At 39.7% G+C, this 57671-nt stretch carries 58 protein-coding genes, 1 tRNA gene and 1 pseudogene; 22 read left to right on the top strand and 38 right to left on the bottom strand.

The annotated features are described in order from the left end of the window. Positions 1–42: 42 nt before the first annotated feature. Positions 43–822: a potassium channel family protein gene (locus tag D0469_RS14135; RefSeq protein ID WP_158553478.1), complete on the bottom strand. Its 780-nt coding sequence runs from the start codon at positions 820–822 to the stop codon at positions 43–45. A gap of 236 nt (positions 823–1058) precedes the next feature. On the opposite strand from D0469_RS14135, the gene D0469_RS14130 reads away from it, so the two are divergent. The 4 genes from D0469_RS14130 to D0469_RS14115 all read left to right on the top strand — a co-directional run bounded on the left by D0469_RS14130 (position 1059) and on the right by D0469_RS14115 (position 2924). Continuing rightward, the gene (locus tag D0469_RS14130; protein ID WP_101591889.1) at positions 1059–1295 is read left to right on the top strand and encodes an alpha/beta-type small acid-soluble spore protein; all 237 of its coding nucleotides are present in this window, start codon (positions 1059–1061) and stop codon (positions 1293–1295) included. 214 nt (positions 1296–1509) lie between these two features. Then, positions 1510–2082 carry a YitT family protein gene (locus tag D0469_RS14125; protein WP_407675746.1) on the top strand — a complete coding sequence of 191 codons (573 nt, stop codon included), beginning with the start codon at positions 1510–1512 and terminating at the stop codon, positions 2080–2082. A gap of 5 nt (positions 2083–2087) precedes the next feature. Continuing rightward, positions 2088–2423 carry a hypothetical protein gene (locus D0469_RS14120; RefSeq protein ID WP_117327384.1) on the top strand — a complete coding sequence of 112 codons (336 nt, stop codon included), beginning with the start codon at positions 2088–2090 and terminating at the stop codon, positions 2421–2423. 138 nt (positions 2424–2561) lie between these two features. Then, positions 2562–2924, top strand: coding sequence for a VOC family protein (locus D0469_RS14115; RefSeq protein ID WP_117327383.1), 363 nt, complete (start codon positions 2562–2564; stop codon positions 2922–2924). 39 nt (positions 2925–2963) lie between these two features. Here the strand turns inward: D0469_RS14115 and D0469_RS14110 are convergent, their stop codons facing one another. From D0469_RS14110 to D0469_RS14095, 4 genes are all read right to left on the bottom strand, one after another. Next, entirely contained in the window at positions 2964–3440 is a 477-nt protein-coding gene (locus tag D0469_RS14110; protein WP_117327382.1) for a YbaK/EbsC family protein, read from the bottom strand. A 961-nt stretch (positions 3441–4401) separates the two neighbouring features. Beyond that, the gene (locus tag D0469_RS14105; RefSeq protein WP_117327381.1) at positions 4402–4599 is read right to left on the bottom strand and encodes a hypothetical protein; all 198 of its coding nucleotides are present in this window, start codon (positions 4597–4599) and stop codon (positions 4402–4404) included. A gap of 495 nt (positions 4600–5094) precedes the next feature. Then, complete coding sequence (gene clpP, locus D0469_RS14100) at positions 5095–5667, bottom strand: ATP-dependent Clp endopeptidase proteolytic subunit ClpP (protein WP_117327380.1); 573 nt, start codon at positions 5665–5667, stop codon at positions 5095–5097. Between the two features lie 104 nt (positions 5668–5771). Continuing rightward, positions 5772–6491, bottom strand: a complete 720-nt coding sequence (locus D0469_RS14095) for a sigma-70 family RNA polymerase sigma factor (protein ID WP_117327379.1) — start codon at positions 6489–6491, stop codon at positions 5772–5774. A gap of 213 nt (positions 6492–6704) precedes the next feature. On the opposite strand from D0469_RS14095, the gene D0469_RS14090 reads away from it, so the two are divergent. The 3 genes from D0469_RS14090 to D0469_RS14085 all read left to right on the top strand — a co-directional run bounded on the left by D0469_RS14090 (position 6705) and on the right by D0469_RS14085 (position 8134). Continuing rightward, positions 6705–6899 carry an alpha/beta-type small acid-soluble spore protein gene (locus D0469_RS14090; RefSeq protein WP_101591900.1) on the top strand — a complete coding sequence of 65 codons (195 nt, stop codon included), beginning with the start codon at positions 6705–6707 and terminating at the stop codon, positions 6897–6899. A gap of 82 nt (positions 6900–6981) precedes the next feature. After that, entirely contained in the window at positions 6982–7116 is a 135-nt protein-coding gene (locus D0469_RS21905) for a hypothetical protein (protein ID WP_267897313.1), read from the top strand. A gap of 187 nt (positions 7117–7303) precedes the next feature. Then, positions 7304–8134 carry an undecaprenyl-diphosphate phosphatase gene (locus D0469_RS14085; protein WP_117327378.1) on the top strand — a complete coding sequence of 277 codons (831 nt, stop codon included), beginning with the start codon at positions 7304–7306 and terminating at the stop codon, positions 8132–8134. Between the two features lie 363 nt (positions 8135–8497). Here D0469_RS14085 and D0469_RS14080 read toward each other — a convergent pair whose 3' ends face one another. From D0469_RS14080 to D0469_RS14050, 7 genes are all read right to left on the bottom strand, one after another. Then, positions 8498–9256, bottom strand: coding sequence for an exodeoxyribonuclease III (locus D0469_RS14080; RefSeq protein ID WP_117327377.1), 759 nt, complete (start codon positions 9254–9256; stop codon positions 8498–8500). An 87-nt stretch (positions 9257–9343) separates the two neighbouring features. Further along, complete coding sequence (locus D0469_RS14075) at positions 9344–10075, bottom strand: AAA family ATPase (protein ID WP_117327376.1); 732 nt, start codon at positions 10073–10075, stop codon at positions 9344–9346. Positions 10076–10132: 57 nt separating this feature from the next. After that, positions 10133–10645 carry a G/U mismatch-specific DNA glycosylase gene (mug, locus tag D0469_RS14070; RefSeq protein ID WP_117327375.1) on the bottom strand — a complete coding sequence of 171 codons (513 nt, stop codon included), beginning with the start codon at positions 10643–10645 and terminating at the stop codon, positions 10133–10135. 62 nt (positions 10646–10707) lie between these two features. Next, positions 10708–11109 carry a cytosolic protein gene (locus D0469_RS14065; protein WP_117327374.1) on the bottom strand — a complete coding sequence of 134 codons (402 nt, stop codon included), beginning with the start codon at positions 11107–11109 and terminating at the stop codon, positions 10708–10710. An 85-nt stretch (positions 11110–11194) separates the two neighbouring features. Beyond that, entirely contained in the window at positions 11195–11665 is a 471-nt protein-coding gene (locus D0469_RS14060) for a DinB family protein (protein WP_117327419.1), read from the bottom strand. Between the two features lie 118 nt (positions 11666–11783). Continuing rightward, positions 11784–14036: an AAA domain-containing protein gene (locus D0469_RS14055; protein ID WP_117327373.1), complete on the bottom strand. Its 2253-nt coding sequence runs from the start codon at positions 14034–14036 to the stop codon at positions 11784–11786. Between the two features lie 227 nt (positions 14037–14263). Continuing rightward, complete coding sequence (locus tag D0469_RS14050; RefSeq protein WP_117327372.1) at positions 14264–15115, bottom strand: patatin-like phospholipase family protein; 852 nt, start codon at positions 15113–15115, stop codon at positions 14264–14266. Positions 15116–15295: 180 nt separating this feature from the next. On the opposite strand from D0469_RS14050, the gene D0469_RS14045 reads away from it, so the two are divergent. Next, positions 15296–16396, top strand: a complete 1101-nt coding sequence (locus D0469_RS14045; RefSeq protein ID WP_117327371.1) for an AI-2E family transporter — start codon at positions 15296–15298, stop codon at positions 16394–16396. 67 nt (positions 16397–16463) lie between these two features. Here D0469_RS14045 and D0469_RS14040 read toward each other — a convergent pair whose 3' ends face one another. The 4 genes from D0469_RS14040 to D0469_RS14025 all read right to left on the bottom strand — a co-directional run bounded on the left by D0469_RS14040 (position 16464) and on the right by D0469_RS14025 (position 19123). Beyond that, positions 16464–16913: a YueI family protein gene (locus D0469_RS14040; RefSeq protein WP_233523062.1), complete on the bottom strand. Its 450-nt coding sequence runs from the start codon at positions 16911–16913 to the stop codon at positions 16464–16466. 134 nt (positions 16914–17047) lie between these two features. Next, entirely contained in the window at positions 17048–17176 is a 129-nt protein-coding gene (yhfH, locus tag D0469_RS14035; RefSeq protein WP_117327369.1) for a protein YhfH, read from the bottom strand. Between the two features lie 397 nt (positions 17177–17573). Further along, a complete protein-coding gene (locus D0469_RS14030) occupies positions 17574–17981 on the bottom strand; it encodes a hypothetical protein (RefSeq protein ID WP_233523061.1) in 408 nt (135 codons plus the stop codon). Between the two features lie 239 nt (positions 17982–18220). After that, positions 18221–19123 (bottom strand): AEC family transporter, encoded by a 903-nt coding sequence (locus D0469_RS14025; protein WP_117327418.1) that lies wholly within the window; start codon positions 19121–19123, stop codon positions 18221–18223. Between the two features lie 123 nt (positions 19124–19246). On the opposite strand from D0469_RS14025, the gene D0469_RS14020 reads away from it, so the two are divergent. Together D0469_RS14020 and D0469_RS21145 are read left to right on the top strand one after the other, a co-directional pair. Beyond that, a complete protein-coding gene (locus D0469_RS14020) occupies positions 19247–19900 on the top strand; it encodes an SDR family oxidoreductase (protein WP_117327367.1) in 654 nt (217 codons plus the stop codon). A 65-nt stretch (positions 19901–19965) separates the two neighbouring features. Further along, positions 19966–20052 (top strand) — tRNA-OTHER (locus D0469_RS21145). Between the two features lie 156 nt (positions 20053–20208). Here the strand turns inward: D0469_RS21145 and D0469_RS14010 are convergent. The 3 genes from D0469_RS14010 to glpK all read right to left on the bottom strand — a co-directional run bounded on the left by D0469_RS14010 (position 20209) and on the right by glpK (position 24562). Beyond that, positions 20209–20862: a DUF421 domain-containing protein gene (locus D0469_RS14010; RefSeq protein WP_233523060.1), complete on the bottom strand. Its 654-nt coding sequence runs from the start codon at positions 20860–20862 to the stop codon at positions 20209–20211. 229 nt (positions 20863–21091) lie between these two features. Next, positions 21092–22741: a glycerol-3-phosphate dehydrogenase/oxidase gene (locus tag D0469_RS14005; protein WP_117327365.1), complete on the bottom strand. Its 1650-nt coding sequence runs from the start codon at positions 22739–22741 to the stop codon at positions 21092–21094. Positions 22742–23071: 330 nt separating this feature from the next. Next, positions 23072–24562, bottom strand: coding sequence for a glycerol kinase GlpK (glpK, locus tag D0469_RS14000; protein WP_117327364.1), 1491 nt, complete (start codon positions 24560–24562; stop codon positions 23072–23074). 297 nt (positions 24563–24859) lie between these two features. Between glpK and D0469_RS13995 the strand changes: the two genes are divergently transcribed. Next, positions 24860–25918, top strand: coding sequence for a lactonase family protein (locus tag D0469_RS13995; protein WP_117327363.1), 1059 nt, complete (start codon positions 24860–24862; stop codon positions 25916–25918). 134 nt (positions 25919–26052) lie between these two features. Continuing rightward, on the top strand, positions 26053–26478 hold the full coding sequence (gene psiE, locus D0469_RS13990) for a phosphate-starvation-inducible protein PsiE (protein ID WP_117327362.1): 426 nt from the start codon (positions 26053–26055) through the stop codon (positions 26476–26478). A gap of 48 nt (positions 26479–26526) precedes the next feature. Here the strand turns inward: psiE and D0469_RS13985 are convergent, their stop codons facing one another. Then, positions 26527–27249: a CBS domain-containing protein gene (locus D0469_RS13985; RefSeq protein ID WP_117327361.1), complete on the bottom strand. Its 723-nt coding sequence runs from the start codon at positions 27247–27249 to the stop codon at positions 26527–26529. Positions 27250–27947: 698 nt separating this feature from the next. On the opposite strand from D0469_RS13985, the gene ade reads away from it, so the two are divergent. Beyond that, positions 27948–29681 carry an adenine deaminase gene (gene ade / locus D0469_RS13975; protein ID WP_233523059.1) on the top strand — a complete coding sequence of 578 codons (1734 nt, stop codon included), beginning with the start codon at positions 27948–27950 and terminating at the stop codon, positions 29679–29681. A gap of 192 nt (positions 29682–29873) precedes the next feature. Further along, positions 29874–30059 (top strand): hypothetical protein, encoded by a 186-nt coding sequence (locus tag D0469_RS20850; RefSeq protein WP_142919192.1) that lies wholly within the window; start codon positions 29874–29876, stop codon positions 30057–30059. 22 nt (positions 30060–30081) lie between these two features. On the opposite strand, the gene D0469_RS13970 is transcribed toward D0469_RS20850, so the two are convergent. After that, complete coding sequence (locus D0469_RS13970; protein ID WP_117327359.1) at positions 30082–30672, bottom strand: molybdopterin-dependent oxidoreductase; 591 nt, start codon at positions 30670–30672, stop codon at positions 30082–30084. Positions 30673–30847: 175 nt separating this feature from the next. On the opposite strand from D0469_RS13970, the gene D0469_RS13965 reads away from it, so the two are divergent. From D0469_RS13965 to D0469_RS21140, 3 genes are all read left to right on the top strand, one after another. Next, positions 30848–31396 (top strand): DL-endopeptidase inhibitor IseA family protein, encoded by a 549-nt coding sequence (locus D0469_RS13965; protein WP_117327358.1) that lies wholly within the window; start codon positions 30848–30850, stop codon positions 31394–31396. A gap of 286 nt (positions 31397–31682) precedes the next feature. Beyond that, positions 31683–32702: an LLM class flavin-dependent oxidoreductase gene (locus D0469_RS13960; protein WP_117327357.1), complete on the top strand. Its 1020-nt coding sequence runs from the start codon at positions 31683–31685 to the stop codon at positions 32700–32702. A gap of 214 nt (positions 32703–32916) precedes the next feature. Continuing rightward, positions 32917–33063, top strand: a complete 147-nt coding sequence (locus D0469_RS21140) for a hypothetical protein (protein ID WP_158553476.1) — start codon at positions 32917–32919, stop codon at positions 33061–33063. Between the two features lie 46 nt (positions 33064–33109). On the opposite strand, the gene D0469_RS13950 is transcribed toward D0469_RS21140, so the two are convergent. Beyond that, a complete protein-coding gene (locus D0469_RS13950; protein ID WP_158553474.1) occupies positions 33110–35770 on the bottom strand; it encodes a PAS domain S-box protein in 2661 nt (886 codons plus the stop codon). Positions 35771–36004: 234 nt separating this feature from the next. Between D0469_RS13950 and D0469_RS13945 the strand changes: the two genes are divergently transcribed. Further along, positions 36005–36199, top strand: a complete 195-nt coding sequence (locus D0469_RS13945) for a hypothetical protein (protein WP_117327354.1) — start codon at positions 36005–36007, stop codon at positions 36197–36199. Between the two features lie 436 nt (positions 36200–36635). Here the strand turns inward: D0469_RS13945 and D0469_RS13940 are convergent, their stop codons facing one another. The 11 genes and pseudogenes from D0469_RS13940 to D0469_RS13890 all read right to left on the bottom strand — a co-directional run bounded on the left by D0469_RS13940 (position 36636) and on the right by D0469_RS13890 (position 46984). Beyond that, positions 36636–37532: a sulfite exporter TauE/SafE family protein gene (locus tag D0469_RS13940; protein WP_117327353.1), complete on the bottom strand. Its 897-nt coding sequence runs from the start codon at positions 37530–37532 to the stop codon at positions 36636–36638. A 157-nt stretch (positions 37533–37689) separates the two neighbouring features. Next, a complete protein-coding gene (locus D0469_RS13935; protein ID WP_117327352.1) occupies positions 37690–38421 on the bottom strand; it encodes a sirohydrochlorin chelatase in 732 nt (243 codons plus the stop codon). 189 nt (positions 38422–38610) lie between these two features. Further along, a pseudogene (locus D0469_RS21705) lies at positions 38611–38760 on the bottom strand (SAM-dependent methyltransferase); the annotation flags it as partial. 91 nt (positions 38761–38851) lie between these two features. Then, entirely contained in the window at positions 38852–39451 is a 600-nt protein-coding gene (gene cysC / locus D0469_RS13925; protein ID WP_117327350.1) for an adenylyl-sulfate kinase, read from the bottom strand. Positions 39452–39487: 36 nt separating this feature from the next. Next, positions 39488–40633 (bottom strand): sulfate adenylyltransferase, encoded by a 1146-nt coding sequence (sat, locus tag D0469_RS13920; protein ID WP_117327349.1) that lies wholly within the window; start codon positions 40631–40633, stop codon positions 39488–39490. A gap of 87 nt (positions 40634–40720) precedes the next feature. Then, a complete protein-coding gene (locus D0469_RS13915; protein ID WP_233523058.1) occupies positions 40721–41434 on the bottom strand; it encodes a phosphoadenylyl-sulfate reductase in 714 nt (237 codons plus the stop codon). Positions 41435–41879: 445 nt separating this feature from the next. Continuing rightward, positions 41880–42956 carry a YkvI family membrane protein gene (locus D0469_RS13910; RefSeq protein ID WP_117327415.1) on the bottom strand — a complete coding sequence of 359 codons (1077 nt, stop codon included), beginning with the start codon at positions 42954–42956 and terminating at the stop codon, positions 41880–41882. A gap of 80 nt (positions 42957–43036) precedes the next feature. Further along, complete coding sequence (gene menC / locus D0469_RS13905; RefSeq protein ID WP_117327347.1) at positions 43037–44143, bottom strand: o-succinylbenzoate synthase; 1107 nt, start codon at positions 44141–44143, stop codon at positions 43037–43039. Further along, positions 44140–44988: a GNAT family N-acetyltransferase gene (locus D0469_RS13900; protein WP_199478530.1), complete on the bottom strand. Its 849-nt coding sequence runs from the start codon at positions 44986–44988 to the stop codon at positions 44140–44142. The genes menC and D0469_RS13900 overlap by 4 nt, the downstream gene beginning before the upstream one ends. Then, a complete protein-coding gene (locus D0469_RS13895; protein WP_117327345.1) occupies positions 44985–46127 on the bottom strand; it encodes a M20 peptidase aminoacylase family protein in 1143 nt (380 codons plus the stop codon). Before D0469_RS13895 ends, D0469_RS13900 begins: the two co-directional genes overlap by 4 nt. Then, positions 46124–46984 carry a MurR/RpiR family transcriptional regulator gene (locus tag D0469_RS13890; RefSeq protein ID WP_117327344.1) on the bottom strand — a complete coding sequence of 287 codons (861 nt, stop codon included), beginning with the start codon at positions 46982–46984 and terminating at the stop codon, positions 46124–46126. The genes D0469_RS13895 and D0469_RS13890 overlap by 4 nt, the downstream gene beginning before the upstream one ends. 372 nt (positions 46985–47356) lie before the next feature. On the opposite strand from D0469_RS13890, the gene panE reads away from it, so the two are divergent. Further along, on the top strand, positions 47357–48280 hold the full coding sequence (gene panE / locus D0469_RS13885) for a 2-dehydropantoate 2-reductase (RefSeq protein WP_117327343.1): 924 nt from the start codon (positions 47357–47359) through the stop codon (positions 48278–48280). Between the two features lie 179 nt (positions 48281–48459). Here panE and purT read toward each other — a convergent pair whose 3' ends face one another. The 3 genes from purT to D0469_RS13870 form a co-directional block, all read right to left on the bottom strand. Beyond that, complete coding sequence (gene purT / locus D0469_RS13880; RefSeq protein WP_117327342.1) at positions 48460–49617, bottom strand: phosphoribosylglycinamide formyltransferase 2; 1158 nt, start codon at positions 49615–49617, stop codon at positions 48460–48462. Between the two features lie 599 nt (positions 49618–50216). Further along, entirely contained in the window at positions 50217–50828 is a 612-nt protein-coding gene (gene wrbA, locus D0469_RS13875) for an NAD(P)H:quinone oxidoreductase (protein WP_117327341.1), read from the bottom strand. Between the two features lie 288 nt (positions 50829–51116). Then, positions 51117–51470: a hypothetical protein gene (locus D0469_RS13870; protein ID WP_117327340.1), complete on the bottom strand. Its 354-nt coding sequence runs from the start codon at positions 51468–51470 to the stop codon at positions 51117–51119. Between the two features lie 572 nt (positions 51471–52042). On the opposite strand from D0469_RS13870, the gene D0469_RS13860 reads away from it, so the two are divergent. The 3 genes from D0469_RS13860 (at position 52043) to D0469_RS13850 (ending at position 55501) form a co-directional block, all read left to right on the top strand. After that, positions 52043–52909 carry a fumarylacetoacetate hydrolase family protein gene (locus D0469_RS13860; RefSeq protein ID WP_117327338.1) on the top strand — a complete coding sequence of 289 codons (867 nt, stop codon included), beginning with the start codon at positions 52043–52045 and terminating at the stop codon, positions 52907–52909. Between the two features lie 216 nt (positions 52910–53125). Continuing rightward, a complete protein-coding gene (locus D0469_RS13855) occupies positions 53126–54667 on the top strand; it encodes a Na+/H+ antiporter NhaC family protein (protein ID WP_117327337.1) in 1542 nt (513 codons plus the stop codon). Positions 54668–54802: 135 nt separating this feature from the next. After that, the gene (locus D0469_RS13850) at positions 54803–55501 is read left to right on the top strand and encodes a FadR/GntR family transcriptional regulator (RefSeq protein ID WP_117327336.1); all 699 of its coding nucleotides are present in this window, start codon (positions 54803–54805) and stop codon (positions 55499–55501) included. A 160-nt stretch (positions 55502–55661) separates the two neighbouring features. Here the strand turns inward: D0469_RS13850 and D0469_RS13845 are convergent, their stop codons facing one another. Next, the gene (locus tag D0469_RS13845; protein WP_117327335.1) at positions 55662–56537 is read right to left on the bottom strand and encodes an SMP-30/gluconolactonase/LRE family protein; all 876 of its coding nucleotides are present in this window, start codon (positions 56535–56537) and stop codon (positions 55662–55664) included. After that, on the bottom strand, positions 56530–57498 hold the full coding sequence (locus D0469_RS13840; RefSeq protein WP_117327334.1) for an aldose 1-epimerase: 969 nt from the start codon (positions 57496–57498) through the stop codon (positions 56530–56532). The genes D0469_RS13845 and D0469_RS13840 overlap by 8 nt, the downstream gene beginning before the upstream one ends. Positions 57499–57671 lie beyond the last annotated feature (173 nt).

The raw sequence follows: 57671 nt of genomic DNA, 5'->3' as shown, positions 1-57671 counted from the left end.
ATCTGCAAATTATTTTAACTTCACGATGTTCCTGGATCTGAGTTATTCTTCTCGCATTTCAAATTCAGGGACAGCTTTATTGATCAAACTTTTAACCATTAATTCACTTGCGAACCTATTTGTCTGAATAATACCATCTGCACCTGCCCTCAGAGCATTGGGGATGTATTCCTTTGTCAGGATTTCTACTAGGCAAAAAACATACGGGTTACAGCCCTTTACTGCTAATAGGACTGTAATGGAAAACATATCTGTTTGAAATTCATCCTGATTTAAATCTGACGTAATCAACACCTTTTCAGCGTTTTTTATATTAGCTTTAACAAGAATTTCATCCAGGTTGGCTTGTCCGCGGATAAAATGGACTTTCTCTGGAAGCGGATGTCTGCCCAATGTTTCATCTATCAGGACAATGGGGGTCTTCGGCTGTAATATGTTCAGCTCTCTAATGATTTCTTTAGCTCGTTCATTCCATCCAACAATAATTATATGTCCATTTTTTCTAAAATTCATCATTCCCTCCATAAATTCATGTTCGGAAGACACAGCCATTGCCGCGACGGTGGCAAAATAAGAACTGACTAGACCGGCCCCGGAGAAAATCAATATAATCCCGATGGTTTTTCCCAGCATCGTGGAAGGGGCGAAATCTCCATAACCAACAGTGGATATCGTCACAACCGCCCACCAGATCCCATCAAATACATTAGTAAAAGTTTTAGGTTCTGCCAGGTGAATAATCACCCCAAAAGTGATGAAAAAAATGAATATCATTATTAACAGTCTCATTAGTCTTTCATATCGCGGAAAACCTCTGCTCATTCGCCTAACTCTTAGCATTGGATCACTCCTGGAATTTGAAGCGTGCATAAATCCTTTTTTATTATTTTTCCAACAGTATGTGTCCATGTGCAGTTAATTTTGGAAAATAAACCCTGCCTGAATTAAGCATGGGTTTTCTGCTGGATTTTATAATCACTGAACCCATAATTTACAAAGTATGTTTTAACACGCCTGGAGGGAGATTAATATTACTAGCCGACAAGGAGGTGAAATACATGTCACGACGCAGTGGTGGTGGAGGACGTAATCGTCTACTAGTTCAAGGAGCTGAAAATGCTGTTGAGCAAATGAAATATGAAATCGCAGCAGAATTCGGTATCCAGCTTGGAGCTGAGCAAGTTTCTCGCGCTAACGGTTCTGTTGGAGGAGAAATCACAAAACGCCTTGTAGCAACAGCTCAATCTCAATTAGCAGGAGCTTTTGGTCAACCAACAGGTCCTTCTAGAGGCTAATACCAATTTAATAAAAACATGGCTTTAGGCTACCCGTCTATCCGGGTAGCCTTTTTATGCTTTAAAGAAGATGAAACCGGCTAAGGTCAAGACATAAAATTCTTACACTATTGCTGCCCACCTCACATGGAACCGAATCACCCTATCGCATAAAAATAGTCTCAAATAAACAGCTTGGACGTATATATAGAAAATAAGTTAAAGAAAAAGTAAGGTGATTATTATTCTCCAAAAACTGGTGGCCGTTGTTATTGGAAGTCTATTATTGGCAATTGGGATTAATGGTTTTCTTGTCCCCCATCATTTAATCGATGGAGGCATCATTGGAATAGCACTTATTCTGCATTATTTTTTTGATTTTCAAACGGGCGTCACCATGGTTATACTTAGTATTCCTCTAGTTCTTTATGCATGGCTATATCAGCGGACCTATTTTTATAGCAGTATTCAAGGCCTCCTATTGTCGTCTGTTTTTATTGATTGGTTTAGCCCATTGAGGACGGTGTTTCCTGTTCCCATTTATGTTAGTGCTATTATGGGAGGGTGTATCATCGGGCTTGGTATCGGATTGATGCTCCGTTATGAGACAAGCACCGGCGGAACCGAATTACTCGCAAAATTTATTTCAAATTCCTCTTCACTGAATATAGCCATCGTGATTTTTATTATTGATGGCCTAATAGTTACAGCCGGATCATTAACATTAGGGGCACAGAGCTTTGTGTTTTCCTGCTTTACAATTATGATTATTGGAATTATTACGTCTGTACTGGAGATATCTGATTAGTAAACATGGTTGGTTTAAGTATACTTGCTAAGGAGGTTACCATTATCAGCGAATTAAGTTTATTAATGAAAGCTGCAGTATCGATTGTTATGATGTTCGTTTCACTGCGGTTTCTGTTTCAGCAGCATATTTATCGTTCATCCTATCGAACGGTAAAATTCTACCTAATGTTTTTGATAGGCTCGATTCCATTAATTTATGTTGTATATATAGATGCCATATCTTCTTTAGATAATGGAAACCATATCAATCATGATGTGATTTTTTATGTAACATGGATTATTACCGTTATTGTATTTGCTATCGGATATTACAAAAGGGGAAGAAATATGCGGATATAATAAGCATTTTTTATTGATTGTTATTATATAATCGCCATTATTGTAGTTTGGCTCTAAATCATCACATCCAGTATAATAATGGAATCTAAACAGTTTTTGTGAAAAGAGATAGGCAAAACCATTTAATGGAGGATCTTAATGATCAAGAAAATAGCTACCGTTGCGGTATATGTAGAAGATCAGCAAAGAGCAAAAGCTTTCTGGACTGAAAAGGCAGGTTTTGAGGTCAATGCCGAGCATCAAATGGGTCCCAATGCATATTGGCTTGAAGTAAGTCCAAAAGGCGCTGAGTCCCATTTGGTTATTTACCCTAAGGGTATAATGCCAGGCTCCGATGAAATGAAGGCATCAATAGTTTTTGAATGTGAGAATATTTTGTCGGTTTATGAAACAATGAAATCTAATGGTGTTGAATTTATAGACGAGCCTAAGGAAATGCAATGGGGAACGTTTGTTCAATTTAAAGATGAAGACGGCAACCAGTTTTTATTAAAAGGATAGCTTTTAAAGCAGGTTTCGACAATCGAAACCTGCTTTTGCTTAGCGCACCAATTCAACTGTTTGAGTATTTATTACTATGCCCTTTGTAATTTCCTGAAGCTTTTCAAATGAAATCGGCAGTGCAGAATGAGGTGTTCCAGCTGCTGTGTATACTATATCGAACCGTCTCATTGATTCATCCAAAAAAATGGGCACTTCGTGGTTCAAAGCAAAGGGACAGACTCCTCCTACTTTATATCCTGTGATTTCGTACACTTCTTCTGGGGCAGCCAGCTTTGGCTTCCCTGCACCAAGCAGTGATTTTACCACTTTTTGATTTATTCGCATATCTCCTGCTGTAACAAATAACCCGTAGCTTGCTCCTGATTTAAAAAGTATCGATTTAGCAATCTGCGCACCTTCTACTCCCAGCACCTTTGCCGCCTCATCTACAGTATTAGTATCTTCTTCGAAATGTATTGGTTCCAGGCTGGAATCTAATTGTTTTAAAAACTCGCTCACTTTTTGAAATGACATTGTAATCCTCACACCTACAATCTTTTAAAAATTAGGCTATGTTAAAGCTCAATGCTGATTTTGACACTTGTTGATGTCTAGCTGCAGCGCCCGGCCCCGACACACAGGACGTTCTAGTGCCGACGGCTGCCAAAGAAGCGATCCTAGTCGGCCTCGATGTCATAAGCCAATCGCTGCCGGAAGGTAAAAAGCGCCTTCTGTCAGCGCTTGTCTTATAGGTGGCGGGGGCCTACACGATGTGGGGCAGAACGGCGTTGCCACAGGACGTGGCGAACTTATCCGTTCTTCCCCTTTAAGGATGTGCTGCCGACGACGTTCCTTATGGCAGGGCGCTTTCGCTTTTCAATATTGGAGCGAAAGGTACGAGACTTCTCGAAAATACATTCGCATTTTTCTGTGCGGTGTTTATTCGGGGAAGCCAATTCAACGTCCTGCGGGAAAAACAGTTCAAGGGAGACCCCACAGGCGACGAGGAGGCTTCCAAACCGCCTGTGGAGAAGTGAGTACCTGGAGCGGAAATCAACAGACAAGTTTAACAGACCCAAAAAATAGAAAAATTTATTTTCAAGCATACCATTTTTAGTTTTAAAATAGTAGTCAGACAATTTAATGTAAGAAGGAAAATAGTCGCTCTTTGTCAAAATAAAAATCCGAATCCACTCACAACAATGGTCTTGGTATGATGGTAGTTTTAAAATTGTCCAGGATCATAATGGAACGATTACGATTCGGAGTGCTCCCAAACAAGGAACAAGATTTTAAATCGCCTTTCCTGTAATTAATTGAGCGAACGTCAAAAGATCGCAGCTTATCGGCTGTGATCTTCTTTTGTCACAGTATTTTTTATAAGTACACATGTCTAGCTCCATGGTGCCTGCATGTTTCTTATCTCGGGACTACTCTTTTGGTACCCTTTTAAGAAAATATCCGAATTCATTATTCTTTATTTTTGTGCTGCAAATCATTGAAAGTTTTTTCTTAGTGCTTTTTGCTTGTTCATTACTTCGTAAGATTTTTCGATAATATCTGTTAGTACATCTCCTTTATAGACTCTTCCAATTTTGGTATTTTCCTGATAATATTCTACAATTTCATCAAGCTTTTCTAAAGTATCCTGAGTAATTCGCACGTTCAATTGTTGTCTATTTATTCCAGCCATATTACCCTCCACAATAAGTTGATATCGGTTGCTAGCAGTTGGCTATCCGGATGATAACTATCGCTAGCAAAGTGATAACCGCGTAGCTACCAACATATCTTAACTTATTTTTTCTCTGACAACAAATAATTTTTGTCCCTTTTTGTCAGTTTCCCTTACCGCTGGACGATACCACTTTATAATGAAACCAATAAATTAAGTATCAGGAGTGTACGGAAATTGGGAAAATTAAAGGCGTTAAAATTCAGGCAAAAGCAGATTAGAGAAGGAAGACTGGACGCCTCAAAGGTACGCGGAAAATTGAGTAATATCTTACCAATTAAAACGAAACTATAATCTTTATATCAAAGTATCAATAAACATAAGAAGAACCATTTTCAGCATGGGTATGATGAGAATGGTTCTTTTAATTTAAAGCTATGATGGCATACTTTTTAACAAAAATATCTAGCTTGGCCGACCAGGGTGTTTGCGCTTTTTACATCTAATGGCATTTTAAAGAATCTCGTCAATGATGCCGTATTTCTTAGCTTCCTCAGCACTCATAAAATAATCCCTGTCGGTGTCCTTTGCCACTTTTTCAACGGGCTGTCCTGTTTGTTCCGCTATCAGATAGTTAATGTGCTCTCTTAATTTTAAGATTCGGCGCGCTGAAATTTCAATCTCCGTTGCTTGCCCCCTTGCTCCACCAAGAGGCTGATGGATCATAATTTCGCTATTGGGAAGTGCGTACCGCTTACCTTTTGTTCCTGCAAGGAGAAGCAATGCCCCGAAGGAAGCGGCCATTCCGGTACAAATTGTTCTTATATCAGGTTTAATATGCTTCATCGTGTCGTAAATCGCGAACCCTGCAGTGGTTGAACCGCCCGGGCTGTTTATATATATGGAAATATCTTTATCAGGGGCATCCGCTGCCAGAAATAGCAATTGGGCAACAACGGTATTGGCAGTATGGTCAGTAATTTCCTCTCCAATCATGATAATCCTGTCTTTCAACAACCGGGAATAAATATCATATGAACGCTCACCGCGACTTGATTGTTCAATGACATATGGAATTGTACTCATAATTTTATCCTCCTATTTTTCGTTTAATTATATTGAGCCATGTTGCTCACTCATTATCTAAACGGTACAGGGGGATAAAAAGATACGCGGTTTAATAAAAAAAACTATGCAGCCACACGGAGACTTGTTGTGCTGTTTGAAAATACTGTTCTCTTACCGAATACGCATTGCGGGTTTTGGGCTTCGCTTTTTAATGAACGAATCATTGGTATAGCTTTTATCAATTTACCAGGATCCTGTACTTTTAAAGCTGAATAAAAAAGTTCCATTAGTATGTGTTCATCTTCATCATTTTCTGTGTCGGAAGGGTGAGGTTTCAGGTGATCGGCTGACTTTTCCAGCCGTTTCTTTGCGCGATGCAGCGCCCCTTTTACCGCTATTTCGGTTGTTTGGAGAATATCGGCAATTTCACTGTTCTTATATTGAAATGCTTCTTTTAGCAGAAAAATGGCTGATTGTTTTGGAGTCAGGTATTTCTGCAATGTACCGACGATGCCATCAATTTCTGCCAGCCTTGCTGTATCCTCACTTTCTGCATTTTCCGGGACAGTCCCGAGTACCTCTTTTTTACTTTTTCGAATGGAATCAATCCAATGGTTATATGCAATTTTATTAAGCAAAGCTGGGCTCACTTCCGGCTTATATCGATAATGCTGGATCGCTTTGAGAATGGCTTCCTGGGCTATATCATCGCCATCCCATTTATTTTGGGTCAAAAACCGGCAGTATTTTTGTAAAGCTGGATACTTCTCTTCCCAAAAAGTATCAGCCTTTTCATGAAACTGATCGTTGTTGCTATGCAAATAGCTAACCTTATTCAACATGGCAGTACCCCCTTAAACCGTATTTTTATATATAAACGGATGAACTGCTAACAAAGATACGGGTAAAAACAATATATTATATTTTATTTTAGACAGTCTAGCTTAGAATTACCAAAAGAATGCTGGAGTTTTGCCTGTTTATTTTTACTCAAACGGATACCTTATATATGAGCAATGATTTATTGCTCAATTACTCGTCGGGAGTGATGTAGCATGGCCAGAAACAAACTGTTGGTACCGGGTTCAGAAAATGTTCTGGAACAGATGAAAAATGAAATTGCCAATGAGTTTGGAGTTCGACTTGGTGCAGATGCGACCGCGCGTGAAAATGGTGCTGTAGGCGGCGAAATGACAAAACGTTTAATCGCCTATGCACAGCAGCAACTTGGAAACCAGCAAGGTCAATAACGCTGAGTTCCTTTGAAGAGGCCCATTCGGGTCTCTTCTCCCACTAACAAAAAATCCTGAACGATTAGAGGAGGAAGCTGCTATGACCAATCGTAATGATAATCGCGAACGAGTAAATAAATATCCGAATAACCTCAAAAATGGTACCGAATTCGCTCAGGACATTAACATTCGCAGTGAGATCACGAAAAAAGATTTAAGAAACAGAAATAAATAATTCAGATTTCCGTACCTCCCTGGCGGCTGTCGCTTGGGAGGTTTAATTTTACCATTTTTTCAGATTTCGTATAAAATGAAGGCATCAATCCTGTTCTTCATATATAATAGGATAGGTCCCTCTTATTGTTGCATTGTAGCGGGCACAGGCAGACTGACATAGAAAAAATGAGGAGTAATACAGAACAATGGATTTTTTAATGTTATTGAAAGCAATTATTTTAGGACTTGTCGAAGGAATAACCGAATTTGCACCTGTTTCGTCAACAGGCCATATGATTATTGTCGATGATATGTGGCTTCAATCAAAGGAGTTCTTAACGAAGCCAATTGCAAACACATTTAAAGTTGTAATTCAGCTTGGCTCCATTCTTGCAGTGGTCATTGTGTTTCGAAACCGATTTATTGATATGCTAGGATTAAACCGCCTTTTCAAAGGAACCGAGCAGCATACACAAGGGCTAAAGCTTTCTCAAGTAATTGTAGGCTTGATACCTGCTGGAGTTTTAGGAGTATTGTTTGAGGATTACATAGATGAACGTCTCTTTTCTATTTCAACTGTATTAATTGGATTGGTGATTGGCGCCGTATTTATGATTATCGCTGATGTTTTTGGACCGAAAAAAGCAAAGATAGATTCTGTTGACCAGATAACATACAGACAGGCATTAACCATTGGATTGATTCAATGCTTTTCGCTCTGGCCGGGATTTTCCCGCTCAGGATCAACGATTTCTGGGGGTGTCCTGTTAGGATTGAGCCACCGTGCTGCAGCAGACTTTACATTTATCATGGCTGTGCCGATTATGGCTGGCGCCAGCTTCCTTTCTTTGGTCAAAAATCTGGAGTACTTTACGATGGATGCAATGCCATTTTTTATTGCCGGATTCATAAGCGCGTTTATATTTGCGTTAATCTCGATCCGCTTTTTCCTAAAGCTGATTAATAAGATAAAATTGGTGCCATTCGCGATTTATCGAATTGTGCTGGCCGCCGTTATTTATATAGTTTATTTTTAAAAAAGCCGGTTTCGGAGCATGATATGTTCCGAAACGGCTTTTTATCATGATTGTATAGTGAAAATATTTATCAAGAAATCGGTATATTTCGAGAGTTTGATAAATATCCGAAGTTGTGCGATAAAATTTGGAGGTCGACGATATATAGCAATTAGGCATTACCCAGAGGCGGTATCTCGGCAAATTTCATAGCTAAATTGCTGTGAACAATGGGATGAGTATTGATGAAAAGCAGTCGACTTATTAAGTTAATTATCAATCGGCTGCAGTTTCACCTGAAAAAAGTGTTTAATATAAGCGAAATGCCTCGAAAATCATAAAAGACCGGATAAATTATATCCGGTCTTAATTGAACATATAAAATTACTCAAAGTCCAGCTCCAGAACTACCGGGCAGTGATCGCTGCCCATTATGTGTGAATGAATGTGGACGTTTTTCAATGAATCTTTTAATCTCTCAGAAACAATAAAATAGTCGATACGCCAGCCAATATTACGTTCTCTCACTTTATTCATGTACGACCACCATGTATAGGCATCCGTTTGATCAGGGTTAAGATATCTAAATGTATCAATAAAACCGGATTCAAGCAGCTGGGTCATTTTTTGGCGTTCTTCTGGGGTAAATCCGGAGTTTTTGAGGTTGGACTTAGGGTTTTTTAAGTCGATTTCCTGATGGGCAACATTTAAATCACCGCAAAAAACGACGGGCTTAACCTTGTTCAATTCCTTCAAATAATCCCGGATTTCGTCTTCCCATTGGAGCCTGTATTCAATGCGGGAAAGGTCTCTTTTAGAGTTGGGTGTATAAATGTTTACCAAATAAAAATCCTCAAACTCCAGGGTTAAAGCCCTTCCCTCCGGCTCATCTTCGCGCTGTCCGATTCCGTATTTCACACTGATTGGTTTTTTCTTAGTAAAAACCGCTGTGCCAGAGTAGCCCTTTTTCAGCGCATAGTTCCAATATTGTTCATAGCCATCAAGCTCCAATGTGATTTGGCCTTCCTGCACCTTTGATTCCTGAATGCAAAAAATATCTGCATCTGCTTCTTTAAAATAGTCTAAAAATCCTTTTCCCACACAAGCTCTTATTCCATTCACATTCCATGAAACCAATTTCATTTCTGTATGTTCGTCTCCTTGCTGCTGGCAATACACCGCTTAATATTAAATCTATAATTACTATACCATGTTGATCTATTTTATTCTTTAATCGTCCTCTTCCAGGAATAATTCCTTTAAGTATTGGTCTCTTCTGTTCAGAAAACCTTTCATTATCTGATAATGGTTTGTCATTTCATATTGTACTTCCGAAATTTCACCTTCGTCAAAATTGTAGATTGTCGCATTTGGATAGCCGAGAAGTATCGGAGAGTGAGTGGCAATAATAAATTGGCTTTCGTCTTTAGATGCCAGGTCATGCAGAATTCGAAGAAATGCAAGCTGTCTTTGGGGTGACAAGGCAGCCTCTGGCTCATCTAATAAGTAAATGCCTCTTCCTTTAAACCGATTCAGGAAGAGAGCAAGGAACGATTCGCCATGTGATTGATGGTGCAAAGATCGGCCGCCATAATTGGTAAAACCAGTATCATCATCTATTTCTTCCAGATGGGTTGCAAAATGATAAAAAGACTCCGCACGAAGAAAGAAACCATTCGTTATTTTTGGCAGCCAAGAAAGTGTAATATAATAGCCAAGCTCTGATTCAGAGGCATGCAGATTATAATAATTATTACGTCCTCCCCCAGCTGTATTGAAACCGCATTTTTCAGCTATGGCTTCTAAAAGCGTAGATTTTCCTGAACCATTTTCTCCCACAAAAAAGGTTACATTATTTATTATCTCCATTTCCTGAAAGCTTCTGATCGAGGGAATGGAAAATGGATATTCATCTGTATTCGGTATTCTTTCTCTTTGAATAGTAATTTTTTTTAAAGACATCTTATCAACCTCAGCCTAATCAGATTCAATAAATTAGTTAAATTTTTTGGTGCTTTATTATTTTAACGAAACTAGTAAATCTGTCAATTCGTGATAAATTCCCACAACCTCTTTCATTTTCATCCGCACCAGCCCGCTGGAGGATGGAGCAACGAAGTCAATAGTTCCCGGCACCACAGTTACATCCTGTCGGCCCCATTTAATGTTATTTTTTTTACTGAATTGCTGATAAACTCCTTTCCCTACATAACAGGCGATTTTTGGTTTATAGGTTTGAATTTTTCTTCTTAGTTCTAGACGGCCTTCTTGATATTCTTCTTTCGTAATTTCTTCTGCGGCTTTCGTTGGCCGAGAAACGATATTTGTTAATCCATATCCAAGTTCCAGAAGCTCATGGTTTTCTTCAGGCCGGAATTTTCTTGTTGTCAGTCCTGCTTCGTGCAGAATTTTCCAGAACCGGTTATTGGGATTCGCATAATGACTGCCTGATGTTCCTGAACGAATACTTGGGTTAAAGCCGATGAATAAAATATCTAGATTTGTTTTTATATGGTCAGGAATAGGATTCACTCTCTCGCCTCCTATAATTTTACATAGAAAAACGGCCCTTGAATCAAGAGCCGCGAAAAAAGCTATTCTTTAATTGCTTTTCCTGCTTCTGCAATATGGTGCATTAAATGAGCAAGATGGTGAATGGGACCGTATTCTTCTTCCTCTTCATCAGTATCCGCTTCTTCAGCAAACTCCATGTCATTTAGGTAAAGAGCCATAAATTCATAAAAATCCTTCAATTCAAATGAATAACATGCAATTGGGTCCTCATTATCCTCTTCATATTGAAGAACCATGTAAGAAATTTCGCCGTCCTCATCAGCAGCATCGAAGAAGACAAAGAACCCAATATTTGTGTCTAATTCAAATAGGTGTCTTGTTCCGCCTACTGTTGCTTTTTCGAAATCTTCCTCATTCAGTTTTTGAATTGTCATGGAGTCCACGTTATCTTCCTGATGAAAGCTAACAATAAATGAATTCAAAGTCTTCGCCTCCTTATTTAATATACAATATAGTTTTTACCCTATTTATGTAAAATAACCCCTATTTGCCGATTTTGGTTATGTTCTAATTTTTGATTGCTGAATTAGCGATCACACGTTTCATGGCGTGAACTTGCCCTAAATGATATGACTGGTGATAAACGGCCATGTTCGCCAGTTCGCCAAAGGTTTCCAGACCGAGGAACGGTTTTTTCAGTTTTTCGTCTAACCGTTCAAATGGAATGTCTTTAATTCGGATCACCTGTTCTTTCAGCTGTGCAGTCAATTCTTCAATCGAAGGAGCATCACCCTGCCATTCGGATGGTTTTGTCCCGGGTCCAAACAATTCAATATAATTTTCGGGAAGATGGGCAGATTTTTTTGGAAAACCAAACATAAATTGTTCTGTAACAGTCAAAATATGCCCGGCATGCCAGCGAATGTTGTTGTTGAAACCTTCAGGCTGGACATCCAACATTTCTTTTTCAATGCCTTCAAGTGAGCGAACGATAAATATGTTCGTCAATTCAAATTGTTTATACAATAATTCACTCATTGCATTTCCTCCCTTTTTAAAAAATGATGAATCGTTTTTGCAATTTGCTCCTTCATATATATTTAACATCGAAGGATGTAATTCCTGCTAATCTGAAAAAATCTCTATAAGTTAAACTTTAAAGCAGGACTCCAGCAGGCAGCTGGGCAAGAAAATATTCACTTACTGCCATTGAATCGAGCCTGCTTGCGACATATGGCGGCTGTATCCTGCTTGCACATTCGATCGGCAATCCCAGCCAAATCAATCTCCTGTCAATGATCATAAACGGAAAAGGAAAGCTTTCCTGAATCCACTTTTCAGCAACAATGCCATGTATGCTGGTCCCCGAGAGTACCGTCAGCTTCGCATTGTTTCTTCTTGTGGAAAGCATTTTTATCCATAATTCCAGTAATAACTCGGCATTTGGGAGGGAAAGAACAATTGATTCTCTCGCTTCGGCTATATCTTGGGTGGCTTTTTCCAGCTTTCTGGCATGCATCCATTGGAGGCGATGATGCTGGTTTTTTATCCATTTGCCTATTTCACCCATATTCGCTGTCTGTCCCAGGTGTGATTGGTGAGTAACTAGCTGACTTAATGTCTTGCCTTTATAAACTTTATCCTGAATAAATTCACTGTCTGCGACATGAATGAATTTGCCCTTTGTTCTGGTTATCGCAACGTTGATCAGCCTTTCGCTGCCCGGCCCGGTAAGCAGCATACCGGCCCGTGATTGAGGGTAGCTGTCTACTCCATCAAATATCATGACCTCCCGCTCGCTACCTTGAAAACGATGCACGGTTGCGGCCAGTATATCTGCTGTTTCCCTTTCTTTGCTATAAAGATCTTTTAATAGAATCTCCATGAGTTCAGCCTGTGCCCGGTAAGGTGTGGCATAACCGATAGAGCGTGACCCGCCTATACGGGCTTCATGTATCAATTGAAAAGACAGTATCAAATGCCATGGGTTGATTCTGGAACCAGATGATTTTTCAGTCAGACAGTTTTCTCCTGTAAAGGCTGTATCGACAAGCATGGATGCCCTGTCTGGAAAAGGAGCCCGCCCTGCTATTACCTGGCGGCTTGTAAAAACACTTTCGTGGTCGGCGACAAGCCCATGGTAAATATGCCTGTTTGTAAAAGCAGAAATTTCAGGGTGCATTCTTCTTTGTTCGTTCAATAGAAACAGGTGTGGATGAAGCTGGCTGCCTTGTTGCCCGTTAACGACCCCTGCCCGGTGAAAAATGTCCTCTTTAAGCCATTTAGTTACTAAGTCATGGCGGGCAGCTGCAATCGGCGGCAGCTGTTTAAAGTCACCGCAAACAATGATCCTCTTTGCAAGTGAAGCGGCGAATGCAATTTGAGGCACATAGGCCATGCTGGCTTCGTCAACGATGACTAGATCGAATTCATCCGCAAAGACCGCTTCGTCTGTTGCAGCCTTTGCAAGCGTGGTAGCAACTATCTTGGTCTCTTTTAAAAACTCTATTTCTTTTTGACGGATTTTATCTAAGACTCGGGAAATTTTTGTTTCCAGATCAATGAGCTGGTCCGTATCCCTTTTGCTGAATGAACGCGATATATCCTGCTTCAGCAATCGCTTTTCTTCGATTAATTGATTACGTTCCTCAGCGAGCTGAGGGTGATGTTTGACGAGGAGTTGGGCGGTTGTCAGGCCTTCTGAGCCAGAAAGGATTTCTCCGGATTGTGAACCATATCGAAGGATTTCCCCTTCAACAAACATCTTTTTCTTTATCAAAAAGGCAGCAGTTTCAAGTGCTAGAACATCCACTGCCTGATTGCTGTGGGATACTATTAGCACCCGTTCTCCCTTAATGTACTTATTGGCTGCTACTCGAGCGAGCGTGTGTGTTTTTCCTGTACCGGGCGGGCCCCATACATATGTAACCGGATTGTACTTTACCCTTGCAAACAGCTGCTGCAGCTTCGTTTTTCCTGTGGAATCAGGCTGCTTTGCCGGCATGGAAGGATCCATCAGCTTTTTAATTCTAATCCGTTTCTTCTTGCTTTTTCCTGCTTCATTTAATCTTAAAATAAGCTGCTCAAGCAATTCCCATGGGTCATACAGCAAAAAGGCATCCGCAATCAAATCTCCAAGCGATTGAGGTAAAGCGAGAATCACACTGTTTCCTTCAGAGGAAAGGATTCGTCCCTCCACCATCATGCTGCCCCATTCCAAGCGTATCGAAGAACCGAGCGGGATTTTGATAGATGAACTTGTCTCAAAATAATAGTTATAAGAGTCATCGGCTGACAGCAAATGGCCGTTCTTAACTCGGTATTTCGTGCTGCCGTATTTTTTTATATATTGAATTTCGATTTGAAGGGCCTTTTGCCATTCTTTAATTAAACCGATTGTAGATGTCATGCTTCTCTTCCTTTGTTTTAATTAAATCGGTCTCTAATAGTTCATGGAGATAAGCTTAATTTTTGAAAGTAATATTGAAATAAAAAGAATATCCTGGTCATTGAAGTGAAAACTCATTTTTTAAGCGGAAATTATACTAGTATGCACATGCAGGAACTGTTATAAATCCTCACAGAAAAACCCTGTCAAAACAGAATGACAAGGTTTAACATTCATTCTTTCCTTTTTTATAAAAACTCAAGCAATTCAGCATATCTTCTTTCCGCTTCAACATAGCCATGCTGATATAGCTTGTCCAGTTTTGCAGGATTCCGTTCGATCCGCCCAACCTCCAGCTTTTCCATTGGACGGATAATGAACACATTTCCTTTTTCTTCTTGCTCCTCCAGATACCTGACCGTGCTGTTGTATACCTCATGACGGTTCAGGATCGAACGGATTAGTCCTTCATAGTGACCATATTTTCTTTTTATCGCCCAGCTCAACAAAGGTTTTTTCTTAAAATACCCTTCATTTCTAGTTAATATAACAACATTCTTTTGATTGCCGTCCTGTTCCGACTTTTTAATTGGAAGTGGATCTGCTATTCCTCCATCTAGCAAGTACTTTCCGTCATAGCTGATTTCAGGGGCCATAAACGGCAGCGAGCTGGAAGCCCGTAAGATAGTATAGATGTCTTCCTTTTGCTTGTATTGCGCTTTTTCAAAGTACACCGGTTCCCCAGTGAGGCAATCAGTCGTTCCCACCACAAACTTTCTTTCTTCCTTATGAAAAGTTTTCAAATCAAACGGTACCAGTTCATTTGGCAGCTTATCAAAAATAAAATCCATCCCGAACAATTCCCTGCTTCTTAAAAAACGTTTTACTGAGATATATTCCGGATGTGTACTATACTGGATTGTCACTTTATGGTTCCGTCCTATTTGCCTGGAAACGTAGGAAGAGCCCTGGCAAGCTCCAGCTGAAACGCCAATGACATAAGGTATTTGAATGTTTTGTTCCATAAAGAAGTGCAAGACTCCTGCCGTAAAAGCCCCGCGCATCCCTCCGCCTTCTAATACCAAACCTGTATTTTGCATATATAAATCGCCTCTTTTATTTATCATTAAATCTATACGATATTTTACCATAAATGCAAACAATCAAAAATGGGGTTGCCTTACGAGCAGTTTTAGGGAAATATCTTCACACCTTGGAAGTTTACTATAGATAAAAAGAAGGAAAGAAAGAGATAGACGTACATACCTGGAGGTTACAAAGTGTGGATTCATAAGCCGTTTTTTCAATATGCAACAGCTGCTTTACTGGTTGTGATCATTATTTTCTTTTTGGGGAAAATCGATTACTTTCTTTGGCCCTTTCAAAAGACAGTAGCCACTATCTTTTTCCCAATTGTGATTGCGGGCCTATTATATTATTTGGTAAGGCCTATAGTTCGCTTACTTTCAAGGTGGATTCCTAAAACGGGAAGCATCTTCATTGTATTTGCTTTATTTATAGGCATTATTTCAGGAGTGTCCTATTTTTCCGGCAATGCTATAGCTGAGCAGGTTCAAAACCTTACAAAAGTGTTTCCTGAAAAAATGAAGGAAGTTTCCTTGGAATCTGAAAAAGCCATCAAGGAAAGTAAGATCGGCGTGGTAGAAGCAGATAATTTCTCTCAAAAGGCAGAACACTATTTGAATTCACTAGCTGAAAAGATGGTCGGCAATCTGTCGGACATTATTTCTATAATTACAAGTGTAGCCACTGTGTTGGTTATCGTCCCATTTATTCTTTTTTATTTTTTAAAGGATGACCAACGGCTAAAGCCCTTCCTTTTAAAGTATCTTCCAGATGAACATGAAGGTGAAGGAAATGTGATTCTGCATGATGTAGATAAAACATTATCCACCTATATCATTGGGCAGTTCATCATTGCATTGGTAGATGGAGTGTTAATGTATATTGGCTATTTGATCATTGGAATTGATTATGCGATTATTCTGGCATTGTTTGCTATGGTTCTGACAGTTGTTCCGTTCCTTGGACCAATGATGGGGGTAATCCCGGCATTGTTCATCGCACTTCAGCAGGAACCGTTCATGGCAGTAAAGGTGCTGATTGTTTTGGCTATTGTCCAGCAGCTGGAGGGTTATCTCGTTACGCCTCATGTGATGGGGAAACGGCTGAATATCCACCCATTGACCATTATCCTGCTGCTGCTCGTTGCCGGCTCCATTTATGGGTTCCTGGGCATTTTACTTGCGATTCCACTTTATTCTGTTATCAAAACACTAATTAAAAATTTTCGTTTATTTTATCAATTAAGAAAGAGGCGTGAAGAAAGCCCTCCTGTAAGCCTTAATAAAAATAAATAAAAGAACCGCAGCAAGGCTTCTTCTGCGGAAAAGAAAGTGGCAGCCCTAAAATATGAGGCTGCCATCTTCATGATTTAGAAAATACACTTTTTATCTTTTGGAACAACCCTTTTCTGGCCGGCTTTTTTGAAACTGTGCCGGCTGTTGTTTTTCTGCTTATAAAGATTTCCGGTTTATCCACGGCATGATCATAAGCAATCAGCAAGCCGATGTCAGAGTTGTGTTCAGTGTTATTAACAATTGTGTATTTAAGGCCATGCTTATTTGCCGCTTTAATGTATTTGATTTGATAGGAAAAATCAAGATTGCCATTGATTAATATATAAGCCTGCGGATTAGCCTTCATTGCCTGTTCTGCTTCCGGATAAATGTTTTTTTCCATTACTTGAGCCTGAGTCAGAGCAAGCACGACGCGCTCCCGAAGTGTGCCAAGAAACCTCTTCCGTTCTTCCGGCTTGAGCTCTTTTTTACCGTATATCCCTTCTTGCAGATAATCATCAACGTTTTTATTCGGCAATGTACCTCCCCCTTCCCTTTCAACCATTATATATATGTATCATTACCAATGAATGATAAAAAAACAGATTGTTTTTGAATACTGAAAAACAAAAAAGAGCCGGCCCAAATGGGCTCAGCTCCCGTCCATCGCATCTATTCTTCTCTTTTTGAAAGGCAGCGGTCACATTCCATTAAAAAGGATTCGTGATGTTCGTGAAATTTTTCACCACATTCTGGACACTGCTTTTGTGTTTGCATTTTAAATTCATTTGTTTTTTTCATATTACTTCCTCCTTTTGTATAACAATAATTTAATATGACATCTGTTATAATACAGTATAATACGGCTCTTTATAAAAGGAAAGTCCTTTTTTCGGAAAATTTAAATTTAATAAAGATTGTGCTTTGATGAAAACAGGATGTACTCTCAGATCAAAAATTATCTGTTTGGCAAGTAATTATCGAATTCAGCAAGTATTTCCTGGCTTTGAACAGTAAAGCCTTTATCGTGGCAAGTAAATGACTCTCTTTGGACAGTAACCCTTTTTTGGGGGTAATCGAGGCTCCATTAAAAAAAATAAAAAACCTCACCCTATTTTTTCAAAACGGGCAAGGTTTTATGGCGGGAACGTTTTTGTTAGCTTTATAAACTGCAAGACAATCCCTATAATTCGATATCCTAGTTTCTAGCGTCTTCAAACGGGGCAAAGAATATTCCTTTTGGACCCAGCATTTCTGTGTCGCTGGTTCTATCTTCGCCGTTAACTTTATATGAGCCAGCAGGGAAATAATCAAAGCGGCCGCTTTCCACATGAAGCTGGACGAAATATTCCTGCAGCTCATCCAACAGCTGATCGTAGGTCTTTGCATCCTTTACATCTCCAAATTCATCAAGCTCAAAATTTTCTTTTATGTTATCCTCTAATTCTTCATTGCTGGAAATTGCCATATATATGTCAACATCACTGCAGTCTAAACATAGCAGCATCGGTTCTGCCACAAGCTGTTCAAAAGATTTTTCTACCATTTTGTTCAGCATTGCATTTATTTGTTGTTCTTTCACCAGTTTAATGGACGTTTTTAGCATTTTTATACCTCCTGCCTTAATGGAAATAATCATTAGGTTTATTATAGCAGGCTGATATTAAACAACAAACGTTTCGCCTTTGTGTAGGAACAGCAACCGATTATTAGACAAAAATCGCTATAAATTTGTTTTGTTTTACACAGAATGACACTGCTGTTTTGAAATTGTCAGATCCTGCGCTTTCCCGAGAAATATTTCAAAATTTTCAAACACTTTTTATGTCTCTATCATTTTCTTACTTATAGTACAATCCAAAAGACTAGCGGCAAAGTTACTAAACTTAAGACGGTGCTTATAAATGTGGCACTTGATACAAATTCAGCCTCCGTATTAAACTGCAGAGCCAGCATCGTTGTGTTAGCAGCTGTCGGCATTGCAGCTAACACTATCATTATTTGTTTCACCATTTCATCCACTGGCAGCATCATTGTTAATAAAAACGCTATGACAGGAGAAATCGCTAGTCTAATGGTTAAGGAAAGTGATAGCTTCTCTTTGACCAGGTGTTTCACCGAAATATTTGCAAGCTGCATGCCGAGTGTAATCATTATTGTTGGAATGGCAGCATCGGCTACCATGTTAACAGCTTCCATTACTGAGCTTCCCAATGGGATATGGAGGTAATGCAATAGCGTCCCGGCAATACCGCCGTATATAATTGGCATCTTCCAAAGAGCTTGAATGGAAGTTTGAAACCCATTGCTCCCCGGACTCCCCTTTGCAGCAAAATAAATGCCAATTGTACTCATAACCATTTGTTGGAGGACCATGAGCATGATCGCATAATCAAGCCCGGCAGCACCAAATAAAAGGAAGACAACAGGAGTTCCATAATTTCCATTATTCATAAAGGAGGAAGCAAGAATCATTCCGCATGTTTCGGTCACTGAATACTTCCTGAAGAACGAAACCACATAAACCACCAGTATAAGTGAACCACATAAAGCAAAAATATAAACAGCAAGATACAAGTGGCTGAGATCAAACTCAGTATTATAGAAGGTGCGGAATGTCAGAAAAGGAGACATTAAATAGAGAGCCATGGTTGAAATACCTTTAATATCAAACTGGAATTTCTTTTGGCCAATGAATCCCAAAACAAAAACGCCGAAGATCGGCAGCAGAATGCTCAAAAATTCTATCACTGACAGTCACCTTCATTAACTATTTATTCAATACATTAATCAAATTATTGTACATAATCAGTAAAAACACAATATCATTGGTTTGTATACTTTAAAAATAAAAAAAGGACGGTGAAGAAAATGAATATATTGATTGTTGGTGCCAACGGCCAGATTGCGAGGCATCTTATTAAGAAGCTTTCTCAAACAGAGCATATCGTTACCGCAATGCTGCGAAGCGAAGAACAAATGGGTGACATCAAAGAATTGGGGGCAGCCAAAACAGTTCTTGGTGACTTGGAAGGCAATATTGCACACGCTTTTGCAGGAATCGATACTGTGGTCTTTACTGCTGGTTCAGGAGGGCATACAGGTGCTGACAAGACGATGTTAATAGATCTTTGGGGTGCGATTAAGACGATTGATGAAGCCGAAAGGCAGAATATAAAACGTTTTATCATGGTCAGTGCCAAAAATACGGACAATCCTGAAGATGGTCCGTATTCAATGCGGCACTATTACATTGCAAAAAAGCTGGCAGATGATCATTTGAGGCGTTCTAAGCTAAATTATACAATTATTCGTCCAGGAAGATTAGTAAATGAACCGGAAACCGGCCAGGTTCTGATTCAGGAAAAAATAACAGAAAGCAATGAGAACAGCATCACCCGTGAAGATGTTGCCGGTGTGATTGTCAAAGCCCTTAGCCGTGAAGATTTACAGGGAAAAACTTTTGAGTTATTAAACGGGTCTGACTCAATCCGCAGTGCATTGGACCAATTTGTCCGGGATTAGTTAACGAATTTATGTTTATGTAATTCTTAGGTATATTTTTCTCTAACCAGCAAAAACTGTATATAGGGCTTGTAGCTCAAAGAACAGAGCAACCGGCAGTTTGCCAGAAAAACTGCATGTGTTTTTTGCGGGTTTAAGTCCCGCCAAGTCCTTTTGCCCTTCTATAAATTGAAAACGCCAGCCTGGATGCTGGCATTTTTGTTTTATTAGAGTTAGAAAATACCCTTCATAATAAGTACAGATGTCTAGCTCCAGCGTACGTGACAATCTTAAGCGTACTTCCTTAAGACAGGGAGCTTGAACTTTTCTTATATGCAATGCTCAAATTTTTTAATAAAAAATCCTTCAGGTATCGACCACTCAGCATAATAAATATCTTTAATATCACTGATTCCTTCTTTCGATAGGCCATTCATGAGCCAATCTGTATCTTTACCGGCAATTTCAAGATTGTGTTCCAATATACGGCCTTCATCTACCAATAGGATGGACGGTTCTTCTGTCTCCTCTTGGTCTTTATATTTCATGACACTTATCTCACCGCTCGTTTCCAGAAATACATATTTTACGGACTTTAATGAAAAAATATCTTTTTGGCGGAGCATACCTCTTAGCTCTTCCAGTTCAAGATTTGCTCTTTCAAGCTCTTTAATACTAACCTTTCCATCGTTTATTAATATCTGGCTGCTTCCTTTTAAAGGGCGCCTTAATTTATCAAATCGTTGCGTAAGTTTTTCAACTGAATAAATCAGCACACCCCAGACTGCTATCGAAAAGAGCATTTGCGGAATTGTATGATCCTGATGGTAAATGGTTTCTTCAACGGTTCCTCCAAGAATCAAAGCATAAACAAAATCAAAAGGTGTGACCTGGGACATATGTTTTTTACCTAACAGTCTAGTCACAAAAACAAGGGCAACAAGCCCGATAAGTAATTTAAAAAATATTGTTGGATAAATCATAAAGTGCCAAAGACCTCCTAATCTTCTCTCTTGTTCATACTTCCCGCCTTTTGAACATTAGAAACTAAAAATCAAGATGTTAAGAGGAATTAAAGGGTCATTTTTTCCCCATGGTTACAGTTCTAAATCATTATTTTCTAGGATGATGCTTATTTTTTGTGCCGATTTGATTTCCATGTCAAAAACTGAAGTTAATTTTTATTTTTCCAACTGCTTTATTATAAGAAACTCATTTTCCCCCCAATTTTGTTGCGTTGATTATTTCCGCATCCAATTCAGCAGCCCTGTACTCTTTTATTTTTTCGCTCCAATGAAAATATTCTGCAAAATAATTGATCACAGCCATTTTGTATTTTTGAACTGCTTCTATATCAAATAACAGTGCTCCCGTCCTTCTAAAAAAGAAATCCAGTGGAGTTGCCGCCATTTCATAGTCTAGTGCGTATTGCAGTTGTGCAAATAGTTTCAAAGGCAATACATGTCTATTCCGTTCACTTTGTGAAATATTATACAAAAGATGTGCGTTGGAACCGTACATGCGGATGATTTGTTCTGATTCCATTGAAGATAATCCAGCCTTAACACCGTTCTTAATTTGCTCTTTGATGAATTCTGGAAAATTCGCGGAGCCGCCGACCTCACCGCCGGAAATCGGCATATTCCTGGTATTGCTTTTTGGGTAGGAGCGATTCGTTTCACTTGCAAGTTGGTTGATAACCAGATCTACTACGGTTTCTGCCATTTTGCGATAGCCGGTCAATTTTCCGCCAGCAATGGTTACAAGCCCGGTTACCGACTCCCAAATTTCATCTTTGCGTGATATCTCGGAAGGGTTCTTCCCTTCTTCATAAATAAGCGGCCGCACCCCAGCCCAGCTTGATTCGATATCATTTGGGGCAATAGCAGCTTCTGGAAACATATAATGAATGGCTTCCAGTAAATAATCCCGTTCGGCCGCTGTCATGGCTGGGATGGCAGGATCACCATCATAAAAAGTATCAGTTGTTCCGACATATGCTTTGCCATTCCTTGGAATAGCAAAGATCATGCGGCCATCAGGGGTATCAAAATAAACGGCCTGCCTGAGCGGGAACCTCGACTGATCGATCACAATGTGCACACCTTTCGATAACTTCAGTGTTTTACCAGTTTTTGAATCATCTTTCTCCCTGATAAAGTCAACCCAAGCACCCGCAGCATTGATTATCTTCCTGCCAAAGATATTAAACTTAGTTCCCGATAGCAAATCTTCAGCCTGCACACCTGCAGCTTTTCCGTTTTGATAAAGAAGTTTTTCAACCTTGGTGTAATTTAGAGGAATTGCACCTTTGTTAACTGCAGCTTTCATTACTTCTATTGTTAAGCGGGCGTCATCTGTTCGGTATTCAACGTAGAGTCCCCCTCCTTTAAGTCCTGATTTTTTCAATAGTGGTTCACGTAAAAGAGTTTCAGCGGCATCCAGCATTCTCCTTCGTTCGCTCCTTTTCACTCCTGCCAGAAAATCATAAACTCGAAGGCCCATAGATGTACTAAACTTGCCAAACGTTCCGCCTTTGTGTAACGGTAGAAGCATCCATTCCGGAGTGGTAACATGTGGCCCGTTTTCAAAAACAATTGCTCTTTCCTTCCCCACTTCTGCGACCAATTTGACCTCTAACTGTTTTAAGTAACGAAGACCGCCATGTACTAGTTTGGTAGACCGGCTGGATGTACCTGAAGCAAAATCCTGCATTTCCACCAGTGCTACTTTCAATCCTCTGCTTGCAGCATCAAGTGCGATACCGGCACCTGTAATCCCGCCGCCAATAACGACTACATCAAACTTTTCCTTTTTTAAATGTTCAATTTGTTCGTTTCGGAATTTATTTGAAAATCGCATAAGGGTCTCCTCCTTTTGCTGTGACATCTGTCTATAATTGGTGTACCCAAAAGCTGTATCTCTCCAACATATGGCTTGTAAAAGAAAAATGAGACCATCAAAGAACAAGATCAGTGCATTGATAGTGCTTTTATGGTCTCTGATTTTTTCAGTTCTAGTTCTTAGCTGCGACTATAGTAACCATAACATTCGCTATAAAGCAAAAATATCAATTCCGGGCTGATAAAAATAATTCACTGAAAACGGACCACAATTCCGTGGAAATCATATTAATTCTTCTTTTTCCGTGTATCCCATAAATCTGCTAAGGTTTCGATATATAATATTTAACTATTTAAAGGCCATAGCAGCGTGGATTGCTTTTTTCCAGCCTTCATATAACTTTCCGCTTTCCTGTTCTTGCATTAAAGGGGTAAATGTTTTGTCAATGGCCCACTGGAGTGCAATTTCTTCCTGGTTCTTCCAGTAACCAACCGCGAGACCTGCTAAATAGGCGGCTCCCAATGCGGTTGTTTCGTTAATGATTGGCCTTTCAACAGGCACTCGTAATAGGTCGCTTTGAAATTGCATTAAAAATTCGTTCTTTACCGCACCTCCATCAACTCTTAGTGTTTGCAGACCGATTTCGGAATCGGCTTCCATCGCATCAAGAACATCCTTAGTCTGATATGCCAAAGATTCCAGGGTAGCCCGTATAAAATGTTCTTTTGAAGTGCCGCGGGTCAAGCCAAACACAGCCCCACGCACTTCGCTATCCCAATAGGGTGTACCCAATCCAACGAAGGCCGGCACCACATAAACTCCATCTGTACTTTCAACTCTTTTAGCATAGACTTCACTGTCTTTGGCATGTTTTAGCATTCTGAGACCATCGCGCAGCCATTGAATGGCCGATCCAGCTACAAAAATACTTCCTTCGAGGGCATATTCTACTTTTCCGTTTAAGCCCCAGGCAACGGTCGTAAGCAAGCCGTGCTCAGAATGGACAGCCTTTTCACCGGTGTTCATCAGCATAAAGCAGCCAGTACCGTATGTGTTTTTCGCCATTCCTTTACTAAAACACGCCTGACCGAATAGTGCTGCCTGCTGATCTCCCGCTGCACCTGCTATTGGGACCGCCTGTCCGAAGAAATGATACTCGATTGTATGGGCATATATTTCAGAAGAAGGCCGGACCTCTGGCAGCATGGATTTTGGAACAGTCAAAAGCTCCAGCAGCTCATCATCCCAAGTTTGGTCATAAATATTAAACATTAGTGTCCGTGATGCATTGGAGTAGTCTGTTACATGTGCTTTGCCGCCAGAAAGTTTCCAAATGAGCCACGTATCAATTGTTCCAAATAAAAGTTTGCCTTCCTCCGCCTTTTCCCGGGCACCATGGACATTATCCAGGATCCATTTTACTTTTGTTCCGGAAAAATAGGCATCTATTAACAAGCCTGTTTTCCCGCGAAACAGGTCGTTGTATCCTTTTTCCTTTAAGTCTTTACAAATTTTTGATGTCTGCCTGGATTGCCAAACTATTGCATTATAGACTGGTATTCCTGTTTCTTTATCCCATACAACGGTTGTTTCTCGTTGGTTTGTAATCCCAATTCCGGCTATTTGTATAGGCCTGACGCCAGATTCCGATAAAAGACCCGCAATAACTGCAAGAATCGAACCCCATATTTCATTTGCATTATGTTCTACCCAGCCTGGCTTGGGAAAATGCTGTGTGAATTCCTTTTGTGCTGTATGGATAATTTCCCCTTTATTGTTAAATAAAATTGCCCTTGAACTGGTTGTTCCTTGATCCAAGGATAAAATATATTTTTCCATTCGTTTCTCCCCTTATAAAGATTATGTAAAGGTAATAAGGTTCTTTTTCAAAAATTAATGGTTTCCATATTCTCATACCATTAATATCATTCTTACCCACAAAACAGACCAAAATCACAAAGAGTCTAAGCAGCTGTCTTGAAAGCTTGTTGAAAAAGTATTAATGCTAATGGTTTTATCAGCCAGTTTAAGTCTAACGCCAACGCAGGCTTCAAGTATTAAAGACACAAAAAGAGACAGTTTTCTTGGATTCAAACGGCAGTATGGTAAAATGTATGCATCATACACAAGGAGGTTATCTCATTGCCGAAAAAATACATAGGATATATCGGAACGTATACAAAGGGTGATAGCAAAGGAATTTATTCTTTTACCCTCGATGCGGAAAAAGGTGAACTACAAGAAGTTAAAGCTGCTGCAGAGCTCGAAAATCCTACATATGTAACAATCAGCAAAGATAATAAATTTTTATATTCAGTGGCAAAAAACGGAGAAAATGGAGGTATAGCTTCTTATACCATTAACAGCGCAAATGGGGATCTGAAAGCTGTTAATCAGCATTTTACGATGGGCGCTTCACCTTGCCATGTGAGCATTAATAAGGATAACAGCATGGCAGTTACAGCAAATTATCACAGAGGAACAATTGAATCTTATGCTGTGAACAGTGAGAATGGTACGATTTTTTCCGCTGTTTCGGTTAAAGAACATACAGGTTCAGGTCCAAATGCTGAGAGGCAGGAAAAACCTCATGCTCATTATTCAGGCTTTACTCCAGATGAAAAATTTGTGGCTGCAATTGATTTAGGCATAGATAAGCTCATTACATATAAAGTAGCAGGGCATTCGTTACACGAAGCAAATTCGTTTACCTTTACTCCTGGGAGCGGGCCTAGGCATCTGGTGTTTCATCCTAATGGGAAATTCGCGTACGTCATGACAGAGCTAAGCTCTGAGGTTATCGGGCTGGAATATGATCAGGAAAATGGGACCTTTTCTGAATTGCAGTATATATCAGCGATTCCTGATGATTTTACCAAAAATAACCAAGGAAGTGCGATTCATATATCTTCAGATGGCCGATATATATATGCGGCAAATCGGGGGCACGACAGCATAGCACTATTTCATGTCAATCAAGATAATGGAAAGCTTTCTTTTGTAGAACATACTTCAACTGAAGGAGCATGGCCAAGAGATTTTGTACTTGATCCATCCGAGGAATTCCTTGTTGCCTCAAATCAGGAAACAAGCAATATCGTGTTGTTTAAAAGAGACAGGGAGTCAGGGAAGCTAACTCTGCTCCAATCAAATGTATCTGTTCCATTCCCTGTTTGTGTTAAATTTTTGAAGTAATAAACCGAAAAACGCTTGAATCTGCCTTGATTTAGGATTCAGGCGTTTTACATAATTGGTGGTTCATATTTACATTGAGTTTATTTAAAAGAGGTATAATATCTCTGTCAAGTTTGCCCCCGAGGAGGAGTTAAATGGTACGTGAAAACAAAAAAAAGAAGCTGAACCAGCAAATTTCGGTTTCCCTTCAATTTATCTTAAATACTGCTTTGGTTTGCCTTGGAATAACTTTATCAGTGTTGCTTGGCAAGGAAATTGTCTATTTTATTTATGTATCCATCATGCAGCCAGGAGTAGATTCCCACTATGAGCTTCTTGAGCGAATCTTAATCTTTTTCCTATACTTTGAATTTATTGCCATGATCGTTAAATATTTTCAGGAAGATTATCATTTTCCTATCCGCTATTTTCTTTATATCGGTATTACCGCCATGATTCGTTTAATCATTGTTTACCATAATAACCCTGTAAACACCCTTTTATATACCTTAGCCATTCTAATACTGATCCTCAGTTACTATGTTATGAATTCTGTCACAGCAAGGAAAGGGAAGATGTAAGTTTCCTTGTTCTTAAGGAGCTTCCTCCCTGCTGTACTGGGAATACCACTAGTCACTAAATTCAACCTCCAGCATATCCCGTGATGTAATGATACCGTTAGGCTGTTCAGATGGTGAGCCATTTTTTGTTATCAGCACCCCCTCAATCTTTTTGTTTTTGATATAAAATTCTTCAAAGATATCTTCAACCTCAAAGATGGTGCTATTTTGCGATACAAAGAGAATGTTAGGCTTATATTTATTATTATAAAGGTCTTTTACTCTGACAGCGTTAATTGTCAATTTTTCATCTGAGAAGTTGTCCGCAAGATACTGCACAATCTTAGTGGACGTTAACAGCCAGGAATACTCCCCCTTTTTATTGTATATTGGAAATTTTGTATGAGCATGCTTTTTAATAATCCTCAGTACATCTGACAAATAATCCTCTTCCTGAAAGAAATACACAGGTTTTGTAGCTACTGATAAGGCTGATTGCGGTTTTTCAAATTCATCTGCTATTTTTTCAATCTTCTTTACAATATCCTCATGTGGTTCCGCGATGTAATATCCTTCCTCTATTTTTTCGTGTACAAGCGCATTTCTCAGCTTGGCGAATTGGCAAAGATCCGGCTCATAGTAGCGAATAAATGCATGGCTTTTTCCTTTATTAACAAGTTCGATAAATTTATCTGTTCGTGCATTCTTTATGGTTTGCATTAGTGCTTTGTGAATTCTATTAAATGCAGTTTCAAATCGTTCGGACTGACTTGTTTGTGTATTTACTGTCATAAAATCTCTCCTAATTAACTTAGTTACATTTACTATCCTTATTCCCCTTTTTGGGATTTTGAAAACGGCAGGTTGGTTTTTAACTTTTATGGTAGTTTATCTGACAATAGACTTGTGAGAAATTTTTCTCTACGTTACCATGTTACAAATCTAACCATTAAACTTTAATTCGTTGAATCAAATGTTTTAAATAAGCCAAGAGGTGAATGATAAGATAGCGTTTTTATGAAAATGCCATTCGACTGGCATACTAAAATTATCCTGACAAATGGCGGGGGACCCTTTGAAGCCATTGTGGTGAAGATGGCAAGATTATTGGAGCGGGATAAATGAAGCTTCAAATGATACAACTGCACATACGGAAGTCCAGGCAATTAATGCCTGGAGATCCCTTGGACATTATCAGCTGACAGATTGTGAAATTTATTCTAGTCCTGAACCATGGCCAATATGCATTGGTTCTTTATAATGGGCCTGGCTAAAGGCAGTTTATTATGCTTGCACAAAAGAAGATGAAGCCGACATCGGCTTTTACTTATGAAGAAATTGCGCGGCCTAATCGATCAGCGTTCGATGACATCAAAGATTTTATTGGAAATCATGATCAATCCTTTAAAGCCGGGCATTTACCAAGTAAAAAAGTATTGTATTGACACAAGCAAACATAAAAAATGGTAAGCAGGTGAATGAGATTGATAATGGAACGACGTATTAAAGTAGCTTCCGGCGGGGAACCTGCCGATTGTGTAATCAAAAACGGAAAAATAATAGATGTTTTTAATGGTGAAATCATTGAAGAAGATCTTGCGATAGCAGACGGCTTTATTGCCGGTATCGGGCATTATGAAGGATTAAAAGTCATCGATGCAAAAGGAAAATTCATCTCCCCTGCTTTTATTGATGGCCATGTCCATATCGAATCATCCATGATAACTCCATCAGAGCTGGCAAAGGTTCTGCTTATGCATGGTGTAACGGCGATCATAGCTGATCCCCATGAAATCGCAAATGTCATTGGGACAGCAGGAATCCAATATATGTTGGATTCCACTGAAAATCTGCCGTTTGATTTCTACTTTATGCTCCCATCATGTGTTCCAGCAACACCGTTTGAGAACGCTGGGGCAAGTCTTGAGATGGAGGATCTGGAACCGTTTCTAAGTCATCCGCGGGTTTTGGGGCTGGCGGAGGTGATGAACGCTCCTGCGGTTATGAATGTTGACCCCTCCATGATGAAAAAAATTTGCGGAACGCACAAGGCCAGAAAAAAAGTAGATGGCCATGCTGCGGGATTAAAAACCCGGGAGCTAAATGCCTATATGTCCGCCGGAATCAGGACAGACCATGAAGCAACTACCCTGGAGGAAGCAAAGGAAAGGATTCAAAAGGGCATGTACTTGTTGGTCCGGGAAGGAACGGTTGCAAGGGACCTGAAAAATATTATTGGTGCTGTAACAGAGAAAAACTCCCGCCGCTGTGTTTTTGTGACAGATGACAAGCATTTGGACGATCTCCTCCATGAAGGAAGCATAGATTTTAATGTGCGGGTAGCTATAACTGAAGGAATAGAACCCATAACCGCAATCCAAATGGCTTCACTCAATACCGCTGAATGCTTTGGACTTGAACACTTGGGAGCCGTTGCCCCAGGGTATAAAGCGGACTTGCTATTTCTGGATGATCTTAAATCAGTAAGTATTGCTCAAGTATTTAAAAACGGAAAGCTTATCGTTGATAATGGTAAGGTGGCTGAAATTGATGTTCTGCCCACCTATAGGCAGGCACCATTCCTTGCAGGTACTGTACAATTTCAAGAATTTTCTAAGGAGCAGCTGCAAATCAAATTAAACTCCAATTTGGCCAATATTATTCAAGTAGTTCCAAACAGTCTTTTGACCAAACATGTGATTGAAGAAACGAAAACGGATGAGGCTGGGTACTTTCAAGCCTGCATTCAGAAAGATCATCTTAAACTTGCGGTGATTGAGCGTCACCATATGACTGGAAATATAGGTCTGGGAATCGTTAAAGGTTTTGCCCTCAAATCAGGTGCAATAGCAAGCTCGATTGCACATGACTCCCATAATTTAATCATTGCCGGCACGAATGATGAAGATATGATTACCGCTGCCCTTAAATTAAGAGAAATTAAAGGCGGGATTGTTGTCATTCAAAACGGACAAACGATCTCCTCTTTGCAACTTCCGATTGCAGGGATTATGTCGGATCTTTCGTACGACCAAGTCTATGAGCAATTAGGCTTGTTAACTGCATCCCTTGAGGTGATCGGAGCAAACACTCACTTTAACCCTTTTTTAACCCTTTCCTTTTTGGCTTTGCCTGTTATCCCGGAATTGAAAATAACTGATATGGGACTTTTTGATGTTACAAGGTTTACTCATATAGGAATTGATGAAGATGTGGAATGTTAAAAAGCTTGGAATAAGAGCTTCACTCTTCCAGGGTTTTTGAAAAAGATATTAAAATTTGTTACAGGTACACGTATCTAGCTTCAGCGCCCAGCAACTTTTTTTACGGAGTAAAATAAAGCCACGACGCACAGGACTTGCTAAATGCTTACGTTGCCACAGGACGTGGCGATCTAAGAGTCGGCCTCGAATGTTGTGACCAAGTGCTGTTACAACCCTGGACATAAGCCAATCGCTTCGGAAGGCAAAAATCGCCTTTCTGTCAGCGCTTGGCTTATGCTTGCCGGACTTGCACAGGGCAAGGAACGCTTCGTCATCGATACATCGCACGAAACAAAGCGGCAGCTTTGTGATGATGTGCTGGCGTCGACGTTCCTTTAACAGGGTGCTTTCGCTTTTCTGATTACCGATACCGTTCCTCTTTATATGGATTAGCTGTCATTGAATAGCCGAGCTCCTCCCAGAAACCAGCCTCATCGTGCTTCATAAAACGGATCCCAGAAACCCACTTGGTTCCCTTCCATAAGTAGAAGGATGCAGGCGGGATAAAGCGTAGCGGATAGCCATGCTTAGGAGATATTTCTTCCCAATCTCGATCTTTATCCATCCATCGATAAACGAATAAGGAGTCATCCCCTAACAGCTCAGCAAGCGGCAGGTTTGCCGAATAACCAAACCTGTCTCCGTCCAAGTAACCGTAAATTTTCACATGGGATACATCTTCCTCAAGTTCTATCAATTTCAAAAATTCTTTTAAAGCAATGCCTTCAAAGGATGTATCAAACTTAGACCATGTGGTCACGCAATGCATATCAAATGTAGTTATCGTTTTTGGCAGCGTCATAACCTCAGTAAATGATAATGTTGTTTCCTTTTTGACCGCTCCGAAAAGCCTGAAGCTCCACTCTTCCTCCTTAAATTGATAAACATCTCCCTGATGAAGAATAGGCCAGCTTTCTGTCTCGAATTGTCCCGGTGGCAGCTGCTTTGTCATTCCTTTCAAATCCCTTCTTGATTATGCTCTTTTCATCATACTGTTTTGTCCAAGGGAAATGCAAAAAATCCAGACTTAGCAGGTTTGTAGCATTGGTAATATTTTTCTTAGGATATGTAACTTTGATCACACTCAAGCGTCTACTTAGTGAAACCAATTAAGGAGGATTTTTTCTATGAAAAAATTAATTTCTATTCTGTTTGCTGCTATTGTGTTGTTTGCTTTTAATATCGGAGCTTCTGCTCATACAGCAAACGGCAGTTTAACTTCTGCAAATGCAGCTAAATTATCAAGTTCTGCCCGCGACCATTTTCAAAGCTTTGTACTTGGCTACAATGTTAAGGCTAAAGATTCAAAATGTAAGGTATCCCAATTTACGCTTAAGGGTGTTAAATATCAGTATTATTGCAGTGAGTTCAATACAAAGGCAAAGTTAACCAAATATATGAATGAAGTATTTACGTTAAATGCTATTAAAAAAGGTATGAAGAAATATAAAATCATCGAGTACAAAGGCAAGCTGGCTTTTGCCATAAATGATTCAGCCACAAGCTTTATTGATTGGAATAAAGCTAAGGGAAAGCTTCTGTACCAAAGAAAAGATGTTAAACTATATGAGTTTACAATACCTGAAGTAACAGAAAATAAACTGGAAAAACGAAAAGTCACCTTCGTAAACGTTAAAGGTAAATGGTTAATCAATCAGGTAGATGCTGCTATATAAAAAACGAGAACCAGGCGATCCAGTTTGCCTGGTTCTCGTTTTTTATATCCGCCACTATTTCATGAGCGTTATGGTTTGATTCATCAATTAAAATTGATAAAATATCGAAGAAGCTTATTGCATTCATACATTAATGAAAAACCACAGGGTATAATATAACGATTTCAAAGTCAGGTTGCAGTCATCTAAGCCAGTTTATAAGCATTGGCCCTGGCTGTCCACCCGATGGATAAGATCGTGTACCTGCCGAGACGCAATGAACTCAATCGTGTAGGAGGCTGATTTCATGTCAAATGAAACAAACAGTAAACAATTAAGTGATATTCAACTATCGGTGCTTGACCTGGCACCAATCATAGTAGGAGGATCGGCTTCGGTTGCATTAAAAAACACTCTAGATCTGGCCCGTCACGCAGAAAAATGGGGCTATAACCGATACTGGCTGGCGGAACACCACAATATGACGGGAATTGCCAGTTCAGCAACGTCTGTTGTCATTGGCCATGTTGCAGGCGGTACATCTTCAATAAGGGTTGGCTCAGGCGGAATCATGCTTCCGAACCACGCACCCTTGGTGATTGCTGAGCAATTTGGGACACTTGAATCCCTCTTCCCTGGACGAATCGATCTTGGTCTAGGAAGGGCACCAGGAACAGACCAGCTGACTGCCCATGCATTAAGAAGAGATCGCAGAAGTGATGGATCAGATTTTCCCGAGCAGGTTGATGAACTGCGAAATTATTTTCATTCAAAAGGCAGTATGCCTGTCCGTGCTGTCCCAGGTGAAGGATTAAATATTCCAATTTGGCTGCTGGGATCAAGCGGATTCAGTGCACAGCTGGCTGGACGCCTGGGCCTTCCATTTTCGTTTGCAAGTCATTTTTCACCTGATAATACTTTGCCTGCACTTGAGCTTTACCGCAGAAATTTCACTCCTTCTGATGTGCTGGAAAAGCCATATGCAATGGTCGGCGTGAATGTGATTGCAGCAGAAACCGAAGAAAAAGCACAAAGGCTTGCTACCTCAATGCAGCAGCAATTTTTATATTTAATCAGGAACAATCCTGGTCAATTACGGCCGCCAGTAGACAATATGGATGAGCTGTGGACTCCGTACGAAAAAGCGGCCCTCCAACAGCAGCTCGGGTCTTCCATTATTGGAAGTCCTGAAACAGTCAAGCACAAATTACAGGTGTTTCTAGATAAGACACAGGCTGATGAGATGATTATCAATGCACAAATTTATGATCACGCTGACCGCCTTCGTTCATACGAAATAGTCGCTGAAATTGCGGGAAAAAAATAAAATGAAATTACATTTATTAGGAAAACTTGGTTTAATCATGTCTGCTGCGGGTATATAAAAAATGAAAGACAATACAATTTTGAAGGAGGTCGTTATATTCAAATGTTAACTGCCACTTCACCTTTTGTTTTAGATGCTTAAGGTAGTATATTGGATGCATGCCCATGAAAATGGCACATACTATTCCAATGCTACAAAGGAGGGACTGGGAACTATGCGTTTTACAGCGACTTCAAGACATGTATTGGACCAGCAGCAGAAAAAATTTGTGTGGATTACAAAAAAATCCCCTGCTGACAGAAGGTTCATTTGGAGCAATGACAGGCTTGGAGAAAATTTACCAACTGACATGTATTTCTAAATGAGAAAAGGCCTGTACCAATTGGTACAGGCTGTTTTCATGTGATTTAATTCTTTTTAAACAATAACAAGGTTTGATCATCGAAAATATTATCTCCTTGGCTCTCACATACTTTTTTATAAATGGAGTCCACTACTTGCTGTGCAGGCAGGCTTTTATCGGTACTGAAAAATAATTCCTTCAAATTATTGTTATCATCTACACCATAGGCTAATCGTTCTTCTGTGATTCCGTCGGTATACAGTAATACCATATCACCCTGCAATAATTGAATGGATTTTGTGACATATTTTGTTTCCCGTGATAAACCAAGTACAGCTCCTTTTGCATTCAGATCAATCATTTTATTTTTACCTGCTTGATACAAAATGGCAGGTTCATGGCCTGCAGAAGCAAAATGGAACATGGAAGTTTTGTCATTATAAATTCCCATAAACATCGTAACAAACATAGTTGGATCCAGATATTTGGCACAGTATTGATTAAGTTCATGTAAAATCTCGTGGGGCAATGATTCTTGATCGATTTGATCCATTGCATATTTGATCATAGACATCAGAATCGCAGCAGCCATTCCCTTACCTGAAATATCAGCAATTCCTAACTGGATTTGATCCCCGGTGTTTACAACGTTATAAAAATCCCCATTTAGCTTTCGAAACGGAACGGATATTACCCCCACATCCGTTTCACCAGGCAAAGAAAGCTTTGGCACCTGAGTAAGCAATGACTTTTGCACCCTTGAAGCCAATTTAAACTCAAACTCAATCTGTTCATGCTCTTGCTTCAATTGTTCGATCTTTAATTTTTCAGTGATATCAGAAAAAGTTACAACGGTACCTGTAATGACTCCATGTTCATACATAGGGCTTATTGAGTATTCTACCGGGATGGAATTGCCATCTTTTTTATAAAACATATCTCGTTCAACAAAGCGTTGCCTTCCATCCTTTGCCGTTTCCCTTATCCTCGCATTGATCGTCCTCAAGCTATCAAATTGTGCTTCTTGATTATGAAGCATGAACAAGTCAGATGCCCGGGCAGAAAGCTCGTACTCCTCATACCCGAGAATTTTTTCGCCCGCTTTATTTATAAATAAAGCTTTACCTGCCTTATCCAACCCAATAATTCCATCAGCGACTGAGTCAAGGATTAGCCTGTTTTGGTTGCTAAGCCGCTCTACTTGGTTTATATACCGCTTTCTATCCGTTATATCGGTACAGATTCCATAAACTCCAACGATGTCGCTATCCACGATAATGGGAATGTTGACTACATTGATTTCGATTTTTCTTCCGTCTTTATGAAGCAATGTGACATCATAATTTTGTGCCTTACCTCCCTTTGCCTGGCTAAAATACCATTGAGTGTATTCTATATCCTCCGGATCCAGGAGATGAGAGAAGTTCATGGTCAGCAATTCTTCTTTACTATAACCCGATATTTTTTCAAGCATTCGATTAACAGATGTGTAGTTCCCTTCTAGATCGAAAGAGTACACTGCAGCTGGATTGTATTCGAACAGAGATCGGTAACGCTGCTCACTTTCTTTTAATTGTCCCTCCGCTTTTACCCGCGCTGAAACGTCATACGCAATTCCATACACCCCTACAATGTTTCCATCAATGATAATGGGTAAATTCGAAACTTGTACTGGCAGGTGCTCCCCATTTTTGTGGACTAATGTCGTCAAATAATGCTGGGGTTCACCCTGCTTGGCCAACTCAAAATGGCGGACAGTTAAGGCAAGGTCTTTTGGAGCCACAAATGGTATAAATGACATTATACCGATCTCTTCTTTAGAATAGCCGGTTAGTGTAAGAAAATTTTTATTATGGCTGATAAAGTCACCATCCATATTGAATGAAAACACGGCAGCTGGATTGTAATCAAACAACGATTTATACCACTGTTCATTGATCTTATATTTTTCTTCGTCTTTTTTCCGTTTTGTAATATCACGTGATACAGTAACACAATCGGTTATTTCACCGGATGTTTCATCCCTATTAAAGTTACAGGTGGTTTCAAGCCAGATATAATCACCGCCTTTTTGCTTAACCCTTGCTGTCATCTTGAACTCCAGCTTTCGTTCAAATGCCTGCTTATGTTTTTCAAAAGTGGTAGCAATATCTTCAGGATGAAAATATTTAAACGGCGAATGCCCGACCATTTCCTCCGGTTCAAATCCCAGGAGGTGTTTTGATGCGGGTGAGACATAGATGAAGTTCCAATCCCTGGGTGAAAGAAGAGCTATCATATCTAAAGAACTCTCTGAAAGCAGCCGAAACTTTCTTTCGCTTTCAATAATCTTTAATTTACCCTTTATGTCCTCTGAAATATTTTTTGCTATCCCATATAGTCCAATTATTTCGTTTTCATGAATAATGGGAATGTATGTTACGGATGCGGTTAAGATTTGACCGTCCTTATGGCGAAATTTTACTTCGTACTCTTCAATTTTTTGAGTAACATTCTGCAGAATGGCATCTCTATGTGATAATGAGGATTCATATATGATTTCCTCAGGTGTAAGCTGTTTAAATTCTTCAGCAGAATAGCCTGTTAGGTTTTTAATCGCCAAATTTCCATCAATGTATTTGCCGTTAATGTCCAAAACGTATATAGCATCTGGAAGATTGTTAAAAAGCGAAAGGTGCGGCCCATTTTTTAACCATTCTGACAAAATCATCTGCGCTTCCTTCATAGAAGGCCTCCTTTCCATTTATATATTGATTAGCTTATTATACCATTTGAATGAAGAATGGGAGACTGGACAAAAATCTGACATGAAATAATTCATTTTGTCATTGGAATAACTGCATCTTTGTTAAGCATGTTTAAATTTAAATTAAACATAATAAAATAGGGGTGGAAATTCTTTTTAATCCTGTTATAATGGCTAAAGGTTCAATACATTTTTAAATAAAGGTGGGCAAGCATGGGGAATTCTTCGTGCAGGTATATTGTAAATGCAGTAGGTAAAGATGGAGAAACTTACTATACCCATTGTCAGGATAAACAAGCATTAAAGAAATGGATAGATGACCATCAAGAGAAACTCTTGATAGATGAGCTGAAAATTACAGACAAAAATCAAAATCCTTTCTTAAAACTGTTTTCTCGAAAAAGATAATTTAAACCCTAACGAGACGCCATCCGGTTAAGGATGGCGTCTTTATTTTGTGTGACAGCCGATTCAATCCGGAATATGGAGGAAAATCATATAGTTATTTCGTTCATATTCCACGGGAACAAATTTTTCCATTATCATGACCACGTCTTACAATGTTCGCGGAGACAATGTATTATTATAAATTATGAAGGTTTCGTCAAATTTAATATTCTCGTCAACTTGTTCGAAGTTTTTCGTTCACTTTTCTCAAAATATCGATTTCTCGAAAAAAAGCGGCACGCAAAATTTGCCCTAGCTACTATGCTAAAGGAAATATTTTGCAACCGGACGTTCAAAAGACGCAGGAAAAAATCCTGCGTCTTTGTGCTGAGATGTTCATCAAATATACTGTGTAGCCCAGAATAATCGGATTTAAGCCGAGATACCGGAAGCATTTTTAGGAAGCGTTTTGTCCAGTATTAACATCACTTTTACTCACTTTCAAGTGTTTCCTGACGGAAAATAAAATCGCTGTCAGCCAACAGAAAATCAGCAGACCATAAATAAGTGGATGGTATTCGGTATGAGTGATCCATGTGTTTAGAATGGTCCGGATATTCACTATGATAATGAAGCCGCCAACGAAAACACCCATTAATTGAGGTGGGACGATACGGACAAGGTAAGCAGCAATCGGTGCTGCAAAAATCCCGCCGATCATTAATGCGCCTACCCAAAGCCAGTTTACCGTGTCCCAGCCTAATGAAAGGATGAATCCTGCTGTCGCAGATACAGCAATCGCAAACTCACTTGTATCAACAGTTCCTACCACTTTGCGGGCAGTCATTCCTTTTTTGGATAACAAAACGGGTGTAGCAATTGGTCCCCAGCCGCCTCCGCCTGTAGCATCTGCAAATCCCGCAATAAACCCAAGCGGAATCGATTGTTTTACAGACAATGGCTGGGCATCTTTTTCCTCACTCGCCTGAAATAAAAACAGGAAACGGATTATTACATATAACCCAAGCAGTAGCAGAAAGGCTGAAACGTACGGTTTAACTATATCTCCTGGCAGGTTGCTTAAGAAACACGCCCCAATAAAGGCTCCAATGGAACCTGGAATAATAAGGCGGAAGACCATTGTTTTATCTACATTACCGAATTTGATATGAGAAACTCCTGATGCAGCTGTTGTGACCACTTCAGAAAGATGAACAGAAGCAGAAGCAACAGCGGGAGCAATGCTGAAAGCCAGCAGCAAGGAAGAAGATGTAACGCCGTACGCCATGCCCAATGCACCGTCTATTAGTTGTGCAAAGAAACCTATAAACGCCAAAACAAATAACTTTTTCATTTTTTCCTCCAAACGGCATCACTATTAATCGAAATATTTAGAATTTATATTTTGAAAAAAATGCTTCTAATCAAGCAGTTGAGGATTAGAAGCATTTTTTATCCGATTTTTTGTTTATTCGATTTTCTGCTTCAAAGAGCTTGTTGGTCCTGGCCGTTTACCCTTCCAACATCTCCTTTACCCTGTCCTGAAGCACTTTTTCTATTAGCGGATGGTATCCGAGATAACTGCATAATATAAATTGGTTTTCTGCTTCCAGTTTTTCTATCTCTTTTTCCATAGTTTTCATCAGAATGCCGGTAAACAGCAAGTAAGGGATAACAAATACTCTTTTCAAGCCGGATTCTTTCGCCATATGCAATCCTTCTTCAAAGCTTGGTGATGCCGCAGTAAGATAACAGTCAACGATTCTATTTACCCCGATACGCTGATGCAATAGTTCCCCTATTTGAATCAAATCCCGTTTTACATCAGGATCACTGCTGCCTCTGCCAACCAATAAAACCATTGAATCTTCGGTAATCGCTTCCCCTGTTTCCTGGATTCTTTCCACTAAAATATCTACCATATTGGAATCTACTCCAATGGGTCGGCCATAGCGAACCCCCACTTCGGGATATTGTTTGTGTATCCGTGAAAGTTCAGTTGGGATATCATCCTTGGCATGTGCAGCAGTCAGCAATAGTACAGGCAGCGCGTGAATTTTTGTCGCTCCCCGTTCAATGCACCGCTGGAATGCTTCTTTGATATTCGGATTTGCTAGCTCGAGAAAGCAATATTCCTGGATAGGAACGTCAATGTTTTGCATACACCTTTGAATAAAGGAAGCTGCCTGCTCTACTCCTTTAGCTACCCGGCTGCCATGCATAATATAAAGAATAGCATCCATTTAATTGGCCTCGCTCGTCATAAGACTTTCTAGTACAGTATCAGATTCAAACCATTTAATTCTCTCACGCGTTTTGACAACTTTACCTATGAGTATCTTGCAAGGATTTACGATTCTTTCCTTTTCTGCTCCCTTTTCCAGTGTACTAACAACCGTCCTTTGGTCTTTTGTTGTTCCCCCATTAATAAGCGCCACTGGTTTCGTGCAGGAAAGCAATTCTTCATTTACCAAACGATCATATAGAATGGCGTCCGCTTCCTGAATGCATTTTAATCCTTTTTCAGTAATGAGGTCATGGTCTCCAGGTCCTGCACTGACTAGAAGATAAACTTTGCCCAAATTCCGTCACCTCGTTTTCGTAAATCAAATCTTGATAAAATGGTACCTGGCAGTTACTGCCAGGTACCATTTTATCTTTGTCAATCTGTTTTTATATTGCTTCTCGATTTCGCAAGTATTCAATTACCTGATTTACGCACTCTTCGATAGTGTGCTGATTGGTTTCGATAACCAATTCAGGATTTGCCGGTTCTTCATAAGGAGAACTGATGCCGGTAAACTCCGGGATTTTACCTTGGCGAGCTTTTTCATATAGTCCTTTAGGGTCGCGCTTTTCACATTCCTCAAGCGGGCACTTTACAAAAACCTCAACGAACTCATCCTCATTTAGCAAGCTGCGCACAAGCTCACGATCAGCTTGAAAAGGAGAAATAAACGCGGTTAATACCACTTGGCCGCCATCTACAAATAGTTTGGATACTTCACCAATTCGGCGGATATTTTCTTTTCTGTCTTCTTCAGAAAAGCCTAAATCCTTGTTTAGGCCGTGGCGGATGTTATCTCCGTCCAGCACATAGTTTCTCACACCGATTTCATAAAGCTTCTGGGCGACCGCGTTCGCTACTGTCGACTTGCCTGAGCCGGAAAGTCCGGTGAACCAAAGTACGAAACTATGATGTTTATTTTGCTGTCTGCGAAGCTCCTTCGATAAAGAAGCTTCATGCCAGGTAATATTTGTACTCTTTGTCAATGTTATCGTCCTTCCTGGAGTGCTGCGCACAATTCCTTAAACTTCTACTGTATTTTTCATTCCTTTGATTAATACTTCGACAACTTCCTGGCGGCTGAATGTGCTTGGCGGAATTTCACCGTTACGAAGCAGTTCCCTTACCTTTGTTCCTGATAAAATGACATGGTCTTCTTTACCGTGAGGGCAAGTTTTTGTTGATGCCATGTTCTCACATTTAGAGCAATAAAAGCTGTGTTCGAAAAATAATAGAGAAATTCCTAATTCATCGGCAGTAAACTGTCCAAAAATCAGCTGGGCATCGTATGTTCCATAGTAGCTGCCAACACCAGCGTGATCACGTCCAACGATAAAATGAGTGCAGCCATAATTTTTACGGACCATTGCATGGAAGATAGCTTCCCTTGGACCTGCATAGCGCATAGCAGCCGGGAATACAGCAAGGAAAACACGGTCAGCAGGATAATAATTTTTCAATAAAACCTGATAGCTTTCCATTCTAACATCTGCCGGTATATCGTCTGACTTTGTTTCACCGACAAGCGGGTTAAGGAAAAGGCCATCAACCGTTTCTAGAGCTGTTTTTTGAATATATTCGTGAGCTCTATGGACAGGGTTTCTTGTCTGGAATCCAACTACCGTTTTCCAGCCTTTTTCTTCGAATACTTTCCTTGTGTCAGCCGGATCCAGATAAAAAGTATCAAATTGCTCCCGTTCAATTCTTTTTACAAGAGTAATTTGGCCTCCAATGTAAATATTTCCACGCTGGAACATTTTTAAGACACCTGGATGTGCTTCATCATCCGTTTGGTAAACTTTCTGTGCTTCCTTTGTTTTATCAGGTTCATAAATATCAGATATAGTTATCGTTCCGTAAGTAACTCCGTTTTTTACCAGGCGGGCTTCTTCACCAATAGAAAGGCTGCCAGCCACTTCCTTTGTGACAGGAAGTGTAATAGGAATACTCCAAACGCTACCGTTTGCCAAACGCAAGTTATTTACAACTGATTCATAATCCTCTTTTATAAGAAACCCTTCTATAGGACTGTATGCTCCAGTTCCGATCAATTCCAGGTCGCTTAAAGCTATACCGTCTAATTCAATCTCTTTAGCTATTTTAGTAGTGTTATATGAAGGATTCCAGCGATTGACTAGGGATCCTCCATGTGGTTGGCTTAATGTCATTGAGGGATATATCTCCTTTAGTAAATTTATTTTTCTCATAGTTTTAGTAGGAATTAAGTCTGCATTTTAATAATTTAGCTTTTATTTTTACGTGTGCAGTCCGCATTCAATCTTTTGAGTTCCAGTCCATCTTCCTGACCTCAAATCATCAGCATTGAAGGCTGGCTGTGTGCACGGTTTGCATCCGATGCTGGGATAGCCATTGTCATGAAGGATATTATATGGCAAGCCGTTTTTGTGGGCATAGCGCCAAATATCCTTCCAGGTCCAGTGGATTAATGGGCAGATTTTCACAGATTTAAAGCGGTTATCTTTATTGATGAACTGAGTGTTCTTCCTGGTTTCAGACTGTTCACGCCTTAATCCTGAAAGCCAGGCAGTCGCCCCGGATAAGCTTTCATTTAAAGGAACTATTTTTCTTATTTCACAGCACTTGTTCGGTTCCCGCTTCCAAAGTTCATCGCCATATTGTGCAGTTTGTTCCTCAAGTGTTAATTCCGGCTTTTTCATTTCAATTCTTAATTCCGGATAGCGTTCCTTTATTTTGTCAATTAATTGATAGGTTTCTTCAAAGTGAAGCCCTGTATCAAGGAAGACAACCTTAGCCTTAGCATTAACTTTGGAAATTAAATCAATTAAAACAATTCCTTCTATCCCAAAGCTGCAGGCATAAACTAATTGGTCACCATAGTGGGAATATCCCCACTTCAATACATCCAATGCACCCTTTGTGTCATTATCAATCGGAAAATCAATTGCCGGAAACTCATCAAAGTTTCCATAGACTAATGTTTCAGTCAAGATAAAGCCCCCCGATTCTATTTTGAAGAAGTGTCTTTTTTTCATTCATGTTTTAACTCTTGTGAAATTTCAAGTATAGGAATCGTCTGGTAATTGCATCTCACCATGCTCAATTGGATCCCATATTTTTTGCTTCCTTCCTGCGCTGGAAAGGAATACGGTATTCGTTTTACCTTATCTTACAGAAGTGATCCATTTTACTGGATGTAGCAAGCTGCAAATGCTCAGGTTGCCGGACATCGGGCCGAACTCTCCGTCACTCTTGATAAGTTTAATAAAATTTTAGCACATTATTCCTTGAAGTCAACAATAAATTTGATTGGTTTACTCGGAATTAATAAAATGGGCTAAGAGGCCGGTTTTTACAAGTTATGATATGGTATTTTTTAAAAGTTCCTGCATCAAAAACCCTCCTTATTATAAAACAAGAAGGGTTAAATAACTATCATCCTTTAAATGCAGAAGGTACATTTTTGCTTTGCTGTCTGCCTCGGATCCAGGAAACGATAATGGCAGCAATCAGTGTGAAACCTAGATATCCCATTACAGGATATACTGTGCCGACTAAAGTGATAAATCCGATGAAGCTGGCAGCAAAGGCAATGACTCCAAATACAGGGACGAAGATTTTAAACTTGGAGTTATCTGCTTTTACAAACCTTGCTGTGAAGGCATAAAGCATTCCAACCGCTGTATTAAATATCATACCTAACAAGATAATGGACATAAGCCCGCCTAATACTGGTGACATTTCATTGGCGATAAATAATATTGGCATATCAACGCCTGAAATTACATCAGCTTTAGCTAGCATTGTTAAGTTTAACAAAAGAATTAATATCCCTAGACCGGCACCGCCAAGAATCCCGCCTAAACCCGCAGTTTTTGGACTTCTTTCTGTCCCTCCCATTACAGCCAGCATGGCAGCTCCGGCAGCAATGTTATAAGACACATATAAGAGCGCTCCTAAAACCCAGTTAGAAGCAGCCGGAGTTTGCTTTTGGGCCATTTCTGACATTTGTGCAACGCTTAAATCTGTTGTGATAAACGAAAAAACAGCAATTACAGCCACAATTGCAAGCAAAAACGGTGTAATAATACCCATTATCGAAAGCACTTTTTCTACATTAAGACTTACTGTTATGATAGTTAATAATGCCATTACAATATTTCCAACGATGGCAGGAATACCGAACTGCTGTTCAAAAATAGATCCTGCTCCAGCCATCATGACTACTGTTACCCCAAATAGGAAGAAAGTGATAACAATATCAACGGCAATGCCCAAGTAGCGGCCGCAAATGTGGTAAATAACTTCCTTATGCGAATCAGTCTGCAAACGGCTGCCAAGCTGTGTTAAATTCATACCTAAAAAGGCAAACAGAGCAGTGGCGATGATTGCTCCCACAACTCCCATCCAGCCAAAGCTGGTAAAAAATTGCAATATCTCCTGACCGGATGCAAAACCTGCTCCAACAATTAGGCCGATGTACGCGCCGGCAATTTGAATACTTTTTTTCATAATTTCCCCCGATTTTTGAATGTTTAGATAATTTATATGAAAGAAAAGCATAGAGAGGTTCTCCATACCTTTCCAATTTTTTAAGCATACGTTTTTTCAAAAGTTGTAAATTGTTTAATGGTTTCAAGGTTTGGTTCAAAACCAATGCCAGGATTCTCAGGAACCGTAATCGTTCCATCTGCCACTGTCACTTCAGGATTAATGATGTCTCGCTCCCAATAACGGGAAGAAGCTGCAGTATCACCTGGCATGGTGAAGTTGGGCAAAGTAGTTAAGGCGATATTATGAGCCCGTCCGATTCCCGATTCGAGCATGCCTCCGCACCAGACCGGAATATCGTTCTGCTGGCATAGATCGTGTATCCGTTTAGCTTCCGTCAATCCCCCAACACGGCCAATTTTAATATTAATTATTTTGCAGCTGCCTAGTTCGATTGCTTTGCGGGCATCCTCATAAGAATGAATGCTTTCATCTAAGCAAACAGGAGTGGATATTTCCTTTTGAAGCTGCAAATGATCAATGATATCATCGGAAGCAAGCGGCTGCTCAATCATCATTAGATTAAATTCATCCAGTTGCTTTAACCTATCGATATCGGTTAACCGATAAGCGGAATTAGCGTCAGCCATTAGCTGGATGCCAGGGAATTTCTTGCGGATTTCCCTAATTACATCCACATCCCAGCCTGGCTTGATTTTTACTTTCATCCGCTTATAGCCTTCACTGACATACTCATCAATTAATTGGAGCAGGTCTTCAACGTTTTTCTGAATTCCAATGCTTATGCCGACATCAATATTTTTCTTCTCGCCTCCAAGAGCTGCTGCTAGAGAAATTCCCTGCTGTTTTGCGTATAAATCCCAGGCTGCCCCTTCAATTGTGGACTTTGCCATATTGTTTTTTCGTATGTAGGCGAACATTTCAGAAACTTCGTCAGGATGATTTATCTCTTTATTTAGGATTTGTGGAATTAGAAAGTCCTCCAGCATATGCCAATTGGTTTTTACCGTTTCTTCATTATACCAAGGAGAATGGAAAGCTACAGATTCTCCCCACCCGCTGTTACCTTCACCATCCTTTGCTTCCAGAACAAGAAATTCTTTTTCCTGAAAAGTTCCAAAGCTTGTCGTAAACGGAAATAGCATTTTCATTTTCAATTGTCTTAACGTAACCTCTTTTATTTTCATTTTTCTCCCGCCTTTTCTTTTAGATCAATCAATTGTTTCGGAACTAACACATAGTAGTGTACAAGCTGATTTTCACTTTTTCTTATAGAAGCGGCTGCATAGCCTTTTGTAAATAAAGTTTGAAAGATTTGTCTAGTTTTAAAACGCCAGTCGATGGCAAGTTCATTATTCTCACTTTTTAACTTTTGAAAACAGGCCGGTACTGGGACCACAATCGTTGTGTCTGAATCACTGATACTTTTCAAAGTCTCTTCAACATTTATTAATTGAGGCTGCTTTTCCAATGTCGTTTCCCATTGGAATAAAACATCCATCCCTGAACCGTCAACCAATTGGTTTTCCTTAACGTGAGGGCTATTAATCCACCATTCCACCTTAAAACGGTCTGTTGGAAGCCCGCTGTTAAAGCTGTCCTCCATATCTCCATAGCAATTTTCCGCATAAGTTGAACAAATAGCATGTAACTTGGATAGATTTAAATACCCATTTCGGGATTCAAGCGGATCATATGTCCATACTATGAGGTCATAGCCCATATCACGTGCAATTGCCATTTGTTCCTGTTTAAGCCTGGCTCCTATCCCTTTATCCTGATAATGTTTATGAATTCCCAGCATATGTGAGCATAGATAGCTTTTGCCTTTATTAAAGCCGGGAAAACCATAACTAAAACCAACCAGTTCATCATCCATAAAGGCTCCTAAGATTAGGCCGCCATTTTGAGCTGCCGTAATCGTTTGATGAAGAGGCAGCGGTTCCATGTTCCACACGTCTTTTTCAAGCTGTTGAACCTGCTGAAGCTCTTTATTGGTAGTTAACACCCTTATCTCCATATCCGAACTCATGATAACTCTCCCTTTTCATACGCTTCAATTGTATTTAGAACCGTTTTAACCAGAATTTCAATTCCAGAATATATGCGATCAGTATTAAACGTCATCTTTGGGTGGTGGAGTCCTGGCTGCAAATCGCATCCCAAACCTAGCATAGTTGCTTTTATATTAGGTCGTTTTAAAGTATAAAAGTGAAAATCTTCCCCGCCTGAGGTGACAACAGGTTCTTTAAGCTGATGATCCCCGACTGAGTCGGCAATCGCTTTTTTCATAAAATCAATAGCCTCTTGATTAGCCTCAGCAGCAGCAACGCTTGCTTTTGATTCTAAAGTAATTTCAACACCATACAGCTTGGCCAGTGAATCAGCTACCGCAGCAATTTTTTCGGTAAGCTGTTCCATTACCTTATTGGTCTGGGCCCGCAAATCAATGCTAAAGGAAGCTTTGCCTGGAATGATATTTCCTGATTCACCCCCGGCAATAAACTTCGTAACTTTAGCAGTATGGGGTACCATTGGATCCAGGTGGATGTTTTTTATTTCATGAATCAGCGATGCACCAATTTCGATGGCATTTTGGCCTAAGTGGGGCCGGGCACCATGTGCATCTTCACCAATGATCTCGCCAATCAGAAACTTTGCAGCACCGTGAAGTATCGCCGGTATTGCTTCTCCATCCCGCAATTCCTGTATTGGTCTAAGATGGACACCATACAAGAAATCCACATCGTCGACTGCTTGTTTTTCAATCATCTTTAGAGCCCCGGTACCTTTTTCTTCTGCAGGCTGAAAAATAAATTTAAACCTTCCTTTGTCAAAGGCGCCCATTTGCTGCAGCAAAAGCATAGCTCCTACAACCATAGTCATATGGGCATCGTGTCCGCAGGAATGGTTGGCCTGAAATGTGCCTTCTACTTCCTGCCAAAGTGCATCTATATCTGTCCGTAAGGCAACGCAAAAATCACCCTCTCCTGCTTCTACTACCAGTCCTGTACAATCCTCAAAGGTTTTCACAGAAAAACCTTTTTCTTCTAAAAACCGCTTTAAATACTCTGTCGTTTTATATTCCTGCCAGCTCACTTCAGGATGAAGATGCAAATGCTGAAATACTGAATCGATAGTCGGCTTCAATTCTTCGATGTAATCTTTCACTCTGTCATTCCCCCATCTGCAAAAAAATAGTCTGCGTTGAGTTTTTCATATTGTTGTTTTCGCTTTTTAAATCTGTCTTTATCTTTAATTGAAACACCTGCTACAATTGCATTTAGCAATGAAAAAAGGGCTGGTGCTGTATCGATCGTAGACTTTTCGGACGAATAGATTTGAAAGATAATATCAGCATGCTCTCTAATTGGTGCAAGCAGCGAGTCCGTAATGCCAATAACAGTTACCCCCTGCTCCTTCGCTAATTGAGCAATTTTTATCGTTTCTTTTAAGTATCTGTGAAATGAGATTGCAATCAATGTTGATTGGCTTGTCATTTCACTTAAGGTTGCAAGTAAATCATCAGTTTCGGGTCTCAATAATTGCACATTGCCACGAACTAAACCAAGAGTAAATGTTAGCCAATTGGCGGCTGAGAACGATGAACGCATGCCTGAAATATAAATTTTATCTGTTTGAACCAGCTGCTCGACCGCATGCTGGAAATCTTTTTCACTTATGTTACGTATTGTTTCCTGCATATGCTGTCGATCCTGTTCCATTACACTTGCTAAAAAGTGAGGCTGCTCTGCTAATTCAAGTTTTCTTGAAATATAGTTTCCCAAACTGCTTTCATTAAAGAGCAGCTGTTCGCGGATGATTTTTTGAAGTTCGGAAAAACCAGATAGTTTTATTGAGTAGCAGAATCGGATGACCGTAGTTTCACTAACCCCCGCCTGTATTCCTATTTCACTTGCCGATCTAACTGCAAACTCTCTCGGATTGTCCAGTAAATACTTTGCTGCCTTTTGCTGTCCTTTCGACAGGTTAGCATACTCTTGCTGTATACGTTCCTTAAGATTCATGGATATCACCTGAGTTTCACATTTTTGAAGTTTAAATAATATTTATTAAATTCTATGAAGTTTAAACAATATTTATTAAATTCTATGAAGTATAAACTTCGTGACAGAATGTTAATAAATTATCACATGATCAATAATAAATCAATAATAATTCAGAAAATTTCATGATTTAATTTTACAATATAAAAAGAGTATGAAATGGTCCATGCACATCATTACTAGTAAAATTGATTTTATCTTTTCCAAAAAGGTTCACTAATTTTTATATTTTTATTTTTACAGGGTTAAATTTCTGAATTTTATAGGCAATTAACGACTAAAGACGGTCTTTATGCTTTATAATAGAAGAAAAATGATGTGGGGGGAGATTTTTTGAAAATTTTAGTAGTTGGAGCAGGAGCTGTTGGAGGTTACTTTGGCGGACGTTTGCTTGAAAAAGGTGAAGACGTTTCCTTTTTAGTAAGGGAACGAAGAAGACAACAGCTTGAAGAGCATGGACTGGTCATTAAAAGTATACATGGCGATGCAGATTTTATCCCATCCGTCCTCAGTGAAGGAGACTCAGCCGGTCCATTTGATGTGATACTCCTTTCTACAAAGTCGTATCATCTTGACGGTGCTATCCAAAGCATTCGTGAATACGTAAATAAGGATACCATGATTCTGCCTTTGCTGAATGGCATTTCTCATGTTGACCGGCTGGTTCAGGAGTTTGGAGAAGACAATGTCCTAGGCGGGCTGTGCTTTATTGAAGCAACACTTGATCGTAATGGAAAGGTACTGCAAACCAGTCCGATGCATGAGCTTGTTTTTGGTGAACGCAATGGAGAAAAAACAAAGAGAATTCAGAGGCTTCAAGAAACGTTTAGTGACACGAAGTCCAAATTTCGGTTAAGTGAAAATATAAGCCAGGAAATGTGGCATAAATATATGTTTATTACCGGGATGTCTGGAATTACAACTTTAATGCGCGCACCAATTGGACCAATACGCGATGCAAAAGGCGGACTCGCAACTTTAAGGCTGCTTTTCGCGGAGCTGGGTGAAATCATGCGTAAAATAAATGCACCGATTGCTGACAATATAGAGGAGATCCAATTAAAAAGAATAGCGCAAATGGGGTATGAAATGAAATCCTCTATGCAGCGAGATATGGAAAAAGGGCTTTCTGTTGAGGCTGATCATCTGCAAGGCTACTTACTTGAGCTGGCTGAAAAACAAAAAATCTGTGCACCGATACTGGAAACAATCTATACAAACCTAAAAGTATATGAAAAAATGGTTGAGTCCCATTAACCCGTCTTTCGTACTATTAGTACATAATTAGAGCCATCCCATGATGGAATCCTTCCTTTTTCGGCTGAGAATTTAAATATTTTTAAAAAGAGACCACCTTTAATTTAAAGTGGTCTCTAGTTTAGTGCCTTGGCTTTTAAGCATGATATTCAGTGCCAGGTTTTTAGTACACGGCAAAACTATTTCTCAACTTTCAGGCAGTCTAATGCACGTTTAGCGTTTGTTCTGGCCTCATCCGTTGTATCTGCACTGGATAATGCAACCGCTACTCTCCGTCCAGGCTTTGTGACTGGTTTACCGAAAATGCGAACCTGAGTCTTTGCAACGGACAGTGCGTGTTCTATTCCGCCAATAGAGTATGAATCGAGTTCTTCCTCCGCCTTCAATGGACGGCTTGCTCCGGGAGAAATCTGAATTATTTCCGGAATTGGGAATCCCAATATCGCTCGTACATGGAGAGCAAATTCGGATAAATTTTGAGTTACAAGCGTAACCAGCCCCGTATCGTGGGGACGAGGGGAAACCTCACTGAAATATACTTTATCCTTAGAAAGGAAGAGTTCGACTCCAAATAGGCCATATCCACCTAGTTCTTCGGTGATTGCCATTGCGATCTTTTCCGCTTCACTAATTTGCTGTTCCGTCATATTATGCGGCTGCCAGGATTCTATATAATCCCCATCCTTTTGAATATGGCCGATTGGCGCACAAAACTTTGTTCCATTAACCGCCCGGACGGTAAGTAAAGTTATTTCAGAATCGAATTGAATAAATTCTTCAACGATAACCCTTCCGTTTTGAACTCTGCCGCCTTCCATTGCAATTTTCCAGCAATTCTCCATGTCAGCCTCGGTACGGCAAACACTTTGCCCTTTGCCTGACGAACTCATTAAAGGTTTAACTACACAAGGGAACCCAATTGTTCTGGCTGCCTGTACAAATTGTTCATAGTTGTCAGCAAATTGATACTTCGCAGTTGGGAGTTCCAGCGTTTCAGCCGCTAAACGGCGGATACCTTCCCGATCCATTGTCAGCTTGGCCGCACGGGCAGTAGGAATGACATGAAATCCTTCATTCTCGAGTTTTACAAGTTCAGAGGTTGCAATTGCTTCGATTTCAGGAACGATTAAATCGGGTTTTTCCTTTTCAATTACTTCCCGCAATTGCTGTGCATCTAGCATATCAATCACATAGTTTCGATTTGCAGCCTGCATAGCCGGGGCGTTTGCATAGCGGTCAACCGCCACCGTCTCCACTCCCAGGCGTGCAGCCTCAATAATAACTTCCTTTCCTAATTCACCTGAACCTAACAAAAGAATTTTTTTCCCTTGAAACATGTGATATCTCTCCCCCACCCTATTTGAAAAAACAATATAAACGAATTATACAGTATAAAAATTAATAAATCATTCGTCTTTTAGTATTATTTTTATAAAAAAGGGTTGTGAGGAGGAAAAAATATAACAAATCAAGAATTTATTTCCTATTTAATCCATTTTATTGACGGAAAAAGAAAAAATTGATTTGTTTATTTATAGTTTTCAATATGTGCTGCCGTCCTGCTCATTTATATGATAGTCATAGTCATTTACTGAGTAAAATGTGATCGGAACCGGCATTGACAGCAACACCATTGCCATTAATAAAAATGTTAAAGTATAGGTACTAAATTTACAATCGATTTTCCTCAACTTGATATAATGGTAAAAAGAACAAAAACAAAGCTGATTGGTTAGCACTCCAATCAGCTTCTTTTTTATAACATGGTAGTATAATCTTTTAACGGAATTCAACGCTCAGCAACTTTTTTATTTAATAAATAAAACCCCGGCTCAAAAATATGCCGGCGTCGATATTAAGCGCAATACATGCCTGAACAAAGTGAAAGTTCCTTTGTCAGGACATGTCGATTTAGCCGTGGGGTGTTACACATTTCTTATTGATTCGCCTTTTTTACCCATTCAGCAACCGTTACTGTCCGCTTCGCCTGATACTTTACTGCAGCTTCAACTTCTTCTACCATGTTTCCGTCCTGGTCGACAGAAACACTTGTGCCATATGGATTTCCTCCAGCAGAAAAAATTACTTGATCAGTATAACCTGGTGCTGCCACAATCGCTCCCCAATGATACATGGTGGTGTATATGGACAATATAGTCGCTTCCTGACCACCATGAGAGTTTTGGGCGGAAGACATGGCACTGACCACTTTGTTTGCCAATTTCCCTTTAAACCAAAGGCCGCCAGTTGTATCCAGGAATTGTTTCATCTGTGCAGGCATATTCCCGAATCTAGTCGGTACGCTGAAAATGATTGCATCAGCCCACTCTAAATCGTCGAGCGTCACTTCAGGGATATCACCTGTTGCTTCAGCATGCGCCTTCCAAGCGGGATTTGCGTCAATTGCAGATCGTGGAGCCAGCTCGGGAACCTTTAACACTTTTACAGTCGCTCCCGCTTCCTGCCCCCCTGCTTCAGCCCATTTTGCCAGCTTGTAGTTTGTACCTGTGGAACTGTAATAGATTATTGCCAGATTAATATTCGACATCTTTCGGCCTCCTTTTTTTCTCCGATACTAAACATATTCCTATTACCCGGAAAAAGGGATTGTATTCATGTCCGCTAATAATTAATTATTGTTTTACATCCTTTTAAACTAGAATGTTTACATAATAATATTATGCTGTTTTGATTCTTATTCCTACGAAAGGAACAGTTATAGCCAAGTATACAAACATTAAAGGAACATGTAAGTCTTTTAATATCTTCACTGTTAGCCTATCTAGCGAAAAAAAGGGTTTATGCAAAATGGCTAAGAGGATTAATAAGCCAATAGTTATTCTTCTTTTCTTAATAATGAGCTGAGGCTCTTTAATGTGTGGAGTCTAGCAGTAAAAATAAATAAATCGTCGTAGTTCCTTTCTACATATTCGTCAATTACATCTAACCCTTTTCTAAATCTCTCAACTAATAAATGAGTATACTTTTCATTCCAGCCGTACTGATTTATTCTCTGAAGTTCATCAGCAACTATTTGAAGCTTAAACTCTTCAGCAAAAAGTTTTATTTGATACAGCTTATCAGGATTTAAAATAAAGCTGCTGTTACTATCATGAGTGTCCATAACAAATTGGACAAAACCATTTATACTTTCAGCCAAAAGATTCGCAATTTTCATTTTGAAATTCATTTCTCCCTCTCCTCCATTTCTGAAGTCTGCAAGATTTTATATTTACTCCAACTGTTTCAGCATATTCGAGTCCTTTCCTTTTGCTGATTTGACTGCCAAAATACAGTCGCCTTCCCCATGGAACCAGCACTTTCCCCACTTGAACTTTTTGATCCTGCTCAAGCTGAAGATTTTCTGCTGCATCATGGCACGAGGTAGCAATTAATCCATCATGGTCCACTGAGTTTTATCTTCCGGTTTCATTATCATTCCACCCGTTTTTACCTAAACATCTACTTGTAGAATTCTAAATCCATACTAATGTTTAATTTATAATTCACAAAATAAATATAAGAACCTCTTCCCCGTTATGCAGGATATATATCCCTTTTAAGAATTAAGAATGATATAGAATAACTTCACAGTTCTAATTATTAAAATGAGCCAATAGTATATGGTAAGACCATACAGCATGGTAATTTTGAAGGCTCATAGCAGCAGTGAGAAATGATGCATGTACAACAAAATGTAAACCCTTTCATAGGCTGTATGAGTTTCAGTAAATTTTTAAAGTATATAGGATGGTGACTGTAATGAAACTAATTTCCTTTCAAACTATCGATGGCGTAAAATTAGGCATTAAAACAGAGAAAGGTATTGTGGATGTGCGTTCTACAGCTGAACAAGCAGGATTGTCTGTACCCGCTTCTATAGAGGAGGTAATCACAGCAGGTCAATCAGGGTTAGATAGTATACGGCAAGTACTTTTACATGCAGAAGAGTATCTGGATGAGTCTTCCATTCAGTTTGCGCCTGTGGTCCAAAAACCAAATAAAATTATTTGTTCAGGAGCAAATTATCATGCACATGTGGCAGAGACAAAGCTAGCCATTCCCGAATATCCAATCTATTTCCCTAAATATCAAAACAGCCTGGCAGCTCACAATATGGATATTATTCCACCGTCCATAACAGAACAGGTCGATTACGAGGTAGAAATGGTGGTAGTTATCGGAAAAGAAGCCCGAAATGTTACGAAGGAAGAAGCACTTGACTATGTATTTGGTTACGCAACAGGAAACGATTTTTCAGCAAGAGACCTTCAGTTCCGCGGTATACAGTGGCTGTACGGGAAAGCAATTGATGACTTTGCACCAATCGGGCCCTACCTTGTAACCGCTGATGAAGTTCCGAATCCTCAAGATCTAGATCTCAAGCTGTGGGTCAATGGTGATTTACGTCAGAGCTCAAATACGGAAAAAATGATTTTTCCTATAGCGGAATTGATCAGTGACTTGTCTCAAGTTATGACACTTGAAGCTGGTGACGTAATTTTCACGGGAACCCCTGAGGGTGTCATTGTCGGCAGGGAAGAAAAAGACTGGCTGCAGCCAGGTGATGAAATCGTCTGTGAGGTTGAAGGACTCGGACGGCTAGTGAATCGAATTGGTGCTCGATAAAAAAAGCATTAATTAGAACAATAATCTTATAGATTCATTCGTGATCAGACAAAGCGTTTAAAAGACACATTCGTTTAACCTAACACCCGCCCCCTCCCTGCGCTGGTCACGAGTGAAAGCTCTTATGATTAAAATGTAAGCGGTTTCAATATTTCTTTTATTTTGCAGTTTTTAAGTTCAGCAGAATATCATTAAAAAGTTTAAGGGGGATTTTTAATGGAAGGTACTATTTTTTCACTTTTACCGCCTATCATAACCATTGCAATCATCATTTTAACAAAACGGCTATTCTTGTCATTAGGAGTAGGAATTGCATTAGGTGCTTTACTTTATAATCAATGGAATGTCATAGATAGTGTGGCCAACGTTTACAGCATTATGACCGGAGTCCTATCAGAAGATGGCAAGGTGCTAATTTTTGTTGTCTTAATTGGAGTATTATCTTCCCTTCTTTATTTATCAGGCGGGATTTATGCCTTCGCAGAGTGGGGTGTTAAAGTAGCTAAGACAAGGGTTCAAGCCCAAATGGCCACAATGTTGCTTGGGTTTTTCACTTGGTTTGATGATGCCTTTAGCTGTCTGTTCCGTGGAGCTGTAATGAGATCTGTAACTGACAAATACCAAGTTTCCCACTCCAAGCTTTCTTATTTAATCCACTCTACATCAGCACCGATTGCCCTGCTTATCCCAGTTTCAGCACTTTCTGCCTTTATCGTATCCATTATAGCCGGTGTTTTTGATAAAACTAAGATTACCGAATTCCAGCCACTTGAGGCATTTTTATTTGCGATTCCAGCAAACTTCTATACGATCTCCACCATTGTTCTTGTTTTCATAGTTGCTTATTTTGGAATTAATGTGGGCCAAATGCGCCAAGATGAAAAGCGGGCAATTGATGAGGGAATTTTATTTGATACGACAAGAGGAAAAATTCCAGGTGCTGAAGATAGTAAACTCCCATCACGGAAAGATGGCAAGGTAGCCGATTTACTTTTACCAGTGTTAACTTTGATTGTAGTCACAGTTCTTTCTGCAATATGGATTGGCAGTGAGGGAAGTACGTCCGCCCTCGAGCTTCTTAAAAACACAGACGTTATTTCAGCTCTGATATATGGCGGGTCAAGTGCAATCCTGGTGATCCTGGCAAGATTGCTTAGTAAAAAAACACCTGGCGGTCATTTAAAAGTCACTATTGTTGCTGGAGTTAAAACGACTTTACCGAGTGTAGCAATTCTTTTTTTAGCACTTGTAACAGCGGAAATCATTTCTTCGTTAGGGGTAGGCCAATATTTAGCTTCTTTGATCAAAGATAATATGGCCCTTGGCTGGCTGCCAGTGATATTCTTTATCTTTGCAGCATTCATATCTTATTCCATAGGAAGTACACTTGGAACTGCCGGTTTAATGCTCCCGATTGGTGCGGAGATTGTTGCTGCTACTGATATTGCGTTCTTAATACCAATTATCGGTGCAGTCCTGGCAGGAACAGTGTTCGGTGAGCATAGTTCACCATTATCTGACACTACTATTCTTGCTTCAATCGGCAGTTCTGTTCATCCAATCGATCACATGATAACGCAGCTTCCTTATGCCGGTTTATCCAGTATTTCATCAATTATAGGATTTCTTGTTTTAGGTTTTACTCAGAACGTATTTATCGGTCTTGCAGCAGCCTTAATTACGGTAGTTATTGGAGCCTATGTACTAAGGAACCGGCAACAAAGATCAGGTTCGTCTTTTGAAGAAATAGCTAAATAGCCAGTTCCATCTTATCCCTCCCCTAGAAAGATATTGCCTGGAGGAGGGATTTCCAATTGTTTACTAGTATATAAATTATTAAAAATTATAAATATACTATTATATAGTCCTTATATCGTGAAAGGTGAAAATAGAATGATAGAACCTGTTAAACGTTTAAATGTTACAGATAGTATCGTTAATCAAATTAAAGAACTAGTCCTCCAGGGTAAATTAAGCCAAGGAGATAAACTGCCCCCAGAAAGAGAACTCATGAACTTGTTTGAAGTCGGGAGGCCATCTTTGAGAGAAGCGCTAAAGGTTTTAGAAGCCCAAGGTTTAATTGAAAAAACCCAAAAGGGAACTATCATTTCAGGTAACCACGAAAAATTTTTTACAGACTCCCTTATGTTCCAGCTTTATTTTTCTTCTGCAGATTGGCAGGACATCTTCGAAGCAAGGAGATTTATTGAAAGGGAACTAACTTTCTTAGCCACTATAAAAGCAACACAGGAACAATTTATCGAATTGGAAAAAACCATTGCTGACATGGAAATAGCCATTAATGAAAATAATCACTCTGAGTATGTATCGGCCAATTTACTTTTTCATGAGAAAATTGCAAAATCGTCACATAATCTTGTGATGTACCATTTATACCAATCCATCATTAATCTAGTTGCCCTCTCTCAGGAAAAAGCTGTCACCGTTCAAGGAGTAATGAATAATTCACTGCAATTTCACAAAAATATTCTAGCTGCAATGAAGAATCGCAACCCTGATCTTGCAAGTGATCTAATGGTTGATCATATCAATAATGTCCATATTTTTTTACAAATAAGCGAAGATGATTAAATTGAAGGCAGAATACCAATAGGTTTCTCATAGACATTTCACATAAATCTGATAAAAAACGACCAGGTCTTTAGCCGATCATTCATTTGCCTTGCAAGGTCCTCATATGGAATGACATTTTTACAAGCTATGATGACATCTGTCTTCGCAAAGGTTAACGTTAACCTTTAAAAAAATAAGTTTCAGATCCTCGCGTATTTGTTTTTACTCTAAACAAGCCTCCAGCGTGCGGCTGTTTTTGAAGATCTTGTTCATCTAATCCATCGCGGGCTGTAGTTATATATAAATCATCCAGGTCAGGGCCTCCAAAAACACAGGAAGTAACATTTGCGACTGGAAGGGTGACAGATTCGAGTTTTTCACCATTTTGAGGATTCCATCTGGAAACCTGGCTGCCGGCAAAGTGAGCGATCCAGAGCATCCCTTCTTCATCAATGGTCATTCCATCCGGAAAGCCTTCTCCCTCGGGAAATTCAACAACAAACCTTTTATTGCTGATAGTCCCTTCTCCCAATTTAAAATCAAAAGCGGCTACCTGATTAGTTGGGGTATCAATAAAATACATTGTCTGATTTTGCTTATTCCAGGCCATGCCATTTGAAATTCCCAACCCCTTTAACATCTGCTGGACTGTCAGATCTGTATTCAAACAATAGAGTGACCCGTTTGTTCCTGTTCCATCTTTAGCCATTGTACCGGCCCAGAAACGGCCATTGGCATCACATTTTCCATCATTGAAACGATTGTCAGGCAAGCCTTGTTCAGGATCAGCGATGACCGTCAGTTTTCCTGATTGCAAATCTAAAAAATGAAAACCATTTTCCAAAGCAACAATCAATCCTCCGGAATTTCGGGGAACTGCAGCCCCAATCGATTGCTGTAGCTCAAAGGTATCATTGATTCCTGATTCAGGATTATAAATAAAGATTTTTCTCTCTTTAATATCAATCCAGTAGAGAACCTGATTTTTGGCATCCCAGGCTGGACCTTCTCCAAGTGTGGCTTTTGCATCAACAATTAGTTCAGCCTTATACATATTCCTTCCTCCCCTGTAACGTATGTCCAATTGTAAGCACTGTCGTAAAAGCCGTTTCTTCCCCTTGCTTTAGTGCTATTAGTCCGGTAATCTCGCCAGGAAGATCCATGTTAGGTGCATTCGTTACCCAAGAGTACGGTTCCATTGCGAGCAAATCTTCTTTGCCGCTCATTGTGAAGACAACCCAATGGTTGTAGCCTTTGTCAGCCTTATAGCTGATATTGATTCCTTTAGCCGGGTGTTCAATAATAGCCGGTTGCTTATCTTTTATTGGATAAATATCATCTAAGGCAAGTCCATAAAGTTTCATACCTTTTATAAGTTCTTGTTTGTAAGGGATTTCGAGCAGTCTGCCTGTTGGCATTTTCCGTTCATTTAATTCCCAATACTGTTCGGCATTCAAGAACAGCCGTGATTCTTCTGCAGGAAAGTGAAATGTTGTATGTAATCCGATACCAACTGGCATTGTTTTATTACTATTGTTCAATATTTTGAGCGTTTGGGTTATGTAATTACAAGATAGCTGAACGATCATTTCAATTGTAAAATCATGTGGCAGCTGCTTGATAACGTCAGGATATTTTTTAGAGACGAATTGAGTCACGATGATATTATTTTCAGTATCCACTTTAACGACATCCCATTTTTTATCATGAACGAGCCCATGAATGTGTACATTTTCTTCGGGACGATTCATTTCAAATTCATATGTTCGGTTTTCAAATTCGAAAACTGCACCGTCGATCCGGTTTGGAGGGAATAATACCGGGGTTCCATATAACACGCTTGCAGATTTATAGTCTTCCATTGTCTTGGGAACCCTTAGCAGTTCAGTATTGCTCACCTTATCATAGATTGAAATTAGATTGCTTCCCTGACCCGGAAGAAGGATAACTTTTAAAAATTCATTCTCCATTTCAAGCGATGCTTCTTCAAGAAACTGTGAGTTGCGGATAGACATTAGCCTTTCTCCCTTGCTAACTATTGTTTTTACGTTATTTAATACCACGAGCGGAAGACTTTAATCCTCTAAAAAAATAAAAAAGCGATTCCTCCTTAGGGAATCGCTTCAGACTGTAGACAAACTAGATGAAATCGAGTTTGCCTGCAGTTATTTTTTTATTTGGCCTGTTA

Source organism: Peribacillus saganii (assembly GCF_003429095.1).
Lineage (GTDB): Bacteria > Bacillota > Bacilli > Bacillales > DSM-1321 > Peribacillus > Peribacillus saganii.
Note: the sequence above shows the minus strand (reverse complement) of the source record. Positions and strands in the feature narration are given on the sequence as shown.

What these genes read in the sequence shown, in the direction of transcription:
- D0469_RS14135 (WP_158553478.1), bottom strand. Translation starts at nt 822, where the DNA reads ATGAGCAGAGGTTTTCCGCGATATGAAAGACTAATGAGACTGTTAATA.
- D0469_RS14130 (WP_101591889.1), top strand. Translation starts at nt 1,059, where the DNA reads ATGTCACGACGCAGTGGTGGTGGAGGACGTAATCGTCTACTAGTTCAA.
- D0469_RS14120 (WP_117327384.1), top strand. Translation starts at nt 2,088, where the DNA reads ATGGTTGGTTTAAGTATACTTGCTAAGGAGGTTACCATTATCAGCGAA.
- D0469_RS14115 (WP_117327383.1), top strand. Translation starts at nt 2,562, where the DNA reads ATGATCAAGAAAATAGCTACCGTTGCGGTATATGTAGAAGATCAGCAA.
- D0469_RS14110 (WP_117327382.1), bottom strand. Translation starts at nt 3,440, where the DNA reads ATGTCATTTCAAAAAGTGAGCGAGTTTTTAAAACAATTAGATTCCAGC.
- D0469_RS14105 (WP_117327381.1), bottom strand. Translation starts at nt 4,599, where the DNA reads ATGGCTGGAATAAATAGACAACAATTGAACGTGCGAATTACTCAGGAT.
- clpP (WP_117327380.1), bottom strand. Translation starts at nt 5,667, where the DNA reads ATGAGTACAATTCCATATGTCATTGAACAATCAAGTCGCGGTGAGCGT.
- D0469_RS14095 (WP_117327379.1), bottom strand. Translation starts at nt 6,491, where the DNA reads ATGTTGAATAAGGTTAGCTATTTGCATAGCAACAACGATCAGTTTCAT.
- D0469_RS14090 (WP_101591900.1), top strand. Translation starts at nt 6,705, where the DNA reads ATGGCCAGAAACAAACTGTTGGTACCGGGTTCAGAAAATGTTCTGGAA.
- D0469_RS21905 (WP_267897313.1), top strand. Translation starts at nt 6,982, where the DNA reads ATGACCAATCGTAATGATAATCGCGAACGAGTAAATAAATATCCGAAT.
- D0469_RS14085 (WP_117327378.1), top strand. Translation starts at nt 7,304, where the DNA reads ATGGATTTTTTAATGTTATTGAAAGCAATTATTTTAGGACTTGTCGAA.
- D0469_RS14080 (WP_117327377.1), bottom strand. Translation starts at nt 9,256, where the DNA reads ATGAAATTGGTTTCATGGAATGTGAATGGAATAAGAGCTTGTGTGGGA.
- D0469_RS14075 (WP_117327376.1), bottom strand. Translation starts at nt 10,075, where the DNA reads ATGTCTTTAAAAAAAATTACTATTCAAAGAGAAAGAATACCGAATACA.
- D0469_RS14060 (WP_117327419.1), bottom strand. Translation starts at nt 11,665, where the DNA reads ATGAGTGAATTATTGTATAAACAATTTGAATTGACGAACATATTTATC.
- D0469_RS14055 (WP_117327373.1), bottom strand. Translation starts at nt 14,036, where the DNA reads ATGACATCTACAATCGGTTTAATTAAAGAATGGCAAAAGGCCCTTCAA.
- D0469_RS14050 (WP_117327372.1), bottom strand. Translation starts at nt 15,115, where the DNA reads ATGCAAAATACAGGTTTGGTATTAGAAGGCGGAGGGATGCGCGGGGCT.
- yhfH (WP_117327369.1), bottom strand. Translation starts at nt 17,176, where the DNA reads ATGAAAAAAACAAATGAATTTAAAATGCAAACACAAAAGCAGTGTCCA.
- D0469_RS14030 (WP_233523061.1), bottom strand. Translation starts at nt 17,981, where the DNA reads ATGCTAAAAACGTCCATTAAACTGGTGAAAGAACAACAAATAAATGCA.
- D0469_RS14020 (WP_117327367.1), top strand. Translation starts at nt 19,247, where the DNA reads ATGAATATATTGATTGTTGGTGCCAACGGCCAGATTGCGAGGCATCTT.
- D0469_RS14010 (WP_233523060.1), bottom strand. Translation starts at nt 20,862, where the DNA reads ATGATTTATCCAACAATATTTTTTAAATTACTTATCGGGCTTGTTGCC.
- D0469_RS14005 (WP_117327365.1), bottom strand. Translation starts at nt 22,741, where the DNA reads ATGCGATTTTCAAATAAATTCCGAAACGAACAAATTGAACATTTAAAA.
- glpK (WP_117327364.1), bottom strand. Translation starts at nt 24,562, where the DNA reads ATGGAAAAATATATTTTATCCTTGGATCAAGGAACAACCAGTTCAAGG.
- psiE (WP_117327362.1), top strand. Translation starts at nt 26,053, where the DNA reads ATGGTACGTGAAAACAAAAAAAAGAAGCTGAACCAGCAAATTTCGGTT.
- D0469_RS13985 (WP_117327361.1), bottom strand. Translation starts at nt 27,249, where the DNA reads ATGACAGTAAATACACAAACAAGTCAGTCCGAACGATTTGAAACTGCA.
- ade (WP_233523059.1), top strand. Translation starts at nt 27,948, where the DNA reads ATGGAACGACGTATTAAAGTAGCTTCCGGCGGGGAACCTGCCGATTGT.
- D0469_RS13970 (WP_117327359.1), bottom strand. Translation starts at nt 30,672, where the DNA reads ATGACAAAGCAGCTGCCACCGGGACAATTCGAGACAGAAAGCTGGCCT.
- D0469_RS13965 (WP_117327358.1), top strand. Translation starts at nt 30,848, where the DNA reads ATGAAAAAATTAATTTCTATTCTGTTTGCTGCTATTGTGTTGTTTGCT.
- D0469_RS13960 (WP_117327357.1), top strand. Translation starts at nt 31,683, where the DNA reads ATGTCAAATGAAACAAACAGTAAACAATTAAGTGATATTCAACTATCG.
- D0469_RS21140 (WP_158553476.1), top strand. Translation starts at nt 32,917, where the DNA reads ATGCGTTTTACAGCGACTTCAAGACATGTATTGGACCAGCAGCAGAAA.
- D0469_RS13950 (WP_158553474.1), bottom strand. Translation starts at nt 35,770, where the DNA reads ATGAAGGAAGCGCAGATGATTTTGTCAGAATGGTTAAAAAATGGGCCG.
- D0469_RS13945 (WP_117327354.1), top strand. Translation starts at nt 36,005, where the DNA reads ATGGGGAATTCTTCGTGCAGGTATATTGTAAATGCAGTAGGTAAAGAT.
- D0469_RS13940 (WP_117327353.1), bottom strand. Translation starts at nt 37,532, where the DNA reads ATGAAAAAGTTATTTGTTTTGGCGTTTATAGGTTTCTTTGCACAACTA.
- D0469_RS13935 (WP_117327352.1), bottom strand. Translation starts at nt 38,421, where the DNA reads ATGGATGCTATTCTTTATATTATGCATGGCAGCCGGGTAGCTAAAGGA.
- sat (WP_117327349.1), bottom strand. Translation starts at nt 40,633, where the DNA reads ATGACATTAAGCCAACCACATGGAGGATCCCTAGTCAATCGCTGGAAT.
- D0469_RS13910 (WP_117327415.1), bottom strand. Translation starts at nt 42,956, where the DNA reads ATGAAAAAAAGTATTCAAATTGCCGGCGCGTACATCGGCCTAATTGTT.
- menC (WP_117327347.1), bottom strand. Translation starts at nt 44,143, where the DNA reads ATGAAAATAAAAGAGGTTACGTTAAGACAATTGAAAATGAAAATGCTA.
- D0469_RS13900 (WP_199478530.1), bottom strand. Translation starts at nt 44,988, where the DNA reads ATGAGTTCGGATATGGAGATAAGGGTGTTAACTACCAATAAAGAGCTT.
- D0469_RS13890 (WP_117327344.1), bottom strand. Translation starts at nt 46,984, where the DNA reads ATGAATCTTAAGGAACGTATACAGCAAGAGTATGCTAACCTGTCGAAA.
- purT (WP_117327342.1), bottom strand. Translation starts at nt 49,617, where the DNA reads ATGTTTCAAGGGAAAAAAATTCTTTTGTTAGGTTCAGGTGAATTAGGA.
- wrbA (WP_117327341.1), bottom strand. Translation starts at nt 50,828, where the DNA reads ATGTCGAATATTAATCTGGCAATAATCTATTACAGTTCCACAGGTACA.
- D0469_RS13870 (WP_117327340.1), bottom strand. Translation starts at nt 51,470, where the DNA reads ATGAATTTCAAAATGAAAATTGCGAATCTTTTGGCTGAAAGTATAAAT.
- D0469_RS13860 (WP_117327338.1), top strand. Translation starts at nt 52,043, where the DNA reads ATGAAACTAATTTCCTTTCAAACTATCGATGGCGTAAAATTAGGCATT.
- D0469_RS13855 (WP_117327337.1), top strand. Translation starts at nt 53,126, where the DNA reads ATGGAAGGTACTATTTTTTCACTTTTACCGCCTATCATAACCATTGCA.
- D0469_RS13850 (WP_117327336.1), top strand. Translation starts at nt 54,803, where the DNA reads ATGATAGAACCTGTTAAACGTTTAAATGTTACAGATAGTATCGTTAAT.
- D0469_RS13845 (WP_117327335.1), bottom strand. Translation starts at nt 56,537, where the DNA reads ATGTATAAGGCTGAACTAATTGTTGATGCAAAAGCCACACTTGGAGAA.
- D0469_RS13840 (WP_117327334.1), bottom strand. Translation starts at nt 57,498, where the DNA reads ATGTCTATCCGCAACTCACAGTTTCTTGAAGAAGCATCGCTTGAAATG.